This is a genomic window from Stenotrophomonas sp. a6 (assembly GCF_030913325.1).
Taxonomy (GTDB): Bacteria; Pseudomonadota; Gammaproteobacteria; order Xanthomonadales; family Xanthomonadaceae; genus Stenotrophomonas; species Stenotrophomonas maltophilia.
The window spans coordinates 1,818,576-1,875,526 of the sequence record NZ_CP133161.1 but is presented as its reverse complement, the minus strand read 5'-3'; the positions used below and the strand labels follow the sequence as shown (position 1 = coordinate 1,875,526).

At 66.4% G+C, this 56,951-nt stretch carries 47 protein-coding genes and 1 pseudogene (2 of these 48 cut by a window edge); 18 read left to right on the top strand and 30 right to left on the bottom strand.

Annotated features, from left to right (window positions below; translation table 11 throughout):
* From bamB to ndk, 6 genes are all read right to left on the bottom strand, one after another.
* Positions 1-1,040, bottom strand: the 5' portion of a protein-coding gene (bamB, locus tag Q9Q79_RS08765) for an outer membrane protein assembly factor BamB (RefSeq protein WP_005409300.1). It extends 169 nt beyond the left edge of the window; only the first 1,040 of its 1,209 coding nucleotides appear in the window; it begins with the start codon at positions 1,038-1,040; its stop codon lies beyond the left edge, outside the window.
* Entirely contained in the window at positions 1,040-1,678 is a 639-nt protein-coding gene (locus Q9Q79_RS08760; RefSeq protein ID WP_005409299.1) for a tetratricopeptide repeat protein, read from the bottom strand. Before Q9Q79_RS08760 ends, bamB begins: the two co-directional genes overlap by 1 nt.
* A 65-nt stretch (positions 1,679-1,743) precedes the next feature.
* Positions 1,744-2,616, bottom strand: a complete 873-nt coding sequence (locus Q9Q79_RS08755; protein ID WP_005409298.1) for a RodZ domain-containing protein — start codon at positions 2,614-2,616, stop codon at positions 1,744-1,746.
* A gap of 18 nt (positions 2,617-2,634) precedes the next feature.
* A complete protein-coding gene (locus tag Q9Q79_RS08750) occupies positions 2,635-3,420 on the bottom strand; it encodes a tetratricopeptide repeat protein (protein WP_087803557.1) in 786 nt (261 codons plus the stop codon).
* Positions 3,407-4,612: a 23S rRNA (adenine(2503)-C(2))-methyltransferase RlmN gene (rlmN, locus tag Q9Q79_RS08745; protein ID WP_005409296.1), complete on the bottom strand. Its 1,206-nt coding sequence runs from the start codon at positions 4,610-4,612 to the stop codon at positions 3,407-3,409. Before rlmN ends, Q9Q79_RS08750 begins: the two co-directional genes overlap by 14 nt.
* A 10-nt stretch (positions 4,613-4,622) precedes the next feature.
* The gene (gene ndk / locus Q9Q79_RS08740; RefSeq protein WP_005409295.1) at positions 4,623-5,048 is read right to left on the bottom strand and encodes a nucleoside-diphosphate kinase; all 426 of its coding nucleotides are present in this window, start codon (positions 5,046-5,048) and stop codon (positions 4,623-4,625) included.
* A gap of 313 nt (positions 5,049-5,361) precedes the next feature.
* Here ndk and Q9Q79_RS08735 point away from each other — a divergent pair, with 313 nt between their 5' ends.
* The 3 genes from Q9Q79_RS08735 to Q9Q79_RS08725 all read left to right on the top strand — a co-directional run bounded on the left by Q9Q79_RS08735 (position 5,362) and on the right by Q9Q79_RS08725 (position 9,734).
* Positions 5,362-6,027, top strand: coding sequence for a TetR family transcriptional regulator (locus Q9Q79_RS08735; protein ID WP_005413120.1), 666 nt, complete (start codon positions 5,362-5,364; stop codon positions 6,025-6,027).
* Between the two features lie 26 nt (positions 6,028-6,053).
* A complete protein-coding gene (locus Q9Q79_RS08730) occupies positions 6,054-8,426 on the top strand; it encodes a 3-hydroxyacyl-CoA dehydrogenase/enoyl-CoA hydratase family protein (RefSeq protein WP_114618665.1) in 2,373 nt (790 codons plus the stop codon).
* Positions 8,427-8,525: 99 nt separating this feature from the next.
* Positions 8,526-9,734, top strand: coding sequence for an acetyl-CoA C-acyltransferase (locus Q9Q79_RS08725; RefSeq protein ID WP_201863889.1), 1,209 nt, complete (start codon positions 8,526-8,528; stop codon positions 9,732-9,734).
* Positions 9,735-10,366: 632 nt separating this feature from the next.
* Here the strand turns inward: Q9Q79_RS08725 and galU are convergent.
* From galU to cmk, 8 genes are all read right to left on the bottom strand, one after another.
* Positions 10,367-11,245 (bottom strand): UTP--glucose-1-phosphate uridylyltransferase GalU, encoded by an 879-nt coding sequence (galU, locus tag Q9Q79_RS08720; RefSeq protein ID WP_005409291.1) that lies wholly within the window; start codon positions 11,243-11,245, stop codon positions 10,367-10,369.
* Positions 11,242-13,155, bottom strand: a complete 1,914-nt coding sequence (locus Q9Q79_RS08715; protein ID WP_005413043.1) for a nucleoside-diphosphate sugar epimerase/dehydratase — start codon at positions 13,153-13,155, stop codon at positions 11,242-11,244. The genes galU and Q9Q79_RS08715 overlap by 4 nt, the downstream gene beginning before the upstream one ends.
* Before the next feature lie 3 nt (positions 13,156-13,158).
* On the bottom strand, positions 13,159-14,148 hold the full coding sequence (locus Q9Q79_RS08710; protein WP_111193972.1) for a glycosyltransferase family 4 protein: 990 nt from the start codon (positions 14,146-14,148) through the stop codon (positions 13,159-13,161).
* 3 nt (positions 14,149-14,151) lie between these two features.
* Complete coding sequence (gene lapB / locus Q9Q79_RS08705) at positions 14,152-15,330, bottom strand: lipopolysaccharide assembly protein LapB (protein ID WP_049397759.1); 1,179 nt, start codon at positions 15,328-15,330, stop codon at positions 14,152-14,154.
* A 6-nt stretch (positions 15,331-15,336) separates the two neighbouring features.
* Positions 15,337-15,621: a lipopolysaccharide assembly protein LapA domain-containing protein gene (locus tag Q9Q79_RS08700; RefSeq protein ID WP_005409287.1), complete on the bottom strand. Its 285-nt coding sequence runs from the start codon at positions 15,619-15,621 to the stop codon at positions 15,337-15,339.
* A gap of 75 nt (positions 15,622-15,696) precedes the next feature.
* Positions 15,697-16,002 carry an integration host factor subunit beta gene (locus Q9Q79_RS08695; RefSeq protein ID WP_005409286.1) on the bottom strand — a complete coding sequence of 102 codons (306 nt, stop codon included), beginning with the start codon at positions 16,000-16,002 and terminating at the stop codon, positions 15,697-15,699.
* An 88-nt stretch (positions 16,003-16,090) separates the two neighbouring features.
* Positions 16,091-17,776 carry a 30S ribosomal protein S1 gene (gene rpsA / locus Q9Q79_RS08690; protein WP_005409285.1) on the bottom strand — a complete coding sequence of 562 codons (1,686 nt, stop codon included), beginning with the start codon at positions 17,774-17,776 and terminating at the stop codon, positions 16,091-16,093.
* A gap of 198 nt (positions 17,777-17,974) precedes the next feature.
* Complete coding sequence (gene cmk / locus Q9Q79_RS08685) at positions 17,975-18,652, bottom strand: (d)CMP kinase (protein WP_005409284.1); 678 nt, start codon at positions 18,650-18,652, stop codon at positions 17,975-17,977.
* 197 nt (positions 18,653-18,849) lie between these two features.
* On the opposite strand from cmk, the gene ykgO reads away from it, so the two are divergent.
* From ykgO to Q9Q79_RS08655, 6 genes are all read left to right on the top strand, one after another.
* A complete protein-coding gene (gene ykgO / locus Q9Q79_RS08680) occupies positions 18,850-18,975 on the top strand; it encodes a type B 50S ribosomal protein L36 (protein WP_005409283.1) in 126 nt (41 codons plus the stop codon).
* A 146-nt stretch (positions 18,976-19,121) separates the two neighbouring features.
* Complete coding sequence (locus Q9Q79_RS08675) at positions 19,122-19,451, top strand: hypothetical protein (RefSeq protein WP_005416228.1); 330 nt, start codon at positions 19,122-19,124, stop codon at positions 19,449-19,451.
* Positions 19,452-19,490: 39 nt separating this feature from the next.
* Positions 19,491-20,528 (top strand): agmatine deiminase family protein, encoded by a 1,038-nt coding sequence (locus Q9Q79_RS08670; protein ID WP_033834906.1) that lies wholly within the window; start codon positions 19,491-19,493, stop codon positions 20,526-20,528.
* 161 nt (positions 20,529-20,689) lie between these two features.
* Positions 20,690-21,577, top strand: coding sequence for a carbon-nitrogen hydrolase (locus Q9Q79_RS08665; protein WP_005409280.1), 888 nt, complete (start codon positions 20,690-20,692; stop codon positions 21,575-21,577).
* A gap of 14 nt (positions 21,578-21,591) precedes the next feature.
* Positions 21,592-22,122 carry a GNAT family N-acetyltransferase gene (locus tag Q9Q79_RS08660; protein ID WP_005409279.1) on the top strand — a complete coding sequence of 177 codons (531 nt, stop codon included), beginning with the start codon at positions 21,592-21,594 and terminating at the stop codon, positions 22,120-22,122.
* The gene (locus tag Q9Q79_RS08655; RefSeq protein ID WP_010484557.1) at positions 22,115-23,347 is read left to right on the top strand and encodes a TraB/GumN family protein; all 1,233 of its coding nucleotides are present in this window, start codon (positions 22,115-22,117) and stop codon (positions 23,345-23,347) included. Before Q9Q79_RS08660 ends, Q9Q79_RS08655 begins: the two co-directional genes overlap by 8 nt.
* A 140-nt stretch (positions 23,348-23,487) precedes the next feature.
* On the opposite strand, the gene Q9Q79_RS08650 is transcribed toward Q9Q79_RS08655, so the two are convergent.
* The 3 genes and pseudogenes from Q9Q79_RS08650 to Q9Q79_RS08640 all read right to left on the bottom strand — a co-directional run bounded on the left by Q9Q79_RS08650 (position 23,488) and on the right by Q9Q79_RS08640 (position 31,240).
* Positions 23,488-26,574 (bottom strand): efflux RND transporter permease subunit, encoded by a 3,087-nt coding sequence (locus Q9Q79_RS08650; RefSeq protein WP_005409277.1) that lies wholly within the window; start codon positions 26,572-26,574, stop codon positions 23,488-23,490.
* A pseudogene (locus tag Q9Q79_RS08645) lies at positions 26,571-30,026 on the bottom strand (efflux RND transporter permease subunit); the annotation flags it as partial. The gene Q9Q79_RS08650 and the pseudogene Q9Q79_RS08645, both read right to left, overlap by 4 nt.
* Positions 30,027-30,088: 62 nt before the next feature.
* On the bottom strand, positions 30,089-31,240 hold the full coding sequence (locus tag Q9Q79_RS08640; protein ID WP_005413036.1) for a MexH family multidrug efflux RND transporter periplasmic adaptor subunit: 1,152 nt from the start codon (positions 31,238-31,240) through the stop codon (positions 30,089-30,091).
* Between the two features lie 205 nt (positions 31,241-31,445).
* Between Q9Q79_RS08640 and Q9Q79_RS08635 the strand changes: the two genes are divergently transcribed.
* The gene (locus tag Q9Q79_RS08635) at positions 31,446-31,835 is read left to right on the top strand and encodes a c-type cytochrome (RefSeq protein WP_005413034.1); all 390 of its coding nucleotides are present in this window, start codon (positions 31,446-31,448) and stop codon (positions 31,833-31,835) included.
* Between the two features lie 9 nt (positions 31,836-31,844).
* Positions 31,845-32,306, top strand: a complete 462-nt coding sequence (locus Q9Q79_RS08630; RefSeq protein ID WP_012479939.1) for a cytochrome c — start codon at positions 31,845-31,847, stop codon at positions 32,304-32,306.
* Positions 32,307-32,487: 181 nt separating this feature from the next.
* Here the strand turns inward: Q9Q79_RS08630 and Q9Q79_RS08625 are convergent, their stop codons facing one another.
* The gene (locus Q9Q79_RS08625) at positions 32,488-34,371 is read right to left on the bottom strand and encodes an ATP-binding cassette domain-containing protein (protein ID WP_087803551.1); all 1,884 of its coding nucleotides are present in this window, start codon (positions 34,369-34,371) and stop codon (positions 32,488-32,490) included.
* A 150-nt stretch (positions 34,372-34,521) separates the two neighbouring features.
* On the bottom strand, positions 34,522-35,397 hold the full coding sequence (locus tag Q9Q79_RS08620) for a LysR family transcriptional regulator (RefSeq protein ID WP_049452625.1): 876 nt from the start codon (positions 35,395-35,397) through the stop codon (positions 34,522-34,524).
* A 102-nt stretch (positions 35,398-35,499) separates the two neighbouring features.
* Between Q9Q79_RS08620 and Q9Q79_RS08615 the strand changes: the two genes are divergently transcribed.
* Together Q9Q79_RS08615 and dbpA are read left to right on the top strand one after the other, a co-directional pair.
* The gene (locus tag Q9Q79_RS08615; protein ID WP_087803549.1) at positions 35,500-36,579 is read left to right on the top strand and encodes a YeiH family protein; all 1,080 of its coding nucleotides are present in this window, start codon (positions 35,500-35,502) and stop codon (positions 36,577-36,579) included.
* Between the two features lie 152 nt (positions 36,580-36,731).
* The gene (gene dbpA, locus Q9Q79_RS08610) at positions 36,732-38,108 is read left to right on the top strand and encodes an ATP-dependent RNA helicase DbpA (protein WP_005409269.1); all 1,377 of its coding nucleotides are present in this window, start codon (positions 36,732-36,734) and stop codon (positions 38,106-38,108) included.
* A gap of 174 nt (positions 38,109-38,282) precedes the next feature.
* On the opposite strand, the gene Q9Q79_RS08605 is transcribed toward dbpA, so the two are convergent.
* The 4 genes from Q9Q79_RS08605 to Q9Q79_RS08590 all read right to left on the bottom strand — a co-directional run bounded on the left by Q9Q79_RS08605 (position 38,283) and on the right by Q9Q79_RS08590 (position 42,130).
* Complete coding sequence (locus Q9Q79_RS08605) at positions 38,283-38,819, bottom strand: adenine phosphoribosyltransferase (RefSeq protein WP_087803547.1); 537 nt, start codon at positions 38,817-38,819, stop codon at positions 38,283-38,285.
* 630 nt (positions 38,820-39,449) lie between these two features.
* Complete coding sequence (locus tag Q9Q79_RS08600) at positions 39,450-41,015, bottom strand: protein adenylyltransferase SelO (protein ID WP_201863890.1); 1,566 nt, start codon at positions 41,013-41,015, stop codon at positions 39,450-39,452.
* A 32-nt stretch (positions 41,016-41,047) separates the two neighbouring features.
* Positions 41,048-41,737 (bottom strand): glutathione S-transferase, encoded by a 690-nt coding sequence (locus tag Q9Q79_RS08595; RefSeq protein WP_005409266.1) that lies wholly within the window; start codon positions 41,735-41,737, stop codon positions 41,048-41,050.
* 183 nt (positions 41,738-41,920) lie between these two features.
* A complete protein-coding gene (locus Q9Q79_RS08590) occupies positions 41,921-42,130 on the bottom strand; it encodes a cold-shock protein (protein WP_004153307.1) in 210 nt (69 codons plus the stop codon).
* 301 nt (positions 42,131-42,431) lie between these two features.
* On the opposite strand from Q9Q79_RS08590, the gene Q9Q79_RS08585 reads away from it, so the two are divergent.
* Positions 42,432-42,920, top strand: coding sequence for a YaiI/YqxD family protein (locus Q9Q79_RS08585; protein ID WP_024958678.1), 489 nt, complete (start codon positions 42,432-42,434; stop codon positions 42,918-42,920).
* A 6-nt stretch (positions 42,921-42,926) separates the two neighbouring features.
* Here Q9Q79_RS08585 and Q9Q79_RS08580 read toward each other — a convergent pair whose 3' ends face one another.
* Positions 42,927-43,805, bottom strand: coding sequence for a pseudouridine synthase (locus tag Q9Q79_RS08580; RefSeq protein ID WP_201863891.1), 879 nt, complete (start codon positions 43,803-43,805; stop codon positions 42,927-42,929).
* Between the two features lie 125 nt (positions 43,806-43,930).
* Here Q9Q79_RS08580 and Q9Q79_RS08575 point away from each other — a divergent pair, with 125 nt between their 5' ends.
* The 3 genes from Q9Q79_RS08575 (at position 43,931) to Q9Q79_RS08565 (ending at position 47,821) form a co-directional block, all read left to right on the top strand.
* On the top strand, positions 43,931-44,479 hold the full coding sequence (locus tag Q9Q79_RS08575) for a YaeQ family protein (RefSeq protein WP_005409263.1): 549 nt from the start codon (positions 43,931-43,933) through the stop codon (positions 44,477-44,479).
* On the top strand, positions 44,476-45,660 hold the full coding sequence (locus Q9Q79_RS08570) for an NAD(P)/FAD-dependent oxidoreductase (RefSeq protein ID WP_005409262.1): 1,185 nt from the start codon (positions 44,476-44,478) through the stop codon (positions 45,658-45,660). Before Q9Q79_RS08575 ends, Q9Q79_RS08570 begins: the two co-directional genes overlap by 4 nt.
* Before the next feature lie 91 nt (positions 45,661-45,751).
* On the top strand, positions 45,752-47,821 hold the full coding sequence (locus Q9Q79_RS08565; protein WP_005413024.1) for an EAL domain-containing protein: 2,070 nt from the start codon (positions 45,752-45,754) through the stop codon (positions 47,819-47,821).
* A 106-nt stretch (positions 47,822-47,927) separates the two neighbouring features.
* On the opposite strand, the gene fabV is transcribed toward Q9Q79_RS08565, so the two are convergent.
* The 6 genes from fabV to queA all read right to left on the bottom strand — a co-directional run bounded on the left by fabV (position 47,928) and on the right by queA (position 55,644).
* On the bottom strand, positions 47,928-49,187 hold the full coding sequence (gene fabV, locus Q9Q79_RS08560; protein ID WP_043035688.1) for an enoyl-ACP reductase FabV: 1,260 nt from the start codon (positions 49,185-49,187) through the stop codon (positions 47,928-47,930).
* Positions 49,188-49,875: 688 nt separating this feature from the next.
* A complete protein-coding gene (gene secF / locus Q9Q79_RS08555; RefSeq protein ID WP_005409259.1) occupies positions 49,876-50,856 on the bottom strand; it encodes a protein translocase subunit SecF in 981 nt (326 codons plus the stop codon).
* 16 nt (positions 50,857-50,872) lie between these two features.
* Positions 50,873-52,729 (bottom strand): protein translocase subunit SecD, encoded by a 1,857-nt coding sequence (secD, locus tag Q9Q79_RS08550; protein ID WP_043035689.1) that lies wholly within the window; start codon positions 52,727-52,729, stop codon positions 50,873-50,875.
* A 61-nt stretch (positions 52,730-52,790) separates the two neighbouring features.
* Positions 52,791-53,135: a preprotein translocase subunit YajC gene (yajC, locus tag Q9Q79_RS08545; RefSeq protein WP_005409257.1), complete on the bottom strand. Its 345-nt coding sequence runs from the start codon at positions 53,133-53,135 to the stop codon at positions 52,791-52,793.
* Positions 53,136-53,268: 133 nt separating this feature from the next.
* A complete protein-coding gene (gene tgt / locus Q9Q79_RS08540) occupies positions 53,269-54,399 on the bottom strand; it encodes a tRNA guanosine(34) transglycosylase Tgt (protein ID WP_005409256.1) in 1,131 nt (376 codons plus the stop codon).
* A 177-nt stretch (positions 54,400-54,576) separates the two neighbouring features.
* Entirely contained in the window at positions 54,577-55,644 is a 1,068-nt protein-coding gene (queA, locus tag Q9Q79_RS08535; RefSeq protein WP_005409255.1) for a tRNA preQ1(34) S-adenosylmethionine ribosyltransferase-isomerase QueA, read from the bottom strand.
* Positions 55,645-55,855: 211 nt separating this feature from the next.
* Here queA and Q9Q79_RS08530 point away from each other — a divergent pair, with 211 nt between their 5' ends.
* On the top strand, positions 55,856-56,951 hold the 5' portion of the coding sequence (locus Q9Q79_RS08530) for an aminotransferase class III-fold pyridoxal phosphate-dependent enzyme (protein ID WP_076739231.1). Its footprint extends 401 nt past the window's final position; 1,096 of the gene's 1,497 nt are visible here — the first part of the coding sequence; the start codon lies at positions 55,856-55,858; the stop codon falls past the right edge of the window.

Sequence of the window (56,951 nt, the reverse complement as noted above, 5' to 3'; positions counted from 1 at the left end):
ACGACCACGTAATCACCGTGCAGCGCCGGGCCGGTCAGCGAACGACGCGCCAGCTCGGTCTGCGACCACATGGCAGCGCCGGTCGCCTTGTCCAAGCCGAACACGCCACCCTTGTTGTCGGTGACGAACACATTGCCCGACGACACCGCCACGCCACCTGCACCGCCATGGTCGCGCGCCCACAGCGGGCGACCGGTCGGGCCTTCGATGGCCATGGTCTGGTTCTTGAAGCTGCTCACGAAGAGGGTGTTGCCCTCCAGCACCGGAGCACCGTCGACATCGGCCATGCGGTCCAGCTCGGTACGGCCTTCGCCGTTGCCAAGGTTCTGTTCCCACAGGGTACGCCCATCCTGCATGGCCAGCGCGGCAACCGCGCCTTCGTCCTTGCCGATGAACAACACGCCCGGACCGGTGACCACCGGCGCGTTGCCGCGCACGGTCAGCGCCGGCAGTTCGCTCGGGTTGAACCACTTCTGCGTGCCGTTGCCGGCATCGAACGCGGTGACGCGGCCGTCGTTGCTGCGCACGAACACCAGGCCCTGGGCCACGGCCGGCGCGGCAATGACCTCACCCGGAACACGGGCGCGCCACTTCTCGCTGCCGTCATTGATGTCCAGGGCGATGACCTGGCCATCGAGCGTGCCGATCACGACCAGGTTCTCACCGACACCCGGGCCGCCGGACAGGCGCAGCTTCGGCTTCTTCTTTTCCTTCTGCGGCTCCCAGGTCCAGACCTTCTTGCCGGTCTGCAGGTCGATGGCGTGCACGCCACCGGTGATCGCCGCGGCAAACACGTGGCCATTGGCCACCGCCGGGCCCTGGCGCACGCCGATGCGGCGCTCGCCCTTGCCGAGGTTGACCGACCAGGCCTTGTTGACCTTGACGCTCGGCTCGAACTTGACCAGCTCAGCCGGCTCCTGGGCCTTCTTCGCTGCCGCGTCCTTGCCGGCGAACCAGCCCTTCATGGTGCTGCAGCCGGTCAGGGCCATGCCCATCAGGAGCACGGTGGCGACGCGGGTGATCATGACCTTCTGACTCATCAAACCGACTCCGCAGGGGCGGCGACCGTGCCGCCGGCATCCATAACCTTGGTTTCCAGCAGGCGCCGCTGCGGCGCTGCCACGTCCAGCGACTTCAGCGCCTTCTCGTACTGTGCGCGGGCGTCATCGCGCTTGCCCTGCGCCATCAGCGCATCGCCATGGATTTCCAGGCTGCTGCTGTCGGTGGCGCTGCCCAGCAGCTTGATCGCCTCGTCGCTCTTGCCGGTGGCCACCAGCAGGCGGGCCACACGCTGGTCGACCACGCGCTGCAGGTCGCTTTCGACCTTCACGGCGCGCAGGGTGGCCAGCGCTTCTTCGTTCTTGCCGGCGTCGACCTGGGCCTTGGCCAGCTGCAGCGCCGCGAGGTCGCCATAGATGCTGGACGGGCCCGCTTCGAGCGCCTTCACTGCCTTGGCAGCGTCGTCGAGCTTGTTCTGCTGAAGACCGACCAGGGCCTTCTGGTATTCCACGTTGGCCGAGGCCAGCTTGCCGCCCTGATCCTTCTGGTACCACTGCCAGCCGGCAATGGCACCGATCGCGATGGCTACGCCACCGAGGATGCTGGCGCCATTCTTCCGCAGCCAGCTGCGGACGCGTTCACTTTGTTCGTGCTCGTCGAGCAGATCGTCGATCGCCATGCGTACTCTCGCCCCGCCCATCGGGAGGGACCATTGGGTTTAATCGAAGGTGGTGAAACCGCGCCTCAGTGCGAAACCGGGACTACGGAGCCTTCAGAGGATACCTGAAAGCGTGCCACGTTGGCTCGCTGGTAGGGGGTCAGATCGACGATAGCGCCGTTCTGCTGAACCTGGACCGCCGAGGCGTTGCCCAGGGTCACCCGGGTCACCTGGCCCGGCGTGAAGCTGCGGCTCTCGCCGGACTTGATCAGCGCCTTTTCGACCGTGGCGCCGTCCGGACCACCGATATCGACCCAGCTGTCGCCGCTGAACTGCATCTCCAGCGTATTGGCGGCTGCGGGCGCAGCGGGTGCCGAACGCGGCACCGGGGACAGCGAAGCGACATACGGGGTTGCGGCCGGCTTGCTGGCCGGGGCGCTCGCGACTTCAGCCGGGGCTGCCGGCTCGACACCCGCAGCGGACGGAGCTACCGGCACAGCGGCCGGGATCGCGTCCAGCGAGGCCGTGTTCGGCGACGGCGTGGCGCTGCCATCGAAATGGCCGCGGGTGGCGAACCACACCGGCACGGCCAGCACGGCGGTGATGCCGACGTACAGCACGCGCCGGCCGAGATTCTCGGCAATGCGGCGCGCACGCGGGGTATGGGTATGGCTGACCAGAGTGGGCGGCACGACCGGACCCACCTGGGCCTGCTCCAGCAGCTGGCTCACATCGACGTCGAGCAGGCGCGCGTAGCTGCGCAACTGGCCGCGCACGAAGACCGGCGCGCCCAGCTTCTGCCACTGCTCTTCCTCCAGCGACCTGACCACCTGGACCGGCATGCGCAGGCGCGAGCCGACATCCTCAAGGGTCAGTCCGGCCGCTTCACGGGCCTGGCGCAGGCGGGTGCCGCAGCCGGCCGCAGTCTCGAGAGCGCTCACAGTCTGGTCATCAATCACAATGCATCAACCCTGGAGTTAGGAGCCCGCTTCCTGCGGAAATTCCTGTCGAATGCGCTGAAGATAGCGGTCAGATGCCGCCCGATCACCCAGCCGCGCTTCGATTTGAGACGCAAGTTGTAACACGGAACGCGTTGCGGGTGCAGCCGCAATCCTACGTTCGGCGAAGGCCCGGGCCTCCATGTAGCGGCCCTGGCGGAAGCTGAGCTGGGCCATGGCCTCCAGCGCGACCGGGTTTCCCGGCAGCGCCGACAGCGCCGCGCGCAGGTCGCGCTCGGCACGCTCGAACTGGCCTGCATCCAGCGCACAGCTGCCGGCATTGGACTGCGCTTCGGCGACGGCGGGATTGCCCGGCGCCCGCTGGGCACGATCGAACCACACCAGCGATTCGGCCGCCTGGCCCTGCTGGCACAGCCAGGCACCATAGTTGTTGAGCACGTCGCCACGTTGCGGCGCCAGCTCGGCAGCCTTGCGGAAGTTCTCGCCGGCCTGCTGGCTGCGACCGCGACGCTCGTCGATGCCCGCAAGCAGGACCAGGCCGTCGGGGGCCGTCGGCACCAGCTTCTGGGCTTCGCGCGCCTTGCGCTCGGCAGCTTCGAGATTGCCGCCCTGGATGTCGCGGCCGGCCAGGGTCAGCAACTCCTGCCAGCGCACCTGCTGCCGCACCCCTTCCGGATCACGGACGGAGTAGACCGGCGCCTCGCTCGGGCCAAGCTTGGCCTTGGGATGGGATTTGCAGCCGCCGACCGCGAGGGCCAGCGTGCCTGCGAGCAGAACCAGCCAGAGGCGGTCAGGCCGCGGCATCGCTCCCCTTCCCCGCCTGCAGCGTCTTGTTGAACTCCGCCTGGCGGCGGGTGCGGTCCATCACCTGGCCCTTGAGCTGGCCACAGGCGGCGTCGATGTCGTCGCCACGGGTACGCCGGACCATGGTCAGCACGTTGCTGTCGAGCAGGATCTTCTGGAAGGCGCGGATGTGCGCCTCTTCCGAACGCTCGTAGCGGGTACCCGGGAACGGGTTGAAGGGGATCAGGTTGACCTTGCCCGAATCCTTGGCCTGCACCGCGTTGTCGAACTGGCGCATCAGGCGGGCCAGCTCGCGGGCATGCTCGGGCTTGTCGTTGATGCCCTTCATCAGGGTGTATTCGAAGGTGACCGATTCGCGGCGCTTGTTGGCGCGCAGGTAGCGTGCGCACGAGGCCATCAGCTCGGCGATCGGGTACTTCTTGTTGAGCGGCACCAGGGTCTCGCGCAGCGCGTCGTTCGGCGCATGCAGCGACACCGCCAGCGACACGTCGCTTTCGGCAGACAGGCGGTCGATCTGCGGCACCAGGCCGGAGGTCGACAGGGTCACGCGCTTGTTGGCCAGGCCGTAGCCCAGGTCGTCGCGCATCACGCTCATGGCGCGCACGACGTTGTCGAAATTCATCAGCGGCTCGCCCATGCCCATCATCACCACGTTGGTGAGGCGGCGCATCTGGTGCGGCACGTTGCCCAGGTGGCGCGCGGCAACCCACACCTGGCCGATGATCTCGGCGGTGGTCAGGTTGCGGTTGAAGCCCTGGGTAGCAGTGGAGCAGAACGTGCAGTTCAGGCCGCAACCGACCTGCGAGGACACGCACAGCGTGCCGCGGGTCTTGTCCGGGATGTACACGGTCTCGATGGCGTTCTTGCCATCCACGCCCATCGCCAGCAGCCATTTGTGGGTGCCGTCGGCGGAGGGCTTGTCGAACACGATGTTGGGAACCAGCACCTCGGCATGGGCCTGCAGCTTGGCGCGCAGGACCTTGCCGAGGTCGGTCATTTCATCGAAGTCGGTGACGTAGCGATGGTGGATCCACTTCATCACCTGATGGGCACGGAACTTCTTTTCGCCGAGAACCTCGACGAAGAACTTCTCCAGGCCCGCGCGATCGAGGTCGAGCAGGTTCTGCTTGCCAGCCGTGGGTGCCGACTTCGGCAGCGGCTGGATGGCGGGGGACTGTACGACCTCGTTCACGGCATTACTCTCAGCGCGAAACGACTTCGGTGGCGGCGAAGAAGTAGGCGATTTCAATCGCGGCATTCTCGACCGAGTCCGAGCCGTGGGCGGCGTTGGCATCGATGGATTCGGCGAAGTCGGCGCGGATGGTGCCCGGCGCGGCTTCCTTCGGGTTGGTCGCGCCCAGCAGGTCGCGGTGGGCCAGGACGGCGTTCTCGCCTTCCAGGGCCTGGATCATCACCGGGCCGGAGATCATGAACTCGACCAGCGCGTTGAAGAACGGACGCTCGCGGTGCACGGCGTAGAAGCCTTCGGCTTCACGACGCGACAGCTGCTTGTACTTGGCGGCCACGACCTTCAGGCCGGCCTTCTCGAAGCGGGCGTAGATTTCGCCGATGACGTTCTTGGCAACGGCGTCCGGCTTGATGATCGAAAGGGTGCGCTCCAGCGCCATGGGATGTCTCCAATGGAATCGGGCCGCTGATGGCCCGAAGGGTAACATGAAAAAAACCCGCGTCGGGACGCGGGCTTAGCCTGATAAACGTAGGCGAATTGTAAAAGATAAAGCGGCGGCATGGTAGTGCCGGCCGCTGGCCGGCATTGGGCACCATTCAACCTAGGAGCTGCCGGCCAGCGGCCGGCACTACCCCATTCACCGACCTGAGTGAAATCTGACCGGGTCGGCCGATTTTGCTGCACTGCAAAATGCCATACGGTACCGTCTGGTCCTAGTATCAAACAATCGTTTGATTAAGGTCCGCCCACCGATGGCCAAGCCCGCCCACTTCTCGACCAAGGACCGGATTCTCGGCGCGGCCGAGGAGCTGTTCGCCCAGCACGGCTTCGCCGGCACCTCGCTGCGCCAGGTGACCAGCCAGGCCGACGTCAACATCGCCGCGGTCAACTACCACTTCGGCTCCAAGGAAAACCTGGTCAACGAGGTGTTCCGCCGCCGCATGGACGAGATGACCGGTGCCCGCCTGTCGCAGCTCGAGCGCGCCCGCGCCGAGCACCCGGGTGAACTGCGCCCGGTGCTGGCTGCCTTCGTCGAGCCGGCCCTGGCGCTGGCCCAGGACCGCCAGAACGGCGGCGCCTTCGTGCGCGTGATCGCCCGCGCCTACGCCGAGAAGAACGACAACCTGCGCAAGTTCCTGTCCGACCACTACGGCCACGTGCTGCGTGCGTTCGGCAAGGCCATCGGCGAGTGCGTGCCGGACCTGAGCAAGGAGGAGCTGTACTGGCGCCTCGACTTCCTGGCCGGCTCGCTGACCTATGCGATGGCCGACTTCGGGCTGATCAAGCGTCCCGCCGGTGTCACCGAAGCGGCGCATCGTGCCCATGCCGCCCACGAACTGATCCATTTCGCCGAAGCCGGGTTCCGCGCCGCCGCACGCGCCAGCGCCCTGCCCGCTTCCCTTGATTCCACCCAGTAACTGCTGACCAACAAAGGCCCTACACCATGTCCAATTCCCTGCTAGTCCGCCGCGCCGCCGTGCTGGGTGCCGGCGTCATGGGTGCCCAGATCGCCGCCCATCTCACCAATGCTGGCGTCGACACCGTGCTGTTCGACCTGCCTGCCAAGGAAGGTCCGGCCGACGGCATCGTGCTGAAGGCGATCGCCAACCTGGGCAAGCTGAGCCCGGCGCCGCTGGCCAGCAAGTCGCTGGCCGAAGCCATCACCCCGGCCAACTACGAGTCCGGCCTGGAGCAGCTGAAGGACTGCGACCTGATCATCGAGGCCATCGCCGAGCGCATGGACTGGAAGCAGGACCTGTACAAGAAGATCGCCCCGTTCGTGGCCGACCACGCGGTGCTGGCCTCCAACACCTCGGGCCTGGGCATCAACAAGCTGGCCGACGTGCTGCCCGAGCAGCTGCGCCACCGCTTCTGCGGCGTGCACTTCTTCAACCCGCCGCGCTACATGCACCTGGCCGAGCTGATCCCGGCCACCACCACCGATGCCGCCGTGCTGGAAGGCCTGGAAGCATTCCTGGTCACCACCCTGGGCAAGGGCGTGGTGTACGCCAAGGACACCCCGAACTTCATCGGCAACCGCATCGGCGTGTTCTCGATCCTGTCCACCATCCACCACACCCAGCAGTTCGGCCTGGGCTTCGATGAAGTGGACGGCCTGACCGGCCCGCTGGTCGGCCGCCCGAAGTCGGCCACCTACCGCACCTCCGACGTGGTCGGCCTGGACACCATGGCCCACGTCATCAAGACCATGGGCGACACCCTGCCGAATGACCCGTGGCATGAATTCTTCAAGTCGCCGAAGTGGCTGGACGCGCTGATTTCCAAGGGCACGCTGGGCCAGAAGACCGGCGCCGGCATCTTCCGCAAGGTCGGCAAGGACATCGTGGTACTGGATCTGGAGAAGCAGGACTACCGCCCGGCCGACCGCACTGCCGCCCCGGAAGTGGTCGAGATCCTGAAGATCAAGAACCCGGCCGAGAAGTTCGCCAAGCTGCGCGAGAGCCAGCACCCGCAGGCGCAGTTCCTGTGGGCGACCTTCCGCGACCTGTTCCACTACAGCGCCTACCACCTGGCCGACATTGCCGAGACCGCGCGCGATGTCGACCTGGCCATCCGCTGGGGCTACGGCTGGTCGCTGGGCCCGTTCGAAACCTGGCAGGCCGCCGGCTGGAAGCAGGTGGCGCAGTGGATCGCCGATGACATCGTCGCCGGCAAGAGCATGAGCAATGCCCCGCTGCCGGATTGGGTCTTCGACGGCCGCGACGGCGTGCACGCCGCCGAGGGCAGCTACAGCCCGTCGCGCAACGCCAAGCTGCCGCGCTCGTCGCTGCCGGTGTACCAGCGCCAGCGTTTCCCGGATCCGCTGCTGGGCGAGAAGTTCGCGCCGGGCGAGACCGTGTTCGAGAACGACGGCCTGCGCATGTGGCACGACGGTGATGGCATCGCCGTGGTCAGCTTCAAGACCAAGATGAACACCGTGTCCGACCAGGTGCTGGACGGCCTGCAGGAATGCGTGAGCCGCGCCGAGAAGGACTTCCAGGGCCTGGTGATCTGGCAGCAGAAGGAACCCTTCTCCGCCGGTGCCGACCTGGCCGGTGCACTCGGCCTGCTGCAGGCCGGCAAGGTCGACCAGTTCGAGGAGATGGTCGCCAACTTCCAGCGCACCAGCCAGCGCATCAAGTACTCGCTGGTGCCGGTGGTGGCTGCGGTGCGTGGCCTGGCCCTGGGTGGCGGCTGCGAGTTCCAGATGCACAGCGCCAAGACCGTGGCCTTCCTGGAAAGCTACATCGGCCTGGTCGAGGCCGGTGTCGGCCTGCTGCCGGCCGGTGGCGGCCTGAAGGAACTGGCCGTGCGTGCCTCGCAGGCCGCAGGCCCGGGCGGTGACGTGTTCGCCGAACTGAAGAAGACCTTCGAGACCGTGGCGATGGCCAAGGTGTCCAACTCGGCGGTCAACGCCAAGGAACTGGGCCTGCTGCGCAGTACCGACAAGGTGGTGTTCAACAGCTACGAGGCCCTGCACATCGCCAAGGCCGAAGCCCGTGCACTGGCCGAAGCGGGCTACCGTCCGCCGCTGCCGGCACGCCGCATCCAGGTGGCCGGTGACGTGGGCATCGCCACCTTCAAGATGATGCTGGTCAACATGCTGGAAGGCCGTTTCATCAGCCCGTACGACTACGAGATCGCCGAACGCATCGCCACCGTGCTGTGCGGTGGCAAGGTCGACCGCGGCACCCTGGTGGACGAAGAGTGGCTGCTGACCCTGGAGCGCAAGCACTTCGTCGAACTGGCCCAGCAGGAAAAGACCCAGGCCCGCATCGCGCACATGCTGAAGACCGGCAAGCCGCTGCGTAACTGATTGATGGCGGGTGCCGACCCCTGGTTGGCACTCCTCTGCCTCTGGTGGGTGCCGACCGTTGGTCGGCACCCCGGCTAAAAAATTCGAGAGATCACTGCAATGACCAAGCAAATCCAGGACGCCTACATCGTCGCCGCCACCCGCACCCCGGTCGGCAAGGCGCCCAAGGGCATGTTCCGCAACACCCGCCCCGACGACATGCTTGCGCACGTGCTGCGCAGCGTCGTCGCCCAGGCCCCGGGCGTGGACGTCAACCGCATCGATGACGCGATCATCGGCTGCGCCATGCCGGAAGCCGAGCAGGGCATGAACGTGGCGCGCATCGGCGTGCTGCTGGCCGGCCTGCCCAACACCATCGCCGCGCAGACCGTGAACCGGTTCTGCTCCTCCAGCCTGCAGGCCGTGGCGCAGGCCGCCGACGCGATCCGCCTGGGCAATGCCGACCTGATGCTGGCCGGCGGCACCGAGTCGATGTCGATGGTGCCGATGATGGGCAACAAGATCGCGATGGCGCCGAGCGTGTTCGACAACGACCACGTGGCCATCGCCTACGGCATGGGCATCACTGCCGAGAAGGTGGCCGAAGAGTGGAAGGTCTCGCGCGAAGACCAGGATGCCTTCGCCCTCGCCTCGCACCAGAAGGCCATGGCCGCGATCCAGAACGGCGAGTTCAAGGACGAGATCAGCCCGTACGAGATCGTCTCGCACCTGCCGGACCTGGCCGACGGCCAGCGCATCATCACCCGCAACAAGATCGCCGACACCGACGAAGGCCCGCGCCCGGATTCCTCGGCTGAAGGCCTGGCCAAGCTGCGCCCGGTGTTCCGCAACGGCCAGTTCGGCGGCACCGTCACCGCCGGTAACTCGTCGCAGATGAGCGACGGCGCCGGTGCCGTGCTGCTGGCCTCGGAACAGGCGATCAAGGACTACGGCCTGACCCCGCTGGCCCGTTTCGTCAGCTTCTCGGTGGCCGGCGTGCGCCCGGAAGTGATGGGCATCGGCCCGATCGCCGCGATCCCGAAGGCACTGAAGCAGGCCGGCCTGACCCAGGACCAGCTGGATTGGATCGAGCTCAACGAAGCGTTCGCCGCGCAGTCGCTGGCGGTGATCCGCGATTGCGGCCTGGACCCGAGCAAGGTGAACCCGCTGGGTGGCGCGATTGCCCTGGGCCACCCGCTGGGTGCGACCGGCGCGATCCGTACCGCCACCCTGCTGCACGGCCTGCGTCGTCGCCAGCAGAAGTACGGCATGGTGACGATGTGCATCGGCACCGGCATGGGCGCAGCGGGTATTTTCGAGGCGCTGTAAGGATCAAGGCGTTGCCGGCTGATTGTTGGTTGGCTGTGGGGCCCGGGTGGGTGAGGCTGCCCGGGACACGCCGTGAACCCCCAGACCGGCCCAGCCGCTGGCGGCTGTGCGTTCGGGCGCTTGCGAAGCAGTGCTTCGCAAGCAAAGCGCCCTCACCCATGGGGGCTTGGCAGCGGCTTGCTAGCGTGCGCAATCCTGCGCACGCAGCAAGGCCGGGGTTGGGCGCCCTGCCCAACCCGCCAGGCGCATGCGCCTGGCCCATGCCGCTGACAGTCCCGGTCAGCCTCACCCACCCGCGCCACCCAACATTCCGCGCGGCGGAGGGTTTAGCAAAAGCAAGGTCAAAAGCTGGGGTCAGAGCCCTTTGCTGCGCAAAGGGATCTGACCCCAACAAGCAGAAAAGGCAGCCTATGGCTGCCTTTTTTGCTTGTGCTTCTGCCTTTGATTCCGCCCTTCCGTCCGCGCCGCACGGAAACTGTCGAGAGGGGGCGGATGGCCCTCTCCAAAACCGTTGGCGCCATGGATGGCGCCATCGAGCACCATGGAAGGGCTTTGGCGTGTTTTGGAGAGGGCCATCCGCCCCCTCCCCCACGTATCAATCAAGGCGCCGCACGGAGCCCTTGATAAAACCCTTATTCCGCCAACATCGCCGTCAGCTTCTCCCGCGCCGGGCCGGCCAGCTTCGGGTTGTCCAGCGCGAAGCGGATCGTCGCTTCCACCAGCCCCAGGTGCGTACCGCAGTCGAAACGAGTGCCCTCGAAACGGTAGGCATCCACCTCTTCGGTCTTCAGCAGCTGCGCGATCGCATCGGTCAGCTGGATCTCGCCGCCGGCACCGCTGCCGGTCTGCTCCAGCAGCTCGAAGATCTTCGGACTCAGCACGTAGCGGCCGACCACGGCCAGGTCGCTCGGCGCGTCCTCCGGCTTCGGCTTCTCCACGATCTGCGAAATACGGCCCTTGCGGCCATCGAAGGCCTCGGTCGCGACGATGCCGTAACTGGCGGTCTTGTCGTGCGGCACATCTTCAACGGCAATGACGCTGGCGCCACTGGCTTCGTTGAGATCGGCCATCTGCTTCAGCGCGCTGTCGCCGCGGTTCCAGATCAGGTCGTCCGGCAGCAGTACCGCGAACGGCTCGTCACCGATCACGGCCTTGGCACACAGCACCGCATGGCCCAGGCCCAGCGCCTCGGCCTGGGTCACGAAGATCGCGCGCACGCCATTGGGCAGCACGTGACGGATCAGCTCCAGCTGCTCCTGCTTGCCGGCGCGCTCGAGCTTCTGCTCCAGCTCGTAGGCCTTGTCGAAGTAGTCGGCGACCGCGTGCTTGTAGCGGTTGGTGATGAACACCAGCGTGTCACAGCCGGCCTCGATTGCTTCATCCACGGCGTACTGGATCAGCGGCCGGTCAATGATCGGCAGCATCTCCTTCGGCACGGTCTTGGTTGCTGGCAAAAAACGCGTCCCCAAACCCGCTACGGGGAAAACTGCTTTGCGAATTCGCTTGCTCATTGGTGCCTGTTGGCCTCGCGTGCGGGAAAGGGCACGACTTTAGCGGATGAAATGTAAGCATCCTGTTCGATTGGCGAGAACTCGGGCATCGTCGCGAACAGGACTTCCTTGATGGTTTCGGTGTCGTAGCTGCACACCGCCTCGCGCAGGCGCGGGACGTTGCCCAGCACCAGATCGCGCGAGAACATGCGCACGCCGGCCTCAAGGACCTTCGGATGCGCGGTTGCGCGGTAGTCCTCGTCCGAATAGAACAGCGTCTCGTGCAGCTTCTCACCCGGACGCAGGCCGGTATAGATGATCTGCACATCCTTGTACGGCTGCTTGCCCGCCAGACGGATCATCTGCTCGGCCAGCAGCCGGATCGGCACCGGCTCGCCCATGTCGAGCGTGTAGATCGCACCGTGCGAGGCCGAGGCTGCGGCCTGCAGGATCAACTGGCAGGCCTCGGGGATGGTCATGAAGTAGCGGGTGACTTCCGGATCGGTGACCGTGACCGGACCACCGCGCAGGATCTGCTCGCGGAACAGCGGCACCACGCTGCCGGCCGAGGCCAGCACGTTGCCGAAGCGCACGGTAACGAAACGGGTGTGCGTGGACTTCTGGTCCAGGCTCTGGCAGATCATCTCGGCATAGCGCTTGCTGGCACCCAGCGCGTTGACCGGATCGACCGCCTTGTCGGTGGAGATGAACACGAAATGCTCGACGCGCGCTTCCAGGCAGGCGCGGGCCACGTTCTCGGTCGCCAGGATGTTGTTGCGCACAGCTTCGCGCAGCTGCCGTTCCAGCACCGGTACATGCTTGTACGCTGCGGCATGGAACGCGGTGTCGACCGGATGCAGCGACAGCGCATGGCGGATCACCGCAGGATCGCCACAGTCGCCCAGCACCGCTTCGATCTCGATATCGGGGAAGCTGCGACGCAGCTCACCCTCGATGGTCAGCAGCAGCAGTTCGCTGATCTCCAGCAGGATGATGCGGCCGGCACCGTGGCGCGCGCACTGGCGGCACAGCTCCGAGCCGATCGAGCCACCGGCACCGGTCACCATCACGGTGCGACCGCCCAACCAGCCCCGGATCAGGTTCCAGTCCGGGGTGATCGGCTTGCGGCCGAGCAGATCCTCGATCGCCACTTCCTTCAGTTGGCCGGGCAGCGACTGCCCCTGCAGGATGTCGCTCAGCTTGGGCACGGTGCGGAACGGCACGCCGGTGCTTTCGCAGATGGCGACCACCCGCTGCATGCCTGCGGCATCCAGCGAGGGCATGGCGATCACCAGCAACTTGGCCGCAGTCTCGCGGACCACCGCCGGGGCATCATCGAGGCTGCCCAGGATCGGCAGGCCCTGCAGCTTGGCGCCGCGCAGGTGCGGTGCGTCGTCCAGCAGGCCGACCGGTTCGAAGTTGCCGGAGCGGCGCAGATCGCGGACCAGCGTCTCGGCGGCTTGCCCCGCACCGAGGATCAGCACGCGGCGCGCGCTCGAATCCGACTGCAGTGCCTGGTAATCCTTCCAGGCCCGGTACAGCAGGCGCGGCGCGCCCAGCAGCGCCGACAGCGCGAACGGATAGATCACCAGCACCGACATCGGCACGCCGTCGAAACGCTTCCACATCAGCACCAGCACGATGCCGACCAGGCCGATGAAGCTGGCCTTGAAGATGTTCAGCAGGTCGCTGACGCTGGCGAAACGCCACAGCCCGCGATACAGGCCCACGCGCCAGAACACCAGGCCCTGCAGCAGCAGCACCAGGGTGGTGTCGACATTCCAGAGCGGAAGCGAGGGCGCGTTGGGGAGGATCGAGTACCGCCCGGCGTGGAGCAGCTGCCAGCATGCCCAGACCATGAACAGGTCGTGGCAGACGATGGCCGAACGCGGCATCAGGCCGAGGATTCTGTCCCGCCAGGGTGAAGCCATAAGTCAGGTATTTCCTTGTCGGTGACGCAATCCATTGCGCAGGAGGATCCAGAGGACGCTCAGCGCGAGAAACCACGCGACCGCCAGGACAGCCTCCCACCTCGGCTGCAAATTGGAGCAGACATTAAGCACTGTAATACTGAACAGGCCCAAAGCAAAGTACATCCCTGTCACCTGGGCGTGGCTGGCTCCTGCCTGCACCGCCCGCTGGTAGACGTGCTGGGTATGGGGTTCCATCCAGCGTTGTCCTGAGATGATGCGCGCCGCCAGTGTGAAGCCCGCGTCCACGAGGAACGCCGAAGCCGGCACCAGCAGCAGGATCCAGTTGATATCGGTACGCACCGCAGCGATCGCGAGGACGACGGCGACTGCATAGCCCAGCGCGCCACTTCCGACATCACCCATGAAGATCCGGGCCCGTGGGAAATTGAACGGCAGGAAGCCCAGGCAGGCCAGGCCCAGCGCCACCGCGGCCAGCGAATACGGCCAGGGCAGCACCGGCGCCAGGCCCAGCGCAACAACAATGGCCTGGCTGGCGGCAATACCGTTGATGCCATCCATGAAGTTCCAGATGTTGATCAACGAGGCGGTGAATACCAGCACCAGCCCGGCCAGCAACCAGCTTCCACCATGCACCTTGACCAGGGCGGCCAGCAGCGCGGCGGCAATGAAGTGCACCAGCAGGCGGCGCATGGCCGGCAACGGCCGGTGGTCGTCCCACCAGCCGATGCCCGCCACCAGCACCAGGCCCAGGCTGGCCACCAGCAGGCTCGGTATCGATTCAGGCCAGACCCACATCGCTGCACCGGCGGTGACCAGCAGGCTGATGACGATGGCGATGCCACCACCGCGCGGCGTTGCCACGCTATGGCTGCGACGCTCGCCGGGGTGGTCCAGCAGTTGCTGGCGCAGGGCATAGCCCCGTGCCGCCCAGGTCAACCCCGCACTCAGCAGGGCCAGCCCCAGCAGCGCGCCCATCACGAGCCACGGCATGGATCAGAGCACCGCGTAGTTCAGCAGTGGCTTGACCGTGCCCCACTCCTTGCAGCTCGGGCACTGCCAGTGGTGGGTGCGTGCACCGAACCCGCAACGGGTGCAGCGGTAAGCGGGATTGCGCACCAGCAGCTGGTCGGTGATGTGCTTGAGGTCATGCAGGGTCGCCGTGGAATCGGCGCCCTCGGCCAGGGTCAGGTCGATCAGCGCCGATTCGCCACGCACCGACGGACGATCCTTGAGCTGGCGGCCAAGGTAGGCTCGGGCCGGAGCCACGCCCTCCTGCTCTTCCATCAGCCGGGTCAGGGCCAGCACCGGGGCGATGCCACGGTAGTGCTCGGTCATTTCCGACAGGAACGCACGTGCGCCTGCCAGATCGCCTACCTTGCGGTAGTTTTCCATCAACGCCGGCAGCAGCTCCGGCAGGTACTCCGGGTCGTTGCGCGCGGCGCGCTCGAATGCACGCACGGCGGCTTCAGCGTTGCCGGCATCGGTCTCAAGGCGACCTTCGATGATGCCGGCGCGCACCGACATCGCATCGGCCTGGTAGGCCCGGGCAATCGCTGCCCTCGCCTCTTCCAGCTTGCCGGCGCCGCGGAAGCGTTCGGCCAGTTCGCACTCGAACTGCCCGATCAGCTTGCCCATCGGCTCGCCGGTGACGTCTTCGAAGCGGGTGGCGTTGTCGATCGCCTTTTCCCAGTCGCGCTCGGCCTGGTAGATGCCGATCAGGTGCTTGAGCGCCTGCGGGGCACGCTGGTCCAGATGCGCCAGCTCGGTGAACACGGTCTCTGCACGGTCCAGCAGGCCGGACTTCATATAGTCCTCGCCCAGCGCCAGCAGGGCCTGCACGCGCTGCGCGTCGCTCAGGTCGTGGCGGTTGACCAGCCCCTGGTGCAGGCGGATGGCGCGGTCGACTTCACCGCGGCGGCGGAACAGGTGGCCTAGCGCGACCTGGGTCTCGAAGGTTTCCTTGTCCAGTTCGGCGATGTGCAGGAACAGTTCGATGGCCTTGTCCGGCTGCTCGTTGAGCAGGTAGTTCAGGCCACGGAAGTAGGTGCTGGACAGGCGGCTGACCTGGTTGTCACCGTGGCGCTGGCCACCGCGCCGGCCGATCACCCACCCGGCCAGTGCGGCCAGCGGAACGAACAGGAAAAACCAAAGCCACTCGGTGACGAAATCCATCTTCGATCAGCGTCCATCAAAAGATTGGGGGGAAACACCCGCGGCCGGCGTTGCCGCCACGGACTTGTTGGCACGGCGCAGCTGGCTGTAGAGCGGAATGACCACGCTCACCAGTACCAGGCCGGCACCGACCACGACACCCACCAGCAGTGCAGCGATCAGCGCCACGCCCACCGAGGTGTGCAATTGAGTGAAAAGCAGGTTGATCGACATCGCGGTCATGTTGACCGCACCAATGATCAGCCCAAGGATCAGGACCGCCAGCAGGACCAGCAGACGAAAGACCTTCATGCGACAGCTCCAGTGGCAGGAGTCCGTAGCTTATCCGACCCGCGGCTGGATTCGCACGCGGTGGCGCGACGGGGCTCAGGCCGGATCGGCGTCCAGCGGCAGCACACTGCTGACCCGCTCGCGCAGTTCCTTGCCCGGCTTGAAATGGGGGACGTGCTTGCCCGGCAGGGCAACCGATTCGCCGGTCTTCGGGTTGCGACCCAGGCGCGGCGGACGATAGTGCAGCGAGAAGCTGCCAAAACCACGGATTTCGATGCGATCCCCGGCGGACAGCGATCCGCCCATCATCTCCAGCAACGACTTCACCGCCAGATCGACATCATCGGCCTTCAGGTGCGCCTGGCGGCGCGCAAGGATTTCGATCAGTTCGGATTTGGTCATTACCGGCTCACATCAGGGGCATCTCAGCCTGAAACGGCCCGGGCAGAAGCCCGGGCCGTCCAGGAAACAACAAACAGCGTAAGGCCGATTACTCGGACTTGTTGCCGTTCAGCTGTGCACGCAGCAGCGCGCCCAGCTGGGTGGTGCCGCTGGAAGCCGAAGAGGACTGGTATTCCTCCAGCACTTCGCGCATTTCCGCGTCGTCCTTGGCCTTGATCGACAGCTGCAGGGTGCGGCCCTTGCGGTCCATGCCCACGAACTTGGCTTCGATCTTGTCGCCGACCTTCAGGTGCTGGGTGGCGTCGTCAACGCGCTCGTTGGCGATGTCGCGAGCCGAAACGTAACCCTCGATGCCGTCAGCCAGCTCGATGATCGCGCCCTTGGCGTCGACTTCCTTCACCACGCCTTCGACCTTGGAGCCCTTCGGATTGGCAGCCATGTACTGGCCGAACGGATCCTGCTCCAGCTGCTTCACGCCCAGGGAGATGCGCTCGCGCTCCGGGTCAACAGCCAGGACGACGGCGTCCAGGGTATCGCCCTTCTTGAAGTTGCGAACAACGTCTTCGCCGGTGGTGTTCCAGCTGATGTCGGACAGGTGGACCAGGCCGTCGATGCCGCCGTCCAGGCCGATGAAGATGCCGAAGTCGGTGATCGACTTGATCTGGCCCGACACCTTGTCACCCTTCTTGTGGGTGGCAGCGAAGGTTTCCCACGGATTGGCGGCAACCTGCTTCATGCCCAGCGAGATACGGCGACGCTCTTCATCGACGTCCAGCACCATCACTTCGACTTCGTCACCAACCTGCACAACCTTGGACGGGTTGACGTTCTTGTTGGTCCAATCCATCTCGGAGACGTGCACCAGGCCTTCGACGCCCGGCTCGATCTCAACGAACGCACCGTAATCGGTGACGTTGGAGACCTTGCCGAAGACGCGGCTGTTGGCCGGGTAACGACGGCCGATGTTGTCCCACGGATCCTCGCCCAGCTGCTTCAGGCCCAGCGAAACGCGGTTGCGCTCGCGGTCGAACTTCAGCACGCGGACGTCCAGCTCGTCGCCGACGTTCACGACTTCCGACGGGTGACGCACGCGCTTCCACGCCATGTCGGTGATGTGCAGCAGGCCGTCGATGCCGCCCAGGTCCACGAACGCGCCGTAATCGGTCAGGTTCTTGACGACACCCTTCAGGATCGCGCCTTCCTGCAGCTTGTCCATCAGCTGCTCGCGCTCTTCCGAGTGCTCGCTTTCGACGACAGCGCGGCGCGAGACCACGACGTTGTTACGCTTGCGGTCCAGCTTGATGAGCTTGAACTCGAGTTCCTTGCCTTCCAGGTAGGCCGGATCGCGCACCGGGCGCACATCGACCAGGGAACCCGGCAGGAAGGCGCGGACATCCTTGATGTCCACGGTGAAACCACCCTTGACCTTGCCGCTGATGCGGCCGGTGATGGTTTCGTTCTTTTCCAACGCTTCTTCCAGCTCGTCCCACACCATCGCGCGCTTGGCCTTCTCGCGCGACAGGACGGTTTCGCCGAAGCCGTTCTCGATCGAGTCGAGGGCGACCTTGACGATGTCGCCTTCGGCGACGTCGATTTCGCCAGCGTCGTTACGGAACTGTTCGATCGGCACGATGCCTTCGGACTTCAGGCCAGCGTTGATCACCACGACGTCGCCGCGGACTTCAACAACGGTACCGCTGACGATGGCGCCCGGCTTCAGCTTGGCCAGGTTGGCCTGGCTGGCTTCAAACAGTTCGGCAAATGATTCGGTCATTAGATTTACTCTGTTGGACACATGGGTCGGTGGCGTCCCCTTCAGGGGAATGGCGACCGCCCGCCTGTTGGTCGACCCCGGAAACGCAGGTCGTGTGTAGTAGGAAAACCGCCACGCATCATTGCGCGACGGAGCTGGTACAGCACTGCTTTGCGCGACCACCACCGATGCAGCTGGCAGTGCTCCCGCGCGAACGGATCAGGCAGCCGGAACCGGAAGCAGATCCATCACTCGGGCAACGACATCATCGATGCCGATGCCTGTGGTGTCGATGAGGACAGCATCGTCTGCCGGCTTCAGGGGCGCCACGGTACGCTGGGCATCACGGGCGTCGCGGGCCATGATCTCGCGCAGGAGGTCATCAAAGTTAACAGAAACCCCCTTGTCTTTCAACTGCTTATGCCGGCGCTCGGCGCGCTCCTCGGCACTGGCGGTCAGGAAGACCTTGTAGGGGGCGTCCTTGAAGATCACCGTACCCATGTCGCGGCCATCGGCGACCAGGCCGGGCAGCTCCCTGAATGCGCGCTGGCGCTCCTTCAGCGCGGCGCGCACCTCGGGAATGGCGGCGATGGCAGAAGCCAGAGCGCCAGTGGTCTCCAGGCGCAGCTCGTCGGTGGCATCGGTGCCGTTGACCATGACCCGCATCGACTCGCCCTGTTCAACAAACTGAACATGGGTGTCGAAGGTGCAGCGCACCAGCGCCGAGGCGTCGGAGGTGTCGATGTCGGCCCAGCTCGCGGCCACGCCCACCGCGCGGTACAGCGCCCCCGAATCCAGGTAATGCCAGCCCATCCGGCGCGCGATGATGCGGCTGATGGTACCCTTGCCGGCCCCGGAAGGGCCGTCGATGGTCAGGACGGGAGCGAGTGGATTCATGGGGTTCCCAGAGCGTGTGAAGGGGCCATTCTAGCCCCTGCCAGACACCCCCAGCGGGATCTTTTGTGCAACCACTTGAAACCACGAGGAAAAGCCCGGTAGAATGGCGGGCTTGAACGAGCGTCAACTGCCGATTGTCTTTCGCATATCGCGGCCACGCTCCACCCGAACAACTACTGTTTACGCCGAGGTATGCCATGAAAGTCCTGTCCTCCCTGAAGTCGGCGAAGGCCCGTCACCGCGACTGCAAGGTCGTCCGTCGTCGCGGCAAGATCTTCGTCATCTGCAAGTCGAACCCGCGTTTCAAGGCGCGTCAGCGCTAAGCCCAACAGCCTTCACGGCTGCGGCTGGCCCTACGCGGGGCCGACCCGATGCAAGAAACCGCCTTCGGGCGGTTTTTTGTTTATGCGGCTTTTTCCTGCTGATTTTGCTGTAATCGCCTTTCTTGACCACTGGGGAGTAGATCGAGATGAAGCGTTACCTGTCCGCCCTGGCCGTGATGGCCACCCTGGCCGCCGCCACACCGGCGCTGGCCGATACCCTGCTTGTCGACCGCGCCCGCGAGAAGCCGGCCGGTGCCCTGCCCGTGCGCGGCCAGAGCATGCAGCAGGTACAGGCGCAGTTCGGCGCGCCGAGCGAACAGCTGCAGCCGCGTGGCGGGCAGAAGCGGCAATGGCCGACCATCAACCGCTGGGTGTACCCGCAGTTCACCGTCTACTTCGAGAAGCAGAAGGTGATCGACGTGGTGGCCAACCAGGCGGACCCGAACGAAATCGGCCCGAAACCGCCGATCCGTTGATCCCTTTACCCGCCGTGGGCGGGCCTGTGTAGCGAGACCATGAACCAGACCCTTCGTTTTCCTGCCGAGTGGGAAGCCCAGAGCGGCGTCCTGATTGCCTGGCCCACCGCCGACACCGACTGGGCCGACCGCCTGGGCCAGGTGGAAGAGACCTACATCGCCCTGGTCGCGGCCATCACCCGCTTCCAGCCGGTGCTGATCTGCGTGGCCGACGACGATGTGGAGACCTATGCCGAAATGCGGCTGCGCTCCAACCGCATCGACATGGACAAGGTCCACTTCACCACGGCCGCCTACGACGATACCTGGCTGCGCGACTCCGGCCCGATCACCCTGCGCCGTGCCGACGGCGGTTTCCAGCTGCTGGATTTCCGCTTCACCGGTTGGGGCGGCAAGTTCGACGCCACCCTGGATGACCAGCTGGTGGGCGTGCTGGACCAGGCCGGCGTGTTCAACGACGCGCCGGTGCGCAGCATCCCGTTCGCGCTGGAAGGTGGCGGCATCGAGACCGATGGCGAAGGCACCCTGCTGACCACCTGGAAGTGCCTGCACGAGCGCCATCCGGACCGCGACCGCGCCAGCCTGAGTGCCGACCTGGCCGACTGGCTGCAGCAGGACCGCGTGCTGTGGCTGGACCACGGCTACCTGGAAGGCGACGACACCGACGCGCACATCGACACCCTCGCCCGCTTCGCCTCGGCCGACAGCATCGTCTACCAGGCCTGTGACGACGAGAGCGACTCGCACTTCGCCGAACTGCAGGCGATGGGCAACGAGCTGGCCGCACTGCGCACCAAGGATGGCCAGCCGTACCGCCTGTTCCCGCTGCCGTGGGCACAGCCGGTGATCGACGAAGGCCGCCGCCTGGCTGCGTCATACGCCAACTACCTGATCGTCAATGGTGCGGTGCTGATGCCGGCCTATGGCGACCCGGCCGACGACCTGGCCCGCGATGTGCTGGCCCAGGCGCACCCGGGCCGCGAGATCGTGCAGGTGCCCTGCCGCTCGCTGATCTGGCAGAACGGCAGCCTGCACTGCATCACCATGCAGCTGCCGGAAGGGCTGTTGAAGGCATGACGGTAGTGCCGGCCGCTGGCCGGCAACCCCGCACTGCCTGATGGATCCACGGGATTGCCGGCCCGCGGCCGGCACTACCGATCGCACCCATTCAGCGCGCGACACGCCGTCGCCGTCCATCCGCGCTAACATGCTGGTTTTCCCCCGCAGGAACGCCCCGCATGAACTCGCGCAGCCCCCTTACCGTCGCCCTGATCCAGGAGCGCAACCACGGTGATGCCGCCGCCAACCTGGCGGTGATCGAAGCACGCGTGGCCGAGGCGGCTGCGCAGGGTGCCAAGCTGGTGCTGCTGCAGGAACTGCATAACGGTCCGTACTTCTGCCAGCACGAATCGGTGGACGAATTCGACCTGGCCGAGCCGATTCCGGGCCCCAGCACCGAGCGCCTGGGCGCACTGGCGAAGAAGCACGGCGTGGTGCTGGTCGGCTCGCTGTTCGAACGCCGCGCCGCCGGCCTGTACCACAACACCGCCGTGGTGTTCGAGAAGGACGGCACGCTGCTCGGCAAGTACCGCAAGATGCATATTCCGGACGACCCGGGCTTCTACGAGAAGTTCTACTTCACCCCGGGCGACATCGGCTTCAAGCCGATCGATACCTCGGTGGGTCGCCTTGGCGTGCTGGTGTGCTGGGACCAGTGGTACCCGGAAGCGGCGCGCCTGATGGCGCTGGCCGGTGCCGAACTGCTGCTCTACCCGACCGCAATCGGCTGGGACCCGGACGACGTGCAGGACGAGAAGACCCGCCAGCGCGACGCCTGGGTGCTGAGCCACCGCGGCCACGCCGTGGCCAACGGCCTGCCGGTGCTGAGCTGCAACCGCGTCGGCCACGAGGCCTCGCCGCTGGGCGCCTCCGGCATCCAGTTCTGGGGCAACAGCCACGTGCTGGGCCCGCAGGGCGAGTTCCTGGCCGAAGCCGGCACCGATGCCACGGTTCTGCTGTGCGATGTCGACCTGCAGCGCAGCGAGCATGTGCGCCGCATCTGGCCGTTCCTGCGCGACCGCCGCATCGATGCCTACGGCGACCTGCTCAAGCGCTACATCGACTGAGCCGGAGTCCGCGCATGGCCGTCCTCATCCGTGATGCCGGTCCGGCCGACATCGCCGCGATCACCGCGATCTACGCGGTGGAAGTGACCGACTTCGTCAACACTTACGAGTACGACATCCCGGACGCGTCCGAGATGCTGCGCCGCATGCGCGACATCATCGACCGCGGCTTCCCCTACCTGGTCGCCGAGATTGACGGCCAGGTGGCCGGCTATGCCTACGCCAACACCTACCGCACCCGCGTTGCCTACCAGTGGACCGTGGAAAACTCGGTCTACGTCGATGCCGCGTTCCAGGGCAAGGGCGTTGGCACCGGCCTGCTGCAGGCGTTGATCGACGCCTGCGTGGCGCGTGGCTACCGGCAGATGGTGGCGGTCATCGGCGAACCGACCAATACCGCTTCAATCAAGCTGCACGAACGCTTCGGCTTCGAGCTGGTCGGCGTGTTCCGTGGCCTCGGCCGCAAGCATGGCCGCTGGCTGGATACCGTGCAGATGCAGCGCGCGCTCGGCGATGGCGCCGACACTGCACCTTCCAATGAATGAACCCATGACCGAAACCCTTCCCGAGACCGGCGACGACCTGTTCGCCGGCCAGCCGGTACGCGTTGTTGAACGCGACGGCGTGCGCTACACCCTGCTGGGCACCGCCCATGTCTCACGCGCCAGCGTCGAGGCGGTGGAGAAAGCCATCGACAGCGGTCGCTTCGACGCCGTGGCCGTTGAACTGGACCCGCAGCGCCTGCAGGCGCTGAGCGACCCGGACACGCTGGCCAAGCTCGACCTGGTCGAGGTGATTCGCAAGGGCCGCGTCGCCCTGTTCGCCGCCAACCTGGCCCTGTCCGCCTACCAGCGCCGCCTGGCCGAACAGCTCGACATCGAGCCGGGCGCGGAACTGAAGCGCGCGGTGGAACTGGCGCGCGAACGCGACCTGCCGGTGCACCTGATCGACCGCGAGGTCGGCCTGACCTTCCGCCGCGCCTCGCAGCGGCTGGGCTTCTTCGGCAAGCTGAAGCTGGTTGCCGGTCTCGGCGCCGGCCTGTTCTCGTCCGAGGAAGTGGGCGAGAACGAGATCGAGAAGCTCAAGCAGGGCGACATGCTGGAATCGAGCTTCGGCGAGTTTGCCAGCGAGAGCCCGGCACTGTACGAGACCATCATCGGCGAGCGCGACCGCTACATGGCCACGCGCCTGCGCGAGGAACACAACCCGCAGCAGCGTGAAGTGCTGGCGGTTGTCGGTGCGGGTCATCTGGCAGGCCTGGCGCGTTACCTGGAAACCGACACCGAGGCACCGGCACCGCTGCGCGCCGAGCTGGAGGCGGTGCCGAAGAAGCGCAACATTCCGTGGTTCACGCTGGGCATCCTGGCCATCGTGGCGACCGGCATCGGCGTGGGCTTCTACCGCGGTGGTCTGGGCGTGGGGACCGAACTGCTGGCGACCTGGGCGATGTATACCGGCGGCCTGGCGGGCCTGGGCTGCCTGCTGGCAGGCGGTCACCCGCTGAGCATCCTCACCGCGATCGCGGTGGCCCCGTTCAAGCCGTTCCGCCTGAGCATCCCGACCGGCGCATTCTCGGCGCTGGTGGAAGCGCGCCTGCGCAAGCCGGCGTACGAAGACTTCCTGAAGCTGCGCGACGACGCGCAGAGCCTGAAGGGCTGGTACCGCAATCGGGTCACGCGCGTGGTGCTGACGTTCATGCTGACCAACATCGGCAGCATGCTCGGCCTGTGGCTGACCACCTTCAAGGTGTGGGGCAAGGTGGCGGGTTGATTGTTCCGTGTAGCGTCGAGCCAAGCTCGACTGCGCTCTGGAAGGTGCCAACCTTGGTTGGCACGCCATGCCCGGCAGAAAAAGGGGGAGGCCGCCCCACTACGACCGGCCTCCCCCACACCACAACACGTTGATGTGCATTACAGCCGGGCAGCGCCCGGCTCTACCATTTCCACTCCACGCGCGCGGCGGATCAACCGCGTCACGGCATTGCGCAGGTCATCCAGCACCGCATAGATGGTCGGCAGGAACAGCAGGCTGACCACCGTGGAGAACGCCAGGCCGCCGGCAATCGCGCGCGCCATCGGCGCGTACTCCGGGCCGTTGCCGAACATCTGCGTGTTGGTCAGCGAGATCGGCACCATCGCCAGGATCGCCGTGCCCATCGTCATCATGATCGGGCGCAATCGCTCGCGTGAACCCTCCACCAGCGCCTGCGTGCGTCCCATGCCGCCGCGCCGCAGGTTGTTGATGTGCTCGATCATCACGATGCCGTTGTTCACCACCACGCCCATCAGCACCAGGATGCCGATGAAGGACATGATCCCGAACGAGGTACCGGTGATCCAGAACAGCCAGAACACGCCGAAGATCGAGAACAGCACGCCGCTCATGATCGCCGCCGGGAACAGCAGCGACTCGAACACCGCCGCCATCACCACGTAGATCATCACCAGCGCGATCAGCAGGTTGAACACCATCTGCTGCATCGCTTCGTCGTCGTTGCCGTAGTCGCCGCCATCGAAGGTGAAGCCATAGCCGGCCGGGAAATTCATCGGCTTGAGCACCGATTCCATCGCCTTGCGGCCATCCGGCGCGGTGACCTTCTCGGCCAGGTTGGCCTTGATGGTCAGCGTGGTCTGGCGGTTGGTGCGGCCGATCTGGGTTGCCGATGAACCGACGTCAACGGTGACCAGGCTCAGCAGTGGCACGCTGCGGCCGTCCCCGGTGCGCACGCTGAAGCCGGCCAGGTCTTCCGGGCTGCTCTGCTCGGCGCCAGCGAAGCGCACCCATACCGGTACTTCATTGTCGCCGCGGCGGAACTCGCGCATCGGCGCACCGCGCAGGGCCAGGCCGACGAAGCTGGCGACCTGCTCGGCATTGAAGCCGAATGCGGCGGCACGCTCGCGGTCGACGCGCACCTTCAGCTCGCCGCCCTTCTCGCCGTTGTCGATGCGCACGTCGCGCAGCTCGGCACGCTGGGCCAGCAGCGGCACCACTTCCTGGCCGATCTCCTGCAGCATCGAACTGGAGTCGCCCACCAGCTGCACCTGCACGCCCTGGTTGCCGCCACCGCCGCCATCACCGCCCTGGTTGCCAACGAAGTAGTCGGTGCGGGCCGACTTCGGCAGGCCCTTGCGCAGCTCTTCCTGCAGCGCCTTGATGTCCTTGGCGTACTTCTCGTCCAGGGTGACCACGGTCGAGCTGCCTTCCTGCTCGCTGTACCAGGAGTACACCTGCTTGACGTGCAGGCGCTCGCGGTTGGCGTCGATCCAGTTCTCCACGCGCGCCACTTCCTCGGACATCTGCCGATAGGTGTAGGCGCCCTTCCACATGTAGCCGATGAAGATGTCCTTGCCGCCATCCCCTCCGAACATGTCGACCTTGGTCAGCTTCATCGGCACCAGGCTGACCAGCACCACCAGCACGATGCCGAGCAGGCTCCAGCCGCGATGGTGCAGTGACCAGTCCAGCAGCCTGGCGTAGCGGCGCTGCAGCCGCGCGATCAGGCCGGTCTGCGAGTGCACCAGCTTGGGCGTGGCCATGCGCGCGGACAGCATCGGGATCAGGCTGACCGCGACCAGCCACGAGGCCAGCAGCGAGACCGAGATGGTGATCGCGATCTGCGCCATGAAGATGCTGATGTTGTTGGTCTCGCCAAACAGGTTCGGCACGAACACGATGCAATGGCACAAGGTGCCAGCGCTGAGCGCGATGGCCACGTTGCGGGTGCCGATGATCGAGGCCAGACGCGGCTGTCCCGGCATGCGCTCGCGCTCCTGGTAGATGCTCTCCACCACCACCACGGCGTTGTCGACCAGCATGCCCACCGCCAACAGCAGGCCCATCATGGTCAGGATGTTCAGCGTCACCCCGACGAAGTACATGAAACCCAGGGTGATGGTGAAGCAGATCGGAATGGCCAGGGTCACCATCAGCGTGGACGGCCAATGGCGCAGGAAGAAGAACAGCACCGTGATCGACAGGATCAGGCCGACCGCACCGGCCTCGGCCAGTTCCAGCAGCGAGGAGGTCACCGCCTTGCCCTGGTTGTCGATCACCTTGATCTGCACGTCGCGCATCGACGCTTCGGCACGGATCGCTTCAACCTCGGCCAGCGCCGCGCGCGACACCTCCACCAGGTTGGCACTGCGCTCCTTGAAGATATCCAGCCCGACCGCCGGGTTGCCGTCCAGGCGGCGCCCGTAGTTCATCCGCGCCGGCTTCAGGCGCACGTCGGCGATGTCCCCCAGGCGCAGGCCCTTGGCGTTGATCACCAGGTCGCGCATTTCCTGCAGGTCGGTGATCTCGCCCACCGGCTGCACGCGCACGCGCTGGCCGTTGTCGTCGATCTGCCCGGCCGAGATCGAGAAGTTCAGCGTGCGCAGGCGGTCACTCAGCTCGTTGATGCTCAGCCCATGCGCGTTGAGCCGGTTCGGATCAATGGCGATCTCCACCTCGTTCGGCGGCGCGCCGGTGATGTCGACGCGGGCCACGCCGGGGATACGCTCGATGCGCCGCTTGAACTCGCGGTCGAGCATGTCGTAAGCCGTGGTCAGGTCGGTGGTGCTGGCCAGGCGCACCTTCAGCACCGGCTGGTCGCTGCTGGACCACTTGAACACGTTGTAGCGCTGCAGGTCGTCGGGCAGATCGCTGCGGATCGCGTCGATGCGTTCGCGTGCATCGGAGGCGGCGATGGCGATGTCGCGGTCCCAGTCGCTGAACTCGATGAAGATCAGCGCCGCCTCGGAGGTGGCCGACGAGCGCATGCGCTTGATGCCGGTCATCGTCGCCAGCGATTCCTCCACCGGGCGGATGATGGTCCGCTCCACTTCCTCCGGGGTTGAACCGGTGTACGGAATCTGCACGAACAGGAAGGGCGCGGAAATGTCCGGCAACGCTTCCAGCGGCAACCGGAACGAGGCGATCAGGCCGATCACCACCAGTGACACGAAGCACATGATGGTGGTGACCGGCCGGCGGATGGAGAACTCGGCAACACTCATGCCGGCTCCTCCGCACCCGCCGCGCTGCCTGCTGCGCCCGGCTCGATCTCGCCGGCGTGCTTGCGGCCACGCTCGCGGTAGTAGGCGTCACCACGGCGGTCCATCAGGTCGTAGACCACCGGGATTACCAGCAGGGTCAGCAGGGTCGACACCAGCAGGCCACCGATCACAGTGATCGCCATCGGCGCGCGTACTTCGGCGCCCTCGCCCATCGCCACCGCCAGCGGCAGGAAGCCGAACAGCGTGCACAGCGTGGTCATGATGATCGGCCGCAGGCGCGAACGTGCACCTTCCACCAGGGCCTCGTGCTTGGCCACGCCGGCCTCGCGCAGCTGGTTGACCTTGTCGATCAGGATGATCGCGTTCTTGGTGACCAGGCCGACCAGCAGGATCAGGCCGATGAACACCACCACCGAGATGGGCTTGCCGGTCAGCATCAGTGCCAGGATCGCGCCGACCAGCGCCAGCGGGATGGTGAACAGGATCACGAACGGATGCAGCAGCGATTCGAACTGCGAGGCCATCACCAGGTAGACCAGGAAGATCGCCAGGCCGAAGGCGAAGATCAGCGACTTCGCCGCCTGCGCCAGTTCCTCGCCCTGGCCACCGATGTGCAGGCCGACACCCGCGCCCAGCGGTTGTTCGGCCACCATCTGCTGCACTTCGCGCATGGCCGCGCCGAGGTCGATGTCGCGCAGGTTGGCCGAGACCACCGCAACGCGGGTCTGGTCGGCGCGATGGATCTCGCTGGGGCCGGTGGTGGCAACCACGTCGGCCACCGCATCCAGCGTGACCGGCCGGGTGCTGCCCGGATTGACGATCAACCGGCGGATGCTCTCCACGCTGGCGCGGTCGCCTTCCTGGGCACGCACCAGCACGTCGATCTTGCGGTCGCGGAAGCTGTAGCGGGTAGCCACGTCGCCGCGCACCTTCTTCACCACCACGTCGGCGATCTGGCGGGTGGTCAGGCCCAGCGCACCGGCACGTTCCTGGTCGAAGCGGATCTGGATTTCCGGGAAGCCCTCTTCCACCGTGGACTTCACGTCGGCGTAGTGCGCATTGCCACGCAGCATCGCCGCCAGGCGCTGGCCAGCCACTTCCAACGTCGCCATGTCCTGCCCGCGCAGCTCGATTTCCAGCGGCGTGGAGAAGCTGAACAACGCCGGCCGCGCGAAGTCGACCTGTCCCCCCGGATGCTGGCCCATGCTGTCACGCAGGCGCTCGGTGATCTCGGCTTCAGTGCGTGCATTGCCACCGCCTTCCATCACCACGGTCAGCTTGCCGATGTTCTCGCCGCTCTCGGTCGGGCTGGCATCCAGGCGGGTGCCGCTGCCACTGACACCGTACAGCGAGGCCACGCCCTCGCCGTTGCCGTGGGCCAGCTGCAGCTCACGCACCAGCGCATCGGTCTGCTTGAGCGGTGTGCCGGCCGGCAGCTTCACCGTCATCTCGAAACGGTCCTGCGCCAGCTGCGGGATCAGGTCGGCACCGAGCATCGGCACCAGCGCCATGGTCGCCACGAAGATGATCGTGGCCACGCCGAGCACCTTGCCCGGATGGGCCAGCGCGCTCGGCAACAGGCGCAGATAGCCGCGCTCGGCACCGGCGTAGGGCTTCATTGCCAGGTCGCTGGCCTTGCGCATCACCGGGCCGACCACGGCCACGACGCCCCGCCACGCACGTACGACCAGCCAGGCCAGCGCATAGAAGCTCAAGCGCGCGGTTGCGACGGCACCACGACGGCCCAGCGCCACCGGCTTCTGCCAGCGGTTCTGCGGCTGCCACGGTTCGTTCGGCGCCTCTTCCGGGAATGCCAGCGGCGGCCGGCCCTTCAGCGAGCTCAGCATCGGAATCAGCGTCATCGATACCAGCAGCGAGATCGCGATGGCGATCGCCACGGTCAATGCCTGGTCGCGGAACAGCTGGCCGGCGATGCCATCGACGAACACCAGCGGCAGGAACACCGCGATGGTGGTCAGGGTCGAGGCGACCACCGCCATGCTCACTTCGCGGGTACCGACGATCGCTGCCTGCAGGATGCCCAGGCCACGCTCGCGGGCCTTGGCAATGCTCTCCAGCACCACGATCGAGTCGTCCACCACCAGGCCGGTGGCCAATGCCAGGCCGCCCAGCGACATCACGTTCAAGCTGAGGCCGAGCTGGCCCATGAAGAAGAACGTGGCGATGATCGAGACCGGCAAGGACAGGCTGATCACGAACGTGCTCCAGCCATCACGCAGGAACAGGAAGATGATCAGGATCGCCAGCAGGCCACCGATCACCGCATCCTTCTTGACGTCGGCGATGGCGTGCTCGATGAAGCGCGACTGGTCCTCGATGGTGGTCATCTCGACGTCGGACGGGAACGTGCCCTTGATCTGCTCCAGGCGCTTGCGCAGCGCTTCGGCGGTGGACACGGTGTTGGCGTCGCCTTCCTTGTAGATGGCCAGTTCAACCGATTCCTTGCCGCCCAGGCGGATCACCGCTTCGCGTTCCTTGTAACCCTGGCGAACGGTGGCCACGTCCTTCAGGCGTACCGGAACACCGTTGGCGACCACGCTGGAGCCAGCACCGGACGATGCGCTCTGCGCCGCCGAGGCCGCTGCGATGGCCGCGGCCGAACCGGTCGACGCGGCGATGTTGAACATCTGCTGCAATGCCGAGTCGGCTGCACTTCCGTTCGAACCCTGGGTGGTGACCAGCAGGTTGCGGATCTCCTCCAGGTCGGCGAACTGGTTGACGGTACGCACCAGGAAGCGCTGCGACCCCTCCTCCAGGCGACCGCCGGAGATGTTGATGTTCTCGTCCTTCAGGCGCTTGATGACGGTGTCGATCGGCAGGTTCAGCTGGGCCAGCTTCTGCTGGTCGATGTCGACCTGGATCTCGTCTTCCAGGCCACCGCCGACCTTGACCGCTGCCACGCCGGCAACCGGCTCCAGCTTCTTCTTCAGGTCTTCATCGGCATAGCGGCGCAGGCCGGTCAGCTCGCGGACCGCATCGGCATCGCTGGTCGGCGCCACCTTGTTCGACAGCACCAGGCGCATGATCGGCTCGGTGGACGGATTGAAGCGCAGCAGCACCGGGGCCTTGGCCTCCAGTGGCAGGTTCAGCGCTTCCATCTTGTCACGCACCTCCAGGCTGGCCTGGTCCATGTTGGTGCCCCAGGCGAACTCCAGCACCACGTCGCTCTGGCCGGTGCGCGAGACCGACTTCAGCTTGCGCAGGTTCTTGACCACGCCGACGGCCTCTTCGACCGGCTGGGTGATCAGGGTTTCGATTTCGGTCGGCGCCGAACCGGTGTACTCGGTGCGCACGGTCAGCGTCGGGTAGCTCAGGTCGGGCAACAGGTTGACCTTGAGGTTGCCCAGCGCGATCAGGCCGAACAGCAGCAGGGTGACCGTGCACATGGCGATGGTCACGCGGCGGCGGGTGGCGAATTCCACCAGGCCGCCGCGCATGCCGGCGGCGGCGCCATCGCTCGCCGGCGAGGCACCGTGGTCGTGGCCCGGGGCGGTCATTGCTTGCTCCCGGCCTTGTCTGCCGGCTTGGCGGCCGCTGCGACCGTCTTCGCCTTTGCCTTCGGATCGGCGATCACCTGCACCGCGGTACCGTCGCGCAGCGCGACCTTGCCGGCGGTGACCACCTGATCACCGGCCGCCAGTCCATCACGGATCTCCACCCACGGGCCCTCGGCGTAACCCAGCTTGACCGGAACGCGTGCGACCTTGCCTTCGCGCACCCGGAACACCGCCGGCTCACCGTCGTCGAGCAGCGCCAGGCGCGGCACCACGAGCGCATCGGCACGCTGGTCATAATCGATGCGGATGCGCCCGAACATGCCGGGCTGCAGCGCGTGCGCGGCGCCATCGAAGGCGCTGACCACGCGAAACGTGCCGCTGCCCGAATCCACCACCGGCGCGATGCGATCGACGGTGCCGGTGAAGCTCTGGCCCGGCAGCGCATCGGCGGCCAACGTCACCGGCTGGCCGGCACGCAGCGTGGCCAGCTCGCGTTCGGGCACGTTGAGGGTGGCTTCCAGGCGCGAGTTGTCGACGATGCGGAAGATCGGCGTGTTGATCTGCACGAAGTTGCCGGTCTTGATCGAGCGCGATGCGATCACGCCGGAAATCGGCGCCACGACGGTGGTGTAGGACAGCTCCAGCGTCGCCAGACGGTACTGCGCACGGACGTTTTCCAGATCAAAGCGCAGCTGGTCGACATCGGCAGCACTGACCATCTGCTGGCCAACCAGTTTCTGTGCACGCTGGTAGTTGTTTTCCAGCTTGCGCATCTGCGCTTCGCTCTGGGCTACGGCCAAGCGTGCGCGGTCCGGGTCCAGGCGCACCAGCGGCTGGCCGGCGGTGACCCGCTGGCCTTCCTCGACCAGCACCGCCAGCGCCACACCGGAGGTCTTGGCCACCACCTGCGACTCGGCGCGTGGTTCCAGCGCGGCGGTGCCTGTGTAACTGGCCGCGACCGCGCGATGGCTGGCCACGGCCACTTCGACCGGGACCGCATCGACCTTCTTCTCCTCCTTGGTCTCGGCGGCCTTGGCTTCGGAATTGGGCCCTGCGGCGCAACCGCCCAGCAACAGGGAGGTGGAGATCAGCAGTGCGGCAGCGCAGATTCCGCTGCGACGGCCGGACGGGAAGGTTGGGTGCGACATCGTCAGGTCCCTGGAGGATGCGTGGACAGGTGTGGTAGCAAAGTAATGCACCACTTCACGGCAACACCATATCCCAAAGGTCATGGTGTCTTCACGCCGCTGGTCGGCCCGACCCCATTTCAGCTAGATGAAACCTGAGGCTATACTCGGGGCGTTCCGTACCCCACGCCGGAACGACCAGACCCGAATCCCCGGAAACGACACCATGCGCCCGCAGCCGCTCGCCGCTTGTCTCGCTCTGGCCGTCCTCCTGCCCCTTGGGGCCGCCGCACAGCCCGCTCCTGCTCCTGCCACACCCGCTCCGGCCCCGGCTCCTGCCGCCGCGCCGGCGCCTGCCGCGCCCACCGGCAACTTCGACAATGGCCGCGTGCTGGCCTACACCTGCCAGGGGTGCCACGGCATCACCGGCTACAAGAACGCCTACCCCAGCTACCGGGTGCCGAAGATCGGCGGCCAGACCCAGCAGTACCTGGCCCAGGCCCTGACCGAGTACCGCCAGGGCAAGCGCCGGCATCCGACGATGCAGGCGCAGTCGATGAGTTTCAGCGAACAGGAGATCGCCGATCTCTCTGTTTACCTGTCCACCGTCAAGTAAGGCCCGCCCATGTCGAAAGCCGCGCATCCGCTGCGTCACGCCATCGCCCTGTCCGTTGCCCTGCTGCTGGCGGCCTGTTCACAGTCGCAGGTGGAAAACAGCGAGACATCCGCCGCCGACCCGGGCCATGCCAGTGGCGAACACGGCTCTTCTTCTTCGGCTGGCCTGCCTGCAGGTCGCGAGGCCGCCGGTGAAGCCCGCGCCAAGGTGAAGGGCAAGGCCACCAACCAGAGCTGCATCGACTGCCACGGGGCCGATGGCAATGCGCCGATCGATCCGACCTATCCGAAGCTGGGTGGGCAGTACGGTGACTACCTGGCGCATGCGCTGCAGGCCTACCGCGCCGGTGACCGCCAGCACATGTTGATGACGCCACAGGCGAAGGACCTGAGTGATCAGGACATCGCCGATCTGGCGGCGTATTTCGGCAGCCGGCCGAGCCAGCTGCGGGATCTGCACGGGGTCAAATGACCGCAGGCCCCGGTGGGTGCGGATCGTTGATTGGTAGGTGCGGACCGTTGGTCCGTACGGAGGTGTAACCGGCTTCGGTGGGTGCGGACCTTGGTCCGCACTGATGCCACCATCCACGCATGGCGTGGATCTACTGATTCCCGACTCGATCAATCGGCGCACTGCTGGCGCCGACCGATACTCAGCCTTCCAGCTCTTCCCAGCGCGCGTAAGCGGCATCCAGCTCGGCCTGCACCTTCGCCAGCTGCTGGGTGTGCGCGGTCACTTCGGCGCTGCTGCGGGTGTAGAACGACGGGTCGTTCATCGCCGAGGTCAGGCCTTCGACATCGCCTTCCAGCTTCTCGATGGTCTTCGGCAGCTGCTCCAGTTCGCGCGCTTCCTTGTAGGCCAGCTTGCGCTTGGGTGCGGCCGGAGCTGCGGTAGCCGGGGTGGCCGGCGCAGCGGCCGCCGGCTTGGCGGCAGGGGCCGCGGCAGGCGCTGCGATGCTGGCCGCATAACGCTGCCAGTCGCTGTAGCCCCCTACGTACTCGCCGATCACGCCGTCGCCTTCCATCACCAGCGTGGAGGTCACCACGTTGTCGATGAAGTCACGGTCGTGGCTGACCAGCAGCAGCGTACCGGTGTACTCGCCCAGCAGCTCTTCCAGCAGCTCCAGGGTTTCCACGTCCAGGTCGTTGGTCGGTTCGTCCATCACCAGCAGGTTGGACGGCTGCGCGAACAGCTTGGCCAGCAGCAGGCGGTTGCGCTCGCCACCGGACAGGCGGGTAATCGGCGCACGCGCGCGTTCCGGGGTGAACATGAAGTCCTGCAGATAGGCATGCACGTGCTTGCGCTTGCCGTTGAACTCGAGGAAATCGCGGCCTTCGGCGACGTTCTCGATCGCGCTCCAGTCTTCGCGCAGCACCGCGCGGTACTGGTCGAAATACGCGATCTGCAGGTTGGTGCCGGCGTTGACTTCGCCCTTGGCCGGCTGCAGTTCGCCCAGCAGCAGCTTGAGCAGCGTGGTCTTGCCGCTGCCGTTGGGACCGATCAGACCGATGCGGTCGCCGCGCATGATGGTGGTGGTGAAATCGCGGACCATGGTGCGCTCGCCGAAGGCGAACGAAATGTCCTTGACATCGATGACCTTCTTGCCGGAACTGACGCCCTGTGCGGCTTCCATCTTGACGTTGCCGCTGAGGTCGCGACGCTGCGAACGCTCCACGCGCATCGCCTTCAGGCGGCGCACGCGGCCTTCGTCGCGGGTGCGACGGGCCTTGATGCCCTGCCGGATCCAGACTTCTTCCTGCGCCAGCAGCTTGTCGAAGCGGGCGTTTTCCTGCGCCTGCGCATTGAGGCGTTCCTCGCGGCGGCGCTCGTAGTTGGCCCAGTCGCCTGGCCAGCTGGTGACCTGGCCGCGGTCGATCTCGACGATGCGGGTGGCCAGGGCACGCAGGAAGCGACGGTCATGGGTGACGAACACCACGCTGCCGCTCCAGCCCTTCAGGAACGCTTCGAGCCAGTCGATGGCTTCGATGTCCAGGTGGTTGGTCGGTTCGTCCAGCAGCAGCACGTCCGGGCTGGACACCAGCGCGCGGGCGAGCAGCACGCGGCGCTTCATGCCGCCGGACAGGCGGCCGAACTCGGCCTCGCCATCCAGGTCGAGCTTGGTCAGGGTTTCGCTGACGCGCTGGTCCAGGCCCCAGCCGTTGGCGGCATCGATCTTGGCCTGCACGTTGCCGAGGGCTTCGCCATCGAAGACTTCGGCATGGCTGAGGTGGTGGAATTCGGCCAGCCACTGGCCCAGCTCGCCAAGGCCGTCGGCGACGACCTCGAACACCGAGCCGGCCGCGCCGTGCGGCACTTCCTGCTCCAGGCGGGTGACGCGCACGCCCTGCTGCACGCGGACTTCGCCGTCATCGGGCTTGTGGTCGCCGGACAGCAGCTTGAGCAGGGTGGATTTGCCGGCGCCGTTGCGGCCGATCAGGGCGATGCGTTCGCCCGGCTCGATCGACAGTTCGGCCTTTTCCAGCAACAACGGGCCGCCGACGCTGAAGTCGACGTTCTGCAGAGTAATCAGAGGCATCCGGATATTGTACGGGTTGGGGGCGTCGGCCGGGTTGCACCCGCCACCCGCAGTAGTGCCGGCCGCTGGCCGGCAACTTCAACGGCAACGTGAAAAGCTGGTTTCCTGTGGGATGGCGGGATGGTTGGAATCGACTGGGGATCTGATGGCTTATTCCACGTCCCCCAGCAGCGCCTGCAACCCCGGCAGCCACTGCTTGCCGGGATGCCGTACCAGCCACAGCGTGCGCTGCAGGGCCGGCAGCGGGGTTTCGAGCACGCGCAGCCGGCCCAGGGCCAATGGCTCTTCCAGCGCGTGACGCGAAAGACAGGCCAGGCCGAGGCCGGCGATGGCGGCCTGCTTGATTGCTTCGGTATTGCCCAGCTGCAGGGTCTGGGCGAAGCCACGCAGGTGCGGCAGCAGCGCCTGTTCGACAGCTTCGCGGGTGCCGGAGCCCGGCTCGCGCAGCAGCCAGCGTGCGCCGCGAAGTTCATCCAGCGTCCAGCGGGCGGGGGCATCGGCGGCAGCCACGATCACCAGCGGGTCCTGCTGCCAGGCAGTCACCTGCAGGCCGCGTTCGTGGCACGGGCCTTCGATCAAACCGGCGTCCACGTCCAGGCGCTGCACAGCAGCGACCACGCCGGCACTGTTGTCGATGCGCAGGTCGACCTCGGCCTGCGGCGCCTGCCGCAGCAGTTCGGCGATGCGTGGCGGCAACAGGTAATTGCCGATGGTGGTACTGGCGGCCAGCACCAGCCGCAGCGGTGCCCCCTGCGATGGGTCGCCGCCGGCGGCCAGCTGACGCTCCAGGTCGGCGGCGTTGACCAGCAAGGTGCGCGCCGGCTCCAGCAGTGCGCGGCCATGCCCGTTCAGCGCCAGGCGGCGGCCGATGCGGTCGAACAGCGGGGTGCCGAAGTGCGCCTCCAGCTCCTGCAGCGCGGCGCTGCTGGCCGACTGCGAGAGCGCAATGGCCTGGCCGGCAGCGGTGGTGCTGCCATGGTCGGCGATGGCGACGAAAACCTGCAGCTGGCGCAAGGTCAGGCGCATGGCACTTACCTTCTTAATGGGTAGGTTTCACCCATATTATTCGTTTTACAGGTCAGCGACAGACGCGCACGCTTGCCCCATCACTCCAGCCCTGCCCCTGCCATGAATGCCCCTGCCCTCTCACCCTGGTCCCTGCCCGCCCTGCGCCAACGCTGGCAGCCGCGTCTGCCCGGCCTCGTGCTGGTAGGCCTGATCGCGGCGGCGTCGCTGTATCTGGCCGAGCTTCCGTGGCTCCAGGCGCACGGCTTGAGCGCGCTGACCGTGGCGATCGTCGCCGGCATCGTGGTCGGCAACACCTTCTACCCGCGGCTGGCACCGGGCAGCGCGGCCGGTGTCGGCTTTTCCAAGCACTGGCTGCTGCGCGCCGGCATCGTGCTGTACGGGTTGCGCCTGACCTTCCAGGACATCGGCCATGTCGGCGTCACTGGCGTGCTGATGGACGTGCTGGTGGTTGCCAGTACCTTCGGCCTGGCCTGCTGGCTGGGCGTTCGCGTGTTCAAGATGGAGCGCGAGGCAGCCATGCTGATCGGCGCTGGCAGCGCGATCTGCGGTGCGGCAGCGGTGATGGCCGCCGAGCCGGTGGTGCGTGGCCGCGCTGTGCATGTCACCGTCGCGGTCTCGACGGTGGTGGTGTTCGGCACGCTGGCGATGTTCCTGTACCCGGCGCTGTATGCACTGGTGCAGTCGCACGGCTGGCTGGCAATGGACGCGCGGCAGTACGGCCTGTTCACCGGTGCGACGGTGCACGAAGTGGCACAGGTGGTGGCGGCCGGCCGTGCGGTCAACGAAGCGGCAGCTGACACGGCGGTGATCACCAAGATGGTGCGGGTGATGCTGCTGGCGCCGTTCCTGATCGCGCTGTCACTGTGGCTGGCCCGTGGCGGCAAGGCCAGCGCAGATGGCAGCAAGGCGCGCATCGTGGTGCCGTGGTTCGCGTTCGGTTTCGTGGCCGTGGCCGGTTTCAACTCGCTGCATCTGCTGCCGGCCGGCCTGCAGGCCGGGCTGGTGCAGCTGGACACGGTGCTGTTGGCGATGGCGATGGCGGCGCTGGGCCTGACCACCCACGTCTCGGCGCTGCGCCAGGCAGGCCTGAAGCCGCTGCTGCTGGCGCTGATCCTGTTCGCCTGGCTGCTGTTCGGCGGCCTGGCAATCCACCAGGGTGCGCTGGCGGTGCTGGGCTGATCAGGAGCGTGCCGACCAGGGTCGGCACCTGCCAGTAGATTCACGCCGTGCGTGGATGACGACTCCGACGAGGTCAGAGCCCTTTCCTGCGGAAAGGGATCCGTCCCCACCCCATTGGGCGGGACCGGCCTTGCGGGCAGGTACAATGCGCCATGACTGACTTCTCGACCCTGCCGCTGAGCCCGGCCCTGCAGCCCGGCCTGGATGCCCTCGGCTATACCACCCTCACCCCCGTGCAGGCGCAGAGCCTGCCGGCCATCCTGGATGGCCGCGATGTAATCGCACAGGCACCCACCGGCAGCGGCAAGACCGCCGCCTTCGGCCTGGGCCTGCTGCAGTCCATCGACCCCAGCCTGATCCGCGTGCAGGCGCTGGTGCTGTGCCCGACCCGCGAACTGGCCGACCAGGTCGGCAAGCAGATCCGCAAGCTGGCCACCGGCATCCCGAACCTGAAGCTGTTGCTGCTGGTCGGCGGCGTGCCGCTGGGCCCGCAGCTGGCCTCGCTGGAAGGCCATGACCCGCACGTGGTGGTCGGCACGCCCGGCCGCGTGCAGGAGCTGGCACGCAAGCGCGCGCTGAATCTTGGCGCGGTGCGCACGCTGGTGCTGGACGAGGCCGACCGCATGCTCGACATGGGCTTCGAGGAGCCGATCCGCGAGATCGCCGGCCGCACCCACAAGGACCGCCAGAGCCTGCTGTTCTCGGCCACCTTCCCCGACAGCATCCGCGCCATGGCGCGTGACCTGCTGCGCGATGCGGTGGAAGTGACCGTGGAAGGCGCCGACCAGGCACCGGCCATCCGCCACCTGTTCTGCGAGGTGGAACCGGCGCATCGCCAGAAGGCGCTGGCCGGCCTGCTGCTGAAGTACACGCCGGAATCGGCGGTGGTGTTCTGCAACACCCGCAAAGACGTGGACGAAGTAGCCAACTCTCTGCAGCAGTTCGGCTTCTCCGCGCTTGCCCTGCATGGCGACATGGAACAGCGCGACCGCGAGGAAGTGCTGTTGCTGCTGGCCAACCGCAGCTGCAACGTGCTGGTGGCCAGCGACGTGGCCGCACGTGGCCTGGACGTGGAAGATCTGGCGGCAGTGATCAATTACGAGCTTCCGACCGACGTGGAAAGCTACCAGCACCGCGTCGGCCGTACCGGCCGTGCCGGTGCCAGTGGCCTGGCGATCAGCCTGGTGGCCGGCCGCGAGAAGACCCGCGCCGAAGCCATCGAAGCGCAGATGGGGCAGCCGCTGGACTGGCAGAAGACGCCGCTGGCAACCTCGCGCCCGGCCGAACTGCCGCAGGCCGCGATGCGCACGCTGCGGATCGACGGTGGCAAGACCGACAAGCTGCGCCCAGGCGACATCCTCGGTGCGCTGACCGGTGATGCCGGCCTGTCGAGCAAGTTCATCGGCAAGATCGCGATCTTCCCGACCCGCTCCTACGTGGCGATCGCGCGCGAGCAGGCCAACAAGGCCGTGGCGAAACTGGAAGCCGGCAAGATCAAGGGCCGTCGTTTCCGCGTGCGGATGATGTGATTGAAGCAGCGTTGCCAACCACGGTTGGCAATGATCTGACCTGGTAGTGGCCAACCTTGGTTGGCCCATCCGTGGCGTCAATCGCGAAAAGCGCTGCCAACCAAGGTTGGCAACTACCGGTTCCCGGCCATTCGCTCTGGTAGATGCCAACCTTGGTTGGCACCTGCCCTTCGATCAGAACACCAGTTCGGTGTGCAGCGGCAGATCCGATTCCCAGCGGGCGCGACCACCCAGGCCGTCCAGTTCGACCAGTACGCCGGCACCGACCACGTCAACGCCCAGGCGGCGCACCAGCGACAGCGCAGCGACCAGCGTGCCGCCGGTGGCCAGCACGTCGTCGATGATCGCCACGCGGGCCCCGGCCGGCAGGGCGTCGGCGTGCACTTCGATGCAGTCACTGCGGTATTCCAGCGTGTATTCCTCGCGCAGCACCTGTCCCGGCAGCTTGCCCGGCTTGCGCACCGGCACGAAGCCCACGCCCAGTTCCAGCGCCATCGCGGCGCCGAGGATGAAGCCACGCGATTCGATACCGATCACCGCGTCCAGCTTCTGGTCGCGCCAACGGTCGGCCATCGCGGTGATGGCACCGCGGAAGTCCTCGCCATGGGCGAGCAGCGGCATGATGTCCTTGAACAGGATGCCGGGCTTGGGGAAGTCGGCGATGTCGCGCAGGCGGGAGGCCCACTGCGGAGCGACGATGGCGTCGGTCATGTCACGTTGGCTATCTGATGGCGGCATAGGGTACCTGTTCCGAGCGCCGCCTGCCTGTTGGGGGTGTTCGGCCGGGCTGCGCCCGGCGCCTGCGGTAGTGCCGGCCGCTGGCCGGCAACCTCAACCTCAACGGCAACAGCAAGGGCAACAGCGGGTTTTCTGTGGGATGGCGGGGTGGGTCCGGTTGCGGGGGTCGCTGCAAGTACGTCCATGTAAGCTCGGTCGCCGCATCCATGCGGCTCACGCCCCCGCAACCGGACCCACCCCGCCTTCGACAGTTTCCTGCGATCTGTGGCAGATCCACGCCATGCGTGGATGAATCTCTATCGAAATCGAATATTTCGAGAATTGAACGAAAAGCATCCACGCACGGCGTGGATCCACCGTGTCGACCAAGGTCGACACCTACCAACAGCCGCGGGAATCTGTCGGAGGTGGGGCGGTGTGGGAGTGCAGGACCGTTGGCGCCATGGATGGCGCCATCGAGCCCCCAGGGACGGGTTTACGGCGTGTCCTGCAGTCCCACACCGCCCCGCCAGACCATCAGCAATCCAGAGCCGCTTTGGCATTGGCCGTTGCTTGCGCGGTGGCCTCTGCAGGTGCAGGGCGCAGCCCTGCCGAAACCCACCCTCAGGAACTGCAGGACAGCATCGAGCAACCAGCGCGATTGTCAGCCCACGCCGGGCGCTTGCCGGCGAAGTGTTCCAGGCCGGCACGCTCGGTGTATGGATCGCGCAGTACGTCCTGCAACGCATGAACACCGCCAAGGTCACCCTGCTCCGCACGGTCGATGGCCTCCTGCGCCAGCCAGTTGCGCAGCACGTACAGCGGATTGACTGCGGCCATCTTCTCCGTGCGCTCAAAGGCCGACAGCGGATCGGCCTGCAACCGCGCCGCGTAGTCCTGCAGCCACTGCTGCAACGGCGCCTGCACCGCCTGCTGGCGCGCCTCGTCGTAGTACACCGCGTCCAGCAGCGCCGCATCCGGTGCCGCCGGATCGATCCGCATCAGTGCGCGCCAAGCCAGGGTCATGTCCATGGCACCGTCCTGCATCAGCTGCTGCCAGCGCTGGTAGAGCCCCAGGTCGTCATCGTCGGCGGCAGCCAGGCCCAGCTTGGCTGCGGCATCGCGTCGGGTGCAGGCCACGAAGGTGGACTGGTAGGCCGCCAGACCGGCCTGCAGCTGCGCCACATCGGCAAACAACGGCGACAGCGCCTGCGCCAACCGGCTCAGGTTCCAGTACGCCACCTGCGGCTGGGTACCGAAACGATAACGGCGGCCCTGCGCGTCGGTGGTGTTCGGCGTCCAGTCCGGGTCGAAGTCCTCGACCCAGCCGTAAGGACCGTAATCGAGCGTGAGGCCGAGCACGGACAGGTTGTCGGTGTTCATCACGCCATGCACGAAACCGACGCGCATCCAGTGCGCGATCATCTCGGCAGTGCGCACCGCGATCTGCGCGAACCAGTCGCCGTACAGCGCCTCACCCTGCCCTTCGAGCTCCGGAAAGTCGCGGGCGATGCACGCGTCGACCAGCTGCCGCAACAAGGCAGTTTCGCCGCGTGACGCTGGCAGTTCGAATGAACCAAAGCGCAGGAACGAGGGCGATACCCGGCACACGATGGCGCCGGGCTCGGCACGCGGGTGGCCGTCGTAGAACATGTCGCGTACCACGTCTTCGCCGGTGCCGACCAGCGACAGCGCGCGCGTGGTCGGTACGCTCAGGTGATGCATCGCTTCGCTGCACAGGAATTCACGGATGGATGAGCGCAGCACTGCGCGGCCATCAGCACCCCGCGAATACGGCGTGGGACCGGCACCCTTCAGCTGCAGTTCCCAATGACGGCCATCCGGTGCGACCAGTTCGCCCAGCGAGATCGCGCGGCCGTCGCCGAGCTGGCCCGCCCAGTGGCCGAACTGATGGCCACCGTAATTGGCCGCCCACGGCTGCATGCCGGCGTACAGCGCATTGCCGCCGAACACCCGCGCGAAGCCTTCGCTTTCGACTTCAGCGGTATCGAAGCCGAGCATCGCGGCGACGTCCGGCGCCCAAGCCAGCAGCGTAGGCGCCGTCACTGGAGTCGGCATCACCGGCGACCAGGCCGCGCCCAGCACTTCGCGGCGGCGCGGGCCGGATTCGGGGTCGCCCGGCAGGGTGTGCAGCAGGCGGTTGTCGAAACGGGGGCTGTCGGTATCCATGGTGCTGAAGATGGGGACGACCGCCGCCCGCCTCAATTGCCGCTGAGCGCCTGCAGATGACCGCCGTGGGCCTCGGCACGCTGGTAGGCCGGGCGCTCGCCGATACGCTTGAGGAAGCCACGCAGCGCCGGCTTGTCGTCGAGGCCACCGCCGCGCGCGGCGGCCGCCTGGATCGGGAAGCTCATCTGGATGTCGGCCGCACTGAAGCGTTCGCCGGCGAACCATGGGCTTTCAGACAGGCGGCGCTCCATCCAGTCCAGGTGCAGGCGCCGCTGTGGGCCGATGAAGCCACGCTCGGCCTTGTCGGCGATGCTGCGCGCAATCGGGCGGGCGAAGAACGGCATCGGCGCGTTGCGGATGCGGCCCATCACCAGGGTCAGCAGCAGCGGCGGCATCGCCGAGCCTTCGGCGTAGTGCAGCCAGTAGCGGTAGGCGATGCGCTCGGCGCCATCGGCCGGCATCGGTGACGGCGACAGCTGGCGTTGGGTGTCGTAGCGGTCCGCGAGGTAGTCGAGGATCGCGCCGGACTCGGCCAGTACCAGCTCGCCATCCTGCAGCACCGGCGACTTGCCCAGCGGATGCACGTTGCGCAGTTCGGGCGGTGCCAGCAGCGTCTTCGGATCCCGGGGATAACGGCGCAGTTCGTAGTCCAGCCCCAGCTCCTCCAGCATCCACAGCACACGCAGGGAACGGGAGTTTTCCAGGTGGTGGACGATGCGCATGGGGATGATCCTTGGGGAGGCCTGCATCGTACCGCGCCAGCTGCATGCCCTTTGTAGAGTCGAGCGTGCTCGACTGCTTTCCAGAGACAGTCGAGCAATCTCGACTCTACAAAGCAGCAGGCAATAAAAAACGCCGGAAGCTTTCGCTTCCGGCGTTCTGGCTACCAAACGGTAGCAGACGGATTAGACCGCCTGCACCTGGTCAGCCTGCATACCCTTCTGGCCCTGGACGGCGATGAAGGTAACCTTCTGGCCTTCCTGCAGGGTCTTGAAGCCGGTGCCCTGGATGGCACGGAAGTGCACAAACAGGTCCGGGCCGCTTTCCGGGGTGATGAAGCCGAAGCCCTTGGCGTCGTTGAACCACTTGACGGTGCCGGTCTGACGATCAGACATTTGACTAACTCCTGAAACACATGTTGAAAAAATCGCAGCCACCGGGTATCGGGGCCGAGACTGAGTTGCAGGCGTTGGTAAAGCGGATCGATGAGCGGATCGTGAGATCAACTGCACCAGGCCACGATTCACGGTGACCCTAGCAAACACAGTGGGACGAACGATACGCGTGTTTTCTGCAAAAAGCGATAGCCCGGACGTTCATCGGCTGGCCCCGCCCGCTAGACGTGACAAGGGCTGGCAGCCGATCGAGGCTAACCCCGAGTCCCCATTCAGGATTTTCCTACCCTACACTGGGTAAATGACTGAAGCTGAAACCCAAGCTGAACCCGCCCTCCCCCGCATCTGGGTGGACGCGGACGCCTGCCCCACCGTCATTCGCGACATCCTGTTCCGTGCCGCTGAACGCGTTGGCATCGAGCTGACCCTGGTCGCCAACCAGTGGATCCGGACCCCGCCCTCACGCTGGCTGCGTTCGATCCAAGTGCCCCAGGGCCTGGACGTGGCCGACAGCGCCATCGTCGAACGGGTCGCTGCCGGAGACCTGGTCGTCACCCAGGACATCCCGCTGGCCGCGCTGGTGCTGGAGAAGAAGGCCGTGGCGCTGAACCCGCGCGGCCAGCTGTACACGCCGAACAACATGGCCGAGCGGCTGTCGATGCGCAATTTCATGGAAGAACTGCGCGGCGCCGGGGTCCAGACCGGCGGCCCGCCGCCGCTGGGCCAGCGCGACCGGCAGCTGTTCGCCGCCGAGCTGGACCGATGGCTGGCGCGGCGCCCGGCCCGCTGACCCGCGCTAGCCGCCCTGCTCCATTCGGCACAGGCGGCGCTGGCTGCTGAACCGCCGCGGTTCCCCGGTCAGCGGATCATCGAAGGCCAGCACCTGTGCCAGCAGCTGCAGTGCAGGCTCGGCGCTGCCCTCCGGCCGCGACTGCAGCTGCGGGTAAAGGTCGTCGCCCTCGATCGGTGCGCCCAGCGCGGCCATATGCACGCGCAGCTGGTGCTTGCGACCGGTTTCCGGCTTCAGCCGGTAGCGCCAGATCGGCCCTTCGGCCTCGATCGGCTCGATCAGGCTGCGCGCATTGGGCTCGCCCGGCACTTCGGCCATGCGGAAGAACGGCTCCCCCGGCACCAGACGGCTGTCCCGCTGCAACGGAAACGCCAGCCCGGGCAGCGCCGGTGCCAGCGCCTCATAGGTCTTCTCGATGCGCCGCTCGCGGAACAGCCGCTGATAGGCATCGCGCGTGGCCGCCTGGGTCGAGAACAGCACCAGGCCGGCGGTCAGCCGGTCCAGGCGGTGCAACGGCGCCAGTTCGGTGTTGCCGGTGCGTGCGACCAGGCGCGACAGCAGGGTTTCACGCACATACCCACCGGCCGGCGTTACCGGCAGGAAGTGCGGCTTGTCGGCCACCAGCAGGTGCGCATCCAGATGCAGGATGGTCTCGGCGAAGGGAATCACCGGCTCGTCGGCAACCTCGCGGAAGTACTGGATCTCAAGCCCCACCTGCCAGGGCATGTCTTGCGCCAGTGCCCTGCCCTGCGCGTCCTGCACACGGCCCCGGGCGAAGCGGTCCTGCCATTGCGCGCGACCGATGCGCGGGAAACGCGCGCACAGGCCATCGAGCAGGCTGGGCCAGTGGCCGGGGGGCAGCTGCAGGTGGCTGGGCAGGGTCATGGCGTCCATTCCGGCCACGGGAAAGAGCGCCAAGAGTGCCACCGTTGACGCTGCGCAGACAGCCCGGCAACGGACACCCTTGGAGCAAACCTCTATCATTGACGTCTTTAGTCCACGGATCCCCCATGGCTCTTACCGCCACCATCCGCAAGGCCGAACTGCAGATCAGCGACATGGATCGCGGCTACTACGCGACCCACAACCTGACCTTGGCCCAGCACCCGTCCGAGACCGACGAACGATTGATGGTGCGCCTGCTCGCCTTCGCGCTGAACGCCGGCGACCGCCTGGAATTCGGCCGCGGCCTGAGTACCGACGATGAGCCGGACCTGTGGGAACACGACTACACAGGCGACATCCTGCAATGGATCGACCTGGGCCATCCCGACGAATCCCGCATCCGCAAGGCCAGCAACCGCAGTCGACAGGTGCAGGTGGTCAATTACGGCGGCAACGCCTCGGAAATCTGGTGGGGCAAGCAGGGCAAGGGCCTGGCGCGCTTCGACAACCTGTCGGTGGTTGACCTCGATGGTGCCTTCGTCGAACTGTGGGGCCAGCAGATCCAGCGCGCGATGCGCTGGAGCGTGCTGATCCAGGACGGTGAAGTGCAGCTGCTCAACGATCAGATGCAGCTCGACGTGGTCCCGAACTGGCGCAAGCGCGCCAAGGCATGAGCACGATCCGTTGCGACGTGGTGGTCATCGGCGCCGGCGCGGCCGGGCTGATGACCGCGATCACGGCTGGCCAGCGCGGCCGCCAGGTGCAGGTGATCGACCATGCCAACAAGGTCGGCAAGAAGATCCTGATGTCCGGCGGTGGCCGCTGCAACTTCACCAACACCGGCACCACCCCGGCCAACTTCCTGTCGGCCAACCCGCACTTCTGCAAATCGGCGCTGGCGCGCTACACGCCCTGGCACTTCATCGAGCTGGTCAGCAAGCACGGCATCGCCTATCACGAAAAGGAGCTGGGCCAGCTGTTCTGCGACATCTCGTCCAAGCAGATCGTGAAGATGCTGGTGGACGAATGCCAGGCGGCCGGTGCCCAGATCCGCACCGAATGCAGCGTGCAGCGCATCGAGCACGGCAGCGACGGGTTCCGCGTGCACACCACGCAGGGCCTGTTCCACTGCGCCTCGCTGGTGGTTGCCACCGGCGGCCTGTCGATTCCGAGCATGGGCGCCACCGGCTTTGGCTACGAGATTGCCCGCCAGTTCGGCCATCAGGTGCTGCCGACCCGCGCCGGGCTGGTGCCGCTGACGCTCAGCGGCAAGCACCAGGAACGGCTGGCTGATCTGAGTGGTGTCGCCCTGCCGATCGAGGCGCGCTGCAACGGCAAGAGCTTCCAGAACTTCATGCTGCTGACCCATCGCGGCGTGAGCGGCCCGGCGATCCTGCAGATCTCCTCGTTCTGGCAACCCGGCGATGCGCTGGAGCTGGACCTGCTGCCCGGCCAGGATGCCGGCGAGTGGCTGCGCCAGATGAAGCGCGAGCGCCCGGCCGCCGAGCTGCGCACGGTGCTGGCCGAGGTACTGCCGAAGCGGCTGGCGCAGCGCCTGTGCGAGCACTGGCTGCCCGACCGGCCTGTGCGCCAGCTGGACGAGCCGGTGCTGCGCCAGGCCGCGCAGCTGCTGGGCGCGTTCCCGCTGGTGGCCAGCGGCACCGAGGGCTATCGCACCGCCGAAGTCACCCTGGGCGGCGTGGATACCGCTGAGGTGTCGTCCTCGACAATGGAATCCAAGCGCGTACCCGGCCTGCATTTCGTCGGCGAGGTGCTGGATGTGACCGGCTGGCTGGGCGGCTACAACTTCCAGTGGGCCTGGGCCAGCGGCCACGCGGCCGGTGGCGTGGTGTGAACCAGATCGCCGTTCGATGCGTGCAAGGGGCGCGCGCATGGACGGTTCGCCGCGCATCGTGTATCTAGATTCGCAGATTGGGGAGCAGTGCATGCAGAACGCGAACGACATCACCATCCGCCTGCTGATCGTCGATGACAGCGGCGAGAATGCCGAAGCCATCGTCAGCACGCTGCGCAACAGCGGCATCGCGGTGCGCCCTTGGCGTCCGCAGGATGCGGCCGAGCTGTCCCAGGTGCTGTCCAGCCAGGCCATCGACCTGGTGCTGGCGTCCCCCTCGCAAGGCATCCCGCTGCCGCTGGTGGCCCAGCACATCGCCGCCAGCGGCAAGGACATTCCGCTGGTGCTGCTGGCCGATCGCATCGACGAGGACGAGCTGGTGCAGGCCAGCAGCCACGGCATCCGTGCCCTCGCCCTGCGCCAGCGCTCCGAGCATCTGTTGGCCGTGGTCCGCGACCAATGGGTGGACCTGCAGGCCCGTCGCGGCCTGCGCCGCATCGAAGCGCAGATGCGCGAGACCGAGCGCCGCTGCGATGCGCTGATCGCCTCTTCGCGCGATCCCATCGCCTACGTGCACGAAGGCATGCACATCCGTGCCAACGATGCCTACCTGGAAATGTTCGGCTACGAGCAGTTCGACGACATCGAAGGCATTTCGCTGCTGGACATGGTCGCCGCGCAGCATGTGGAAGGCTTCAAGCAGCTGCTGAAGGGCCTGAGCCGTGGCGAGGCGCCGCCGCCGCAGTACCAGCTCGATGCCCGCCACGAGGATGGCAGTACGTTCGCGGCAACCATGGAATTCACCGCTGCCACCTACGAAGGCGAATCCTGCCTGCAGGTGGTGCTTCGCCGCCGCATGGAGTTCGATCCGGAGCTGGCCCGCGAGGTCGAGGACCTGCGCCAGCGCGATCAGGTCACGGGCCTGCTCAACCGCCCGACCTTCATGCTGCAGCTGGAAAGCGCAGTGGCACAGGCCGGGCGCAGCGAAGGCCAGTTCGGCCTGCTGCTGATCGAGCCGGACCACTACGCGCGCCTGCTGCCGGACATCGGCCTGGCCTCGGCCGACGCGCTGATCGGCGCCCTTGCCGGCCTGCTGGCCGAGGTCGTTGGCGAGGACGCGCAGCTGGCCCGCTTCGGCGAACACAATTTCGCCGTGCTGCAGGCCGGGCCCTACGCGCAGACCGTGGCACTGGCCGAGCGCATCCGCGAAGCGTATGCAGCGCATGTGTTCAGCATCGGCGCGCGCTCGGCTACGGTGACGGTCAGCATCGGTGGCGTGCAGGTGGGCGAGAAGATCGCCAGCATCGGCCAGGTGCTCGCACGCGCCAGCGAGTGCACGCATGCCGCCGCCGAACTGGGCAATACCTGCCGCATCTTCGACCCGGCTGCGGCCGACCGCGTCGAGGAAGAACGCGTGCTGCGCTGGGTCACCCGTATCCGTGAAGCACTGGCCGGCGACGGCTTCCAGCTGCACTACCAGCCGGTGCTGAACCTGCAGGGCGAGCCGCTGGAGCTGTACGAGGCCTACCTGCGCCTGGAGCACAACGGCGAACTGCTGAGCCCGACCGCGTTCCTGGGCATCGCCGAGGAGTACGGCCTGCTGGCGGAGATCAACCGCTGGGTGGTTTCGCAGGCCATCGCCGTACTGGGTCAGCGCGCACGCCAGGGCCACGCCACCCAGGTACTGGTGAAGGTGACGCCGGAATCGTTCGACGACCCAGAGATGATCGCCACCCTGCGGCGCGAGCTGCAGGCGCAGGGCGTGCCCGGCGAACGGCTGTGGCTGCATGCGCCGGAAGCGAAGGTGTTCACCCACCTGCGCAGTGCGCAGCAGTTCCTTGCCGAAGTGGCGCCACTGGGCTGCCGCATCGGGCTGGAGCAGTTCGGTTCGGGATTGGACTCGTTCCAGCTGCTCGCCCACTTCCAGCCGCAGTTCCTCAAGCTGGACCGCGGTTTCACCAGCGATCTGGCGGCCACCCGCGAGAACATCGACCGCATCAGCCAGATCACCGCACGTGCGCAGGAGGCCGGCATCCGCACCATCGCCGAGTTCGTCAGCGACGCCAATTCGATGACCCTGCTGTTCAGTGCCGGCGTGGATTACGTGCAGGGCGACTTCGTCGGCCCGGCGCTGCCGGAGATGGGGTTCGAGTTCGGGTGACCGCGGTAGTGCCGGCCGCTGGCCGGCGTCCTTGGTCCCCAGGGTTGCCGGCCAGCGGCCGGCCCCACCAAAAGAGAAGGCCGGCTTTCGCCGGCCTTTTCATTGATCAGGTCATGTCGACCAGATTGTCGATCTTCACGTCCGGATTGACGTCGGCCTCGTAGTCGACACCCTCCACGCCAAAACCGAACAGGCGCAGGAAGTCGGCCTTGTAGCCGGCCAGGTCGCTGATCTCGTACAGGTTCTCATTGGTGACCTGCGGCCACAGCGCGACCACCTTGCCCTGCACGTCTGCCGCCATTTCCTTGTAGTCGGCACGCAGGCGGCCTTCCTCGTCGACCAGCGCGACGGTATGGCCATCGCCATCGACCAGATCGTGGCGCAGGCGATCGATCGCCACGCCGTCGGCCTTGCCGCCGTAGAGGATGTCGTACAGCACGTCCAGCTGCTCAATGCAGCCTTCGTGGGTGCCCTTTTCCTTCATCACCTTGAACAGGAGCGACAGGTAGAGCGGCATGGTCGGAATGGCCGAGCTGGCCTGGGTGACCACGGCCTTCAGCACCGACACGCGCGCGTCGCCGCCGATTTTCGCCAGCTTCTCGCGCAGGCCCAGCACCTTGGTGTCCAGGTCCTTCTTGGCGGCGCCGATCGAGCCGTTCCAGTAAATCGCCTGGGTGATCTCTTCGCCCACGTAGGTGAAGGCCGTGGTGGTGCAGCCGTTGGCCAGCACGCCGGCGTCGGCCAGCGCGTCGATCCACATCTGCCAGTCTTCGCCACCCATCACCGCGACGGTGCCAGCGATCTCTTCCGGGGTAGCCGGCTGCAGGGTGGTTTCCGTGATTACTTCCTTGTCGGTATCCAGGCCGCGCAGGGTGATCGGCTCGCCGATCGGCTTCAGCGTGGAGCTGATGACTTCACCGGTCTTGGGGTGCTTGCGACGCGGCGCCGCCAGGCTGTAGACGACCTGATCGACCTGGCCGAGATCGTCCTTGATCATTTCGATGGTCTTCGCCTTCACTTCATCGGAGAAGGCATCGCCGTTGATGCTCTTGGCGTACAGGCCGGCTTCGTCGGCGTACTTGTGGAACGCGGCCGAGTTGTACCAGCCCGCGGTGCCCGGCTTGGATTCGGTACCCGGGCGCTCGAAGAAGATGCCCAGAGTCGCAGCGCCGCTGCCGAAGGCAGCGGTGATGCGCGCAGCCAGGCCGTAGCCGGTGGAGGCGCCGATCACCAGCACGCGCTTGGGGCCGTTCTGGATCGGCGGACGCGCGCGGATGTAGTCGATCTGCTGCTTGACCGCGGCTTCGCAGCCGGTCGGGTGGGTGGTGACGCAGATGAAGCCGCGGACGCGCGGTTTGATGACCATGGATACCTCGGGTTGGCAGATGCGGCGCGCGGGGCGCTCAGCAGGAATACGGGTGCGCGCCTGCGCGCGCGAACCGCAGGATCGTAGTGCGCGGGGGCCGAATGCACAACCGACGCTGGCGTAGGGTGGTGTTTCTTTTGCAGGGTTGCACCCTGCACCCGCAGAGGCCTGAGCAACGGCCAGAGCCAGAGCAACGTCAAAAGCTGGGTTCCTGGGGGTGGGCGGGGTGGGTCCGGTTGAGGGGGACGCTGCAAGTACGTCCATGTAAGCTCGGTCGCCGCATCCATGCGGCTCACGCCCCCTCAACCGGACCCACCCCGCCTTCGACAGACTTCCGCGATCTGTTGGAACGGCGTGCGGCCTTGGTAGGTGTCGACCTTGGTCGACACGGTTGAATTCATTCGATATCTGACAGATGTGTCGACCAAGGTCGACACCTACCGACAGCCGCAGGAATCTGTCAAAGGTGGGGCGGTGTCGGAGTGCGGGGTGTCAGCCGCATGGATGCGGCTGCCAAGCCTACAGGGACGTACTTGCGGCGCCCCCGCACTCCGACACCGCCCCACCAATCCACGGAATGCCCGCTGTTGCTGTTGCTGTTGCCTCTGCAGGTGCAGGGCTGCAAGCCCTGCCAACAAAAAACCCCGCTTGCGCGGGGTTCTCTGTGCATTGCGTGCAGCGCGAACGCTTACGGGCGACGGGCCAGGGCCTCGACGTCCTTCGCCTTCGGCAGCAGGTCCTGCTTGCTGACGCGCAGGAAACCGATCGTCAGCATCGGCACCGCCACCAGGATCGAGGACAGCACCACGATCACCGCACCGATCATGTGCGTCTCGGCCAGGCCTTCCATCGAGCTGCCGCCGTACATGTACAGCGCCAGCGCCGACAGGAAGAACATCACCGCGGTGATCACCGTACGCGACAGCGTCTGGTTGATCGAACGGTTCAGCACTTCCATCGAGTCCACGCGCAGGCTGCGGAAGTTCTCGCGGACGCGGTCGAAGACCACGATGATGTCGTTGATCGCAAAGCCCATCACCGACAGCAGGCCGGCCAGCACGGTCAGGTCGAACTCACGACCCAGCAGGGACACGTAAGCGACCGTCACGATCAGGTCGAACATCGCCACGATGCTGGCGGTGACCGCGAACTTCCACTCGAAGCGCACCGCGATGTAGATCAGGAAGCCGGCCAGCATGAAGATGGTCGCGTACAGGCCATTCATCGCCAGGTCCTTGCCGATCTGCGGGCCGACGAACTCGTTGCGCAGCACGGTGGCCTGGTTGTCGGCAGAAGACAGCGCCTTCACTACTGCGGCAGCAGTGGCCTTGTCCTCGGCGGCGGCGTCACCGGTACCCGGCGCATGCTCACCGTGCGGGGCCAGGCGGATCAGCAGGTCGGTGTTGCCACCGACGCTCTGGACCTGGGCGCCTTCGAAGCCACTCTGCTCGAGCTTGTTGCGGACCTGCTCGACGTCCACCGGCTTGTCGAAGCGGGCTTCGATCAGGGTGCCACCGGTGAAGTCCAGGGCATAGTTGAAGCCCTTGATGCCGATGATGGCGACCGAGGCCAGGAACACCACGATGGTGACTGCCATGGCGACATGGCGCCAGCGCATGAAGTCGATCTTGGTGTCGTTCGGGAGGATGTGCAGCGGAAACAGTTTCATTGTGCGTGTCGTCCCGTCAGATGGCCACGTTCTGGAGCTTCTTGCGACGGCCGTAGATCAGCGTCGCCAGCGCACGCGACACGGTGATCGCGGTGAACATGGAGGCGAAAATACCGATGATCATGGTCAGTGCGAAGCCCTTCAGCGGACCGGTACCGAATGCGAACAGCGCCACACCGACGATCAGGCCGGTCAGGTTGGCGTCGAGGATGGTGCCCGAGGCACGCTCGTAACCGGTCACGATCGCGGTCTTGCCCGGCACGCCGGCACGCAGCTCTTCACGGATACGCTCGTTGATCAGCACGTTGGCGTCCACCGACAGGCCGACCGACAACGCCAGGCCGGCGAAGCCCGGCAGGGTCATGGTCGCGCCAAACAGCGACATCACCGCCACCACGATCAGCAGGTTGAACAGCATCGCGATCGAGGTGATCACACCGAACATGCGGTAGTAGACGCTGAAGAACACCAGGGTGAACAGGAACGCGAACACCACTGCGCGCATGCCGTTCTTGACGTTCTCGGCGCCGAGGCTCGGGCCGACCACACGCTCTTCGACGAAGTCCATCGGCGCGGCCAGCGAGCCGGACTTCAGCAGCTTGGCCAGGTCGTCGGCTTCCTTCTTCTGCAGGCCGGTGGTCTGGAAGTTCTTGCCGAACACGCCGTTGATGTTGGCCACCGAGATCACTTCCTCGTTGACCTTGAAGCCACGCACTTCCTGGCCGTCAACCAGGGTCACGGTCGGCACGCGTTCGGTATACACCACCGCCATCGGCTTGTTCACGTTGGCGCTGGTGAAGTCGAACATGCGCTGGCCGCCGACGTTGTTCAGCGTCACGCTGACCGCCGGGGCACCGCTGGTGGAGTCGGTCACCGCCTGCGCGCCGACCATCTGGTCGCCGGTGACGATCACGCGCTTGTTCAGCAGGATCGGACCGCCGCCGTCACGACGCTGATAGACCTTCGCTTCCGGCGGAATGCGGCCGGAGTCGATGGCGTCCTGGGCATTGCCCTCGACCACCGCGCGGTATTCCAGGGTGGCGGTGGCGCCGATCATGCGCTTGGCTTCGGCAGTGTCCTGCACGCCGGGCAGCTGCACGACCACGCGGTCGGCACCCTGGCGCTGGATGATCGGCTCGGCCACGCCGAGCTGGTTCACGCGGTTGCGCAGGGTGTTGATGTTCTGCTCGATGGCGCCATTGGCGATCTGCGCGATCTCGGTCTCCGGCACGGTCACCGTGATTCGGTTGCCGCTGACGTCGTAGCCGAGCGTCGGCTGCGCCTTCACCAGCGCCGCACGGGCACGCTGTGCGGCGTCATCACCGGCGGACGGGCTCAGGTTGGCCACGATGCTGTTGTCCGCGCGACGCTCCACCGACTGGTACGCGATGCGCGCGTCACGCAGGGTGCTGCGCACGTCTTCGGTGTAGGCGTCCAGGCGCTTGTCGAGGGCGGCCTTCTGGTCGACCTGCAGCACGAAGTGCACACCACCCTGCAGGTCCAGGCCCAGCACCATCGGGCGACCGCCGAGGTTGGCCAGCCAGTCCGGCACGGTCGAGGCCAGGTTCAGGGCCACGGTGTACTTTTCGCCGACGGTGTCGCGCAGGGCGTCGCTGGCAGCGGACTGCGCCTTCAGGTCCGGCAGGCGGACAATCAGGCTTTCCCCTTCCTTCTCGACACCGACGGGGGTGACTCCGGCCGTCTTCAGGTCGGCCAGCACACGGTCGCGCAGCGCATCGTCGATCTGCCCGCCACGGTTGGCGGTGATCTGGAGGGCCGGGTCCTTCTGGTAGATGTTGGGCAGCGCGTACAGCGCGCTGAGCGCCAGTACGATCAGGATGACGACGTACTTCCAGCGTGGAAATTCGAGCATTGCTTGGGTCCCGCGCGGCGCCATCCCCGGCGCCGCGGTTGTGCATCGGAAAGGGAGTGGCTTACTGGGCCGACTTCAGGGTACCGGCCGGCAGCACGTTGCCGACAGCGCCCTTCTGCACGCGGATGCGCACGTTGTCAGCCACTTCAATGGTGATGAAGTTGTCGCCGATGTCGGTGACGATGCCGGCGATGCCGCCGTTGGTCAGCACTTCATCGCCACGCTTGATCTTCTCCAGCATGGCCTTGTGCTCCTTCTGCCGCTTCATCTGCGGGCGGATCATCAGGAAGTACATGATGGCGATCAGGATGACCGGGAACAGCAGCGTGGTCAGGCCCATGCCCTGCGGTTGGCCGCCGGCGGCCTGGGCGTGGGCGGCGGGAATCAGGAAAGCAAGCAGGTTCATCGTTGGTCCTTTGGTTGGGCGGCGCTTCGGCCCTTTCACGGGCACGAGGTGTCGACCGCGGATCTGGGTCAGCCTTGAAGTATGCCACGGCCCCGGGCGTTCGTCCTTGGGCCGTTTGGCAGGGGCGTTCGGGTTACAGGGGCGGGGCCACCGCCCCGCGTGCCGCGTAGAAGGACTCGCGGAAGGCCAGGAAGGTTCCCGCCTCGATGGCCGCGCGGATGTCGGCCATCAGCTTTTCGTAATAGAACAGGTTGTGCAGGGTACCGAGCATCGGCGCCAGCATCTCGTTGCAGCGGTCCAGGTGGCGCAGGTAGGAACGCGTGTAACCGCCGGTGCAGGCCACGCAGCCGCAGCCCGGCTCGATCGGGTCCATGTCCCGCGCGTACTGGGAATTTCGGATGCGAACGGTGCCGAACGAGGTGAAATAGTGGCCGTTGCGGGCGTTCCGCGTCGGCATCACGCAGTCGAACATGTCCACGCCACGTGCGACACCCTCGACCAGGTCCTCCGGCCGGCCCACACCCATCAGGTAGCGCGGACGGTCGCTTGGCAGCTCCGGGTCCAGGTGGTCGAGCATGGCGTTGCGCTCGTGCTCAGGCTCGCCCACAGCCAGGCCGCCGATGGCATAGCCGTCGAAGCCGATCGCCTGCAGGGCCTCGGCCGAGCGGCTGCGCAGGTCGGTGTGCACGCCGCCCTGGACGATGCCGAACAGGGCCGCGTCATTGCCCAGCTCGTCATGCGCGTTGCGGCTGCGCTGGGCCCAGCGCAGGCTCAGCTCCATCGACCGGCGCGCCACATCCTCGGTGGCCGGGTACGGGGTGCACTCGTCGAAGATCATCACCACGTCCGAATCGAGCACCTTCTGGATCTTCATGCTCTCTTCCGGGCCCAGGAACACACGGGCGCCGTCGGTGGGCGAGGCAAAGGTCACGCCCTGCTCGGTGATCTTGCGGCGGTGGGCCAGCGAGAACACCTGGAAGCCACCGGAGTCGGTCAGGATCGGGCCATCCCAGCGGCAGAAGCCGTGCAGGCCGCCGTGGTCGGCAATGATGTCCAGGCCCGGGCGCAGGTACAGGTGGAAGGTATTGCCGAGGATGATCTCGGCGCCCAGCGCACGCACCTGGTCCGGCAGGATGCCCTTGACCGAGCCATAGGTCCCGACCGGCATGAAGGCCGGTGTTTCCACCGTGCCACGCGGGAAGGTCAGGCGGCCACGGCGGGCACGGCCGTCGCGGGTCTGGAGCTGGAACTGCAGTCGGGACATGGAGCGGTCATTCGGGCAAATAGTTGTCTATTGTCTCCCAAAACCGGCTCGACCGCCCATTCAGGCCTGAACGGCACGGCAGTAGAGCCACGCCATGCGTGGCTTTCCTGGTCTCCAGGCACCTGCAAGTGCGCACCAACGGTGCGCACCCACCACAAGCAGGCAGAGGTCAGCGCCCTACCCCGCCTGCGGGAACAGCAGCATCGCGTCGCCGTAGCTGAAGAAGCGGTAGCGCTGCTCGATCGCGTGCTGGTAGGCCTCGAACACGCGCTCCTTGCCGGCGAACGCGGAGATCATCATCAGCAGCGTGCTTTCCGGCAGGTGGAAGTTGGTCACCATCGCGTCGACGCTGCGGATGCGGTAACCCGGGGTGATGAAGATCTGCGTTTCGCCGGCAAACGGCAGCAGCTCGCCGTCGCGCATCGCGCTTTCCAGCGCGCGCACCACGGTGGTGCCGACGCCGATCACGCGGCCGCCGGCGGCGCGCGTGCGCCGCACCTGCTGCACCAGCTCGGCACCCACGTTCAGCCACTCGCGGTGCATCACGTGGTCCTTCAGGTCATCGGCACGCACCGGCTGGAAGGTGCCTGCACCCACGTGCAGGGTGACGTGCCCGAACTCCACGCCCTTGTCCTTCAGTGCGGCCAGCAGCGGTTCGTCGAAATGCAGGCCGGCGGTCGGCGCCGCCACCGCCCCCACTTCGCGCGCGAACACAGTCTGATAGCGCTCGCGGTCGTCCACGCCCGGCTCGCGCTGGATGTACGGCGGCAGCGGCAGGCGGCCGGCGTGCAGCAGCCACTGTTCCAGCGATTCCGGCACATGGAACTGCAGTACGTAGAACTCGCCATCGCGGCCCAGCACCTCGGCTTCACCGCCGGCATCCAGCGCAATGCGGCTGCCGGCCTTCGGTGACTTGCTGGCGCCCACCTGGGCACGGGCCTGCTGGCCACCGAGCAGGCGCTCGATCAGTATCTCCACGCGGCCGCCGCTGGCCTTCTGCCCGAACAGGCGCGCCGGGATCACCCGGGTGTCGTTGAACACCAGCAGGTCGCCCGGCTGCAGCAGCGACGGCAGGTCGCGCACCTGCAGGTCGGTGAAGGCATCGGGTGCCGGCGGTACCAGCAGCAGGCGGCTTGCGGAACGTTCGGCCAGCGGGGCCTGCGCGATCAGTTCAGCCGGCAGGTCGTAATGGAAATCGGACTTCTTCAAGGCAGTGGGCGGCAACAGGTCGACAATGGCGCGCATTGTACGTCCAGCGTCTGCGAGCCGGCGTGCTTCGCGGCGAACGTCGCGGAAAATGCTGCTATGCAACAGGTTTCTGCGGGGTTATCGCGCAAAAAAACAAGTGCTAGCATCGAGCCGGAAGTCCGCTGCACGAGCCTGCCCCCAAGCGCGCGTGATGACGCGCGTTTTGCTTTTGAAGACCCGTGCGACCCATTGTTTCAGGAGATCTGCAATGAGCTTCATCGAACGCCTCGCCCCCCTGCGCAGCCAGCCCGGCACCCGTCTCACCACCGGGCTGGACGATGCCACCCTGACCGCCCTGTCCGCCAACCACCCGCAGCTGATCGCCGCGGTGGACGCCGCTGCCGAGGAATTCGCGCGCGTGCAGGCCGACCTGGGGCCGCTGCTGGCGCAGGACGAACAGGCGCAGATCGACGCGATGCAGGACGGTTTCGTCAATTTCTATGCCGATGACGCGGTGACCCCGTACGTGGCACTGGCTGCGCGCGGCCCATGGGTGGTCACCCTGAAGGGCGCCGTGCTGTACGACGCCGGCGGCTACGGCATGCTCGGCTTCGGGCACACCCCGGACGCCGTGCTGGAGGCGATGGCCCGCCCGCAGGTGATGGCCAACATCATGACCCCCAGCCTGTCGCAGCAGCGCTTCATCACCGCCCTGCGCGCCGAGATCGGCCACCGCCGTGGCGGCTGCCCGTTCACCCGTTTCATGTGCCTGAATTCCGGTTCCGAAGCGGTCGGCCTGGCGGCCCGCATCGCCGATGTCAACGCCAAGCTGCAGACCGACCCGGGTGCGCGCCACGCTGGCGCTGCGATCAAGCGCGTGGTGGTCAAGGGCAGCTTCCATGGCCGTACCGACCGCCCTGCCCTGTATTCCGATTCCAGCCGCAAGAGCTACATGCAGCACCTGGCCAGCTATCGTGGCGAAGACTCGGTGATCACCGTGGCGCCGTACGACGAAGCCGGCCTGCGCAAGGTGTTCGAGGACGCCGCGCGCAACCAGTGGTTCATCGAGGCGGTGTTCCTGGAGCCGGTGATGGGCGAAGGCGATCCGGGCCGTTCGGTGCCGCCGTCGTTCTATGCCGTGGCCCGCGAACTGACCCGTGCCCACGGCAGCCTGCTGCTGCTCGACTCGATCCAGGCCGGCCTGCGCGCGCATGGCGTGCTGTCGGTGGTCGATTACCCGGGCTTCGAAGGCCTCGACCCGCCGGACATGGAGACCTATTCCAAGGCCCTCAACGCCGCGCAGTACCCGCTGTCGGTGCTGGCGGTGACCGAGCATGCCGCGCAGCTGTACCGCAAGGGCATCT

Excerpts from the sequence above, each read along its gene's own strand:
- Q9Q79_RS08665 (WP_005409280.1), top strand. The coding sequence starts at position 20,690 with ATGAACTCGCGCAGCCCCCTTACCGTCGCCCTGATCCAGGAGCGCAAC.
- cmk (WP_005409284.1), bottom strand. The coding sequence starts at position 18,652 with ATGAATCCACTCGCTCCCGTCCTGACCATCGACGGCCCTTCCGGGGCC.
- dbpA (WP_005409269.1), top strand. The coding sequence starts at position 36,732 with ATGACTGACTTCTCGACCCTGCCGCTGAGCCCGGCCCTGCAGCCCGGC.
- lapB (WP_049397759.1), bottom strand. The coding sequence starts at position 15,330 with ATGGATTTCGTCACCGAGTGGCTTTGGTTTTTCCTGTTCGTTCCGCTG.
- Q9Q79_RS08670 (WP_033834906.1), top strand. The coding sequence starts at position 19,491 with ATGAACCAGACCCTTCGTTTTCCTGCCGAGTGGGAAGCCCAGAGCGGC.
- yajC (WP_005409257.1), bottom strand. The coding sequence starts at position 53,135 with ATGAACCTGCTTGCTTTCCTGATTCCCGCCGCCCACGCCCAGGCCGCC.
- Q9Q79_RS08590 (WP_004153307.1), bottom strand. The coding sequence starts at position 42,130 with ATGTCTGATCGTCAGACCGGCACCGTCAAGTGGTTCAACGACGCCAAG.
- Q9Q79_RS08615 (WP_087803549.1), top strand. The coding sequence starts at position 35,500 with ATGAATGCCCCTGCCCTCTCACCCTGGTCCCTGCCCGCCCTGCGCCAA.
- Q9Q79_RS08700 (WP_005409287.1), bottom strand. The coding sequence starts at position 15,621 with ATGAAGGTCTTTCGTCTGCTGGTCCTGCTGGCGGTCCTGATCCTTGGG.
- Q9Q79_RS08600 (WP_201863890.1), bottom strand. The coding sequence starts at position 41,015 with ATGGATACCGACAGCCCCCGTTTCGACAACCGCCTGCTGCACACCCTG.
- queA (WP_005409255.1), bottom strand. The coding sequence starts at position 55,644 with ATGCGCGCCATTGTCGACCTGTTGCCGCCCACTGCCTTGAAGAAGTCC.
- Q9Q79_RS08660 (WP_005409279.1), top strand. The coding sequence starts at position 21,592 with ATGGCCGTCCTCATCCGTGATGCCGGTCCGGCCGACATCGCCGCGATC.
- Q9Q79_RS08650 (WP_005409277.1), bottom strand. The coding sequence starts at position 26,574 with ATGAGTGTTGCCGAGTTCTCCATCCGCCGGCCGGTCACCACCATCATG.
- Q9Q79_RS08750 (WP_087803557.1), bottom strand. The coding sequence starts at position 3,420 with ATGCCGCGGCCTGACCGCCTCTGGCTGGTTCTGCTCGCAGGCACGCTG.
- tgt (WP_005409256.1), bottom strand. The coding sequence starts at position 54,399 with ATGTCCCGACTGCAGTTCCAGCTCCAGACCCGCGACGGCCGTGCCCGC.
- Q9Q79_RS08625 (WP_087803551.1), bottom strand. The coding sequence starts at position 34,371 with ATGCCTCTGATTACTCTGCAGAACGTCGACTTCAGCGTCGGCGGCCCG.
- Q9Q79_RS08675 (WP_005416228.1), top strand. The coding sequence starts at position 19,122 with ATGAAGCGTTACCTGTCCGCCCTGGCCGTGATGGCCACCCTGGCCGCC.
- Q9Q79_RS08630 (WP_012479939.1), top strand. The coding sequence starts at position 31,845 with ATGTCGAAAGCCGCGCATCCGCTGCGTCACGCCATCGCCCTGTCCGTT.
- Q9Q79_RS08760 (WP_005409299.1), bottom strand. The coding sequence starts at position 1,678 with ATGGCGATCGACGATCTGCTCGACGAGCACGAACAAAGTGAACGCGTC.
- Q9Q79_RS08710 (WP_111193972.1), bottom strand. The coding sequence starts at position 14,148 with ATGCCGTGGCTCGTGATGGGCGCGCTGCTGGGGCTGGCCCTGCTGAGT.
- Q9Q79_RS08730 (WP_114618665.1), top strand. The coding sequence starts at position 6,054 with ATGTCCAATTCCCTGCTAGTCCGCCGCGCCGCCGTGCTGGGTGCCGGC.
- Q9Q79_RS08620 (WP_049452625.1), bottom strand. The coding sequence starts at position 35,397 with ATGCGCCTGACCTTGCGCCAGCTGCAGGTTTTCGTCGCCATCGCCGAC.
- Q9Q79_RS08575 (WP_005409263.1), top strand. The coding sequence starts at position 43,931 with ATGGCTCTTACCGCCACCATCCGCAAGGCCGAACTGCAGATCAGCGAC.
- ndk (WP_005409295.1), bottom strand. The coding sequence starts at position 5,048 with ATGGCGCTGGAGCGCACCCTTTCGATCATCAAGCCGGACGCCGTTGCC.
- Q9Q79_RS08585 (WP_024958678.1), top strand. The coding sequence starts at position 42,432 with ATGACTGAAGCTGAAACCCAAGCTGAACCCGCCCTCCCCCGCATCTGG.
- Q9Q79_RS08605 (WP_087803547.1), bottom strand. The coding sequence starts at position 38,819 with ATGACCGACGCCATCGTCGCTCCGCAGTGGGCCTCCCGCCTGCGCGAC.
- Q9Q79_RS08565 (WP_005413024.1), top strand. The coding sequence starts at position 45,752 with ATGCAGAACGCGAACGACATCACCATCCGCCTGCTGATCGTCGATGAC.
- Q9Q79_RS08715 (WP_005413043.1), bottom strand. The coding sequence starts at position 13,155 with ATGGCTTCACCCTGGCGGGACAGAATCCTCGGCCTGATGCCGCGTTCG.
- Q9Q79_RS08735 (WP_005413120.1), top strand. The coding sequence starts at position 5,362 with ATGGCCAAGCCCGCCCACTTCTCGACCAAGGACCGGATTCTCGGCGCG.
- Q9Q79_RS08635 (WP_005413034.1), top strand. The coding sequence starts at position 31,446 with ATGCGCCCGCAGCCGCTCGCCGCTTGTCTCGCTCTGGCCGTCCTCCTG.
- secD (WP_043035689.1), bottom strand. The coding sequence starts at position 52,729 with ATGCTCGAATTTCCACGCTGGAAGTACGTCGTCATCCTGATCGTACTG.
- Q9Q79_RS08725 (WP_201863889.1), top strand. The coding sequence starts at position 8,526 with ATGACCAAGCAAATCCAGGACGCCTACATCGTCGCCGCCACCCGCACC.
- secF (WP_005409259.1), bottom strand. The coding sequence starts at position 50,856 with ATGAAACTGTTTCCGCTGCACATCCTCCCGAACGACACCAAGATCGAC.
- rpsA (WP_005409285.1), bottom strand. The coding sequence starts at position 17,776 with ATGACCGAATCATTTGCCGAACTGTTTGAAGCCAGCCAGGCCAACCTG.
- Q9Q79_RS08595 (WP_005409266.1), bottom strand. The coding sequence starts at position 41,737 with ATGCGCATCGTCCACCACCTGGAAAACTCCCGTTCCCTGCGTGTGCTG.
- Q9Q79_RS08695 (WP_005409286.1), bottom strand. The coding sequence starts at position 16,002 with ATGACCAAATCCGAACTGATCGAAATCCTTGCGCGCCGCCAGGCGCAC.
- Q9Q79_RS08655 (WP_010484557.1), top strand. The coding sequence starts at position 22,115 with ATGAATGAACCCATGACCGAAACCCTTCCCGAGACCGGCGACGACCTG.
- galU (WP_005409291.1), bottom strand. The coding sequence starts at position 11,245 with ATGAGCAAGCGAATTCGCAAAGCAGTTTTCCCCGTAGCGGGTTTGGGG.
- fabV (WP_043035688.1), bottom strand. The coding sequence starts at position 49,187 with ATGGTCATCAAACCGCGCGTCCGCGGCTTCATCTGCGTCACCACCCAC.
- Q9Q79_RS08580 (WP_201863891.1), bottom strand. The coding sequence starts at position 43,805 with ATGACCCTGCCCAGCCACCTGCAGCTGCCCCCCGGCCACTGGCCCAGC.
- Q9Q79_RS08640 (WP_005413036.1), bottom strand. The coding sequence starts at position 31,240 with ATGTCGCACCCAACCTTCCCGTCCGGCCGTCGCAGCGGAATCTGCGCT.
- Q9Q79_RS08570 (WP_005409262.1), top strand. The coding sequence starts at position 44,476 with ATGAGCACGATCCGTTGCGACGTGGTGGTCATCGGCGCCGGCGCGGCC.
- ykgO (WP_005409283.1), top strand. The coding sequence starts at position 18,850 with ATGAAAGTCCTGTCCTCCCTGAAGTCGGCGAAGGCCCGTCACCGCGAC.